The organism is Amycolatopsis sp. QT-25, assembly GCF_029369745.1.
Classification (GTDB): Bacteria; Actinomycetota; Actinomycetes; order Mycobacteriales; family Pseudonocardiaceae; genus Amycolatopsis.
Window position 1 is genome coordinate 1196787 of the sequence record NZ_CP120210.1, and the last position, 56817, is coordinate 1253603.

Consider the following 56817-nt stretch of genomic DNA (forward strand, 5'->3'; position numbering starts at 1 on the left):
TACCGCGTTGCAGCGGTCGCTGATCCGGTCGCACGCGGCGGGGGCGGGCCCGGTCGTGGAGACCGAGGTCGTCCGTGCGCTGATGTTGCTGCGCCTCCGCACCCTCGCCAGTGGGTACACCGGTATCCGGCCGCAGACCGCGCAAGCGCTTGCTGCCCTGCTCAACGCCGGGATCACCCCGCTCGTCCACGAGTACGGTTCCCTCGGCTGCTCCGGTGACCTCGCGCCCCTGGCCGCTGTCGCGCTCGCGCTGATGGGAGAGGGCGAAGTCGAGTACAACGGTGAAGTCGTCCAGGCCGGCGTAGCGCTGAAGCACGCTGGCATCGAACCTGTCGTTCTGGCGGAGAAGGAGGGCCTCGCCCTCACGAACGGGACCGACGGCATGCTCGGCATGCTTCTCCTCGCCGCGGCCGACCTGCGCAAGCTCCTCGACACCGCCGACATCACCGCGGCGATGAGCGTCGAGGCACTCCTGGGTACCGATCGCGCCTTCGCCGCCGATCTCCAGGCGTTGCGCCCGCACCCCGGGCAGGCGCGGAGCGCCCAGCGCATGTGGACGGCGCTCCAGGGCTCGAAGATCGTCGAGAGCCACCGCGGCCCGGACTGCAACCGCGTCCAGGACGCGTACTCCCTCCGCTGCGCCCCGCAGGTGCACGGCGGCGCACGCGACAGTCTCACGCACGCCGAACTCGTCGCCGAGCGTGAGCTTCACTCCGCGGTCGACAACCCGGTCGTGTTGTCCGACGGCCGTGTCGAGTCGAACGGCAACTTCCACGGCGCCCCGGTCGCGTACGTGCTCGATTTTCTCGCCATCCCGCTCGCGGACGTCGCCAGTATCGCCGAGCGCCGCACCGACCGGATGCTCGACAAGGCCCGCTCGCACGGCCTGCCGCCGTTCCTCGCGTTCGACCCCGGCGTCGATTCGGGCCACATGATCGCCCAGTACACGCAGGCGGCCATCGTCAGCGAACTCAAGCGTCTCGCGGTGCCGGCGTCGGTCGATTCGATCCCGAGCAGCGCCATGCAGGAGGATCACGTCTCCATGGGCTGGTCCGCCGCGCGCAAGCTGCGCAAGGCCGTCGAGGGCCTCGACACCGTTCTCGCCATCGAACTGCTCACCGCCGCGCGGGCACTCGACATGCGCGCGCCCCTGGCCCCGTCGCCGGTCACCGGCCGGGTCCGGGATCTCGTCCGCACCAAGGTCGAGGGTCCCGGCCCCGACCGTCATCTGGCGCCGGAGATCGCCGCCGCCGAAGAACTCGTCGCGTCGGGTGCCGTCCTCGCCGCGGCCCAACTGGAGGTCTGAGCCCATGACCCGCACGGTCCGTGCCGCCCGAGGCACCACGCTCACCGCGAAGAACTGGCAGACCGAAGCCGCGCTGCGAATGTTCCACAACAACCTCGACCCCGAGGTCGCCGAGCGCCCGGAAGACCTCGTCGTCTACGGCGGCACCGGCAAGGCCGCCCGCAACTGGGCCAGTTTCGACGCGATCACCCGCGAGCTGACCGGTTTGGAGCAGGACGAGACGCTGCTCGTCCAGTCCGGCAAGCCGGTCGGCGTGTTCCGCACGCACGAATGGGCGCCGCGCGTGCTCATCGCCAACTCCAATCTCGTCGGCGACTGGGCGACCTGGCCGGAGTTCCGGCGCTTGGAGGCGCAGGGACTGACCATGTACGGCCAGATGACCGCGGGATCCTGGATCTACATCGGCACACAGGGAATTCTGCAGGGCACGTACGAAACCTTCGCCGCCGTCGCGAAGAAGCGGTTCGGGGGCACGCTGAAGGGCACGCTCACCGTCACCGCCGGCCTCGGCGGCATGGGTGGCGCGCAGCCGCTGGCCGTCACGATGAACGACGGCGTCGCGCTCGTCGTCGAATGCGACCCGCAGCGCGCCCACCGCCGCGTCGAGACCCGCTACCTGGACGAGGTCGCCGACGACCTCGACGACGCGATCCGCCGCGTGGAGGCCGCGAAGAAGGAGAAGCGCGCGCTGTCCGTCGGCGTGGTCGGCAACGCCGCCGAGGTGCTGCCCGAACTGCTGCGCCGCGGCGTCGAGGTCGACATCGTCACCGACCAGACTTCCGCGCACGACCCGCTTTCGTACCTGCCGAAGGGCATCGGCGTCGACGAGTGGCAGGACTACGCGGACAAGAAACCCGACGAGTTCACCGAGCGCGCCCGCGAGTCGATGGCGGAGCAGGTGGACGCGATGCTCGGCTTCCTCGACAAGGGCGCCGAGGTCTTCGACTACGGCAACTCCCTGCGCGGTGAGGCGAAGCTCGGCGGCTGTGAGCGGGCGTTCGACTTCCCTGGGTTCGTGCCCGCCTACATCCGCCCGCTGTTCTGCGGGGGCAACGGCCCGTTCCGCTGGGCGGCGCTGTCGGGCGACCCCGAGGACATCGCGGCGACCGACCGCGCGATGCTGGAACTGTTCCCGGAGAACGAATCCCTCGCGCGCTGGATCCGCCTCGCCGGTGAACGCGTCGCGTTCCAGGGGCTTCCTTCGCGGATCTGCTGGCTCGGCTACGGCGAGCGGCACCTGGCGGGCCTGCGGTTCAACGAGATGGTCGCCAGCGGGGAGCTGAAGGCGCCGGTCGTCATCGGCCGCGACCACCTCGACTCGGGCAGTGTGGCCTCGCCGTACCGCGAGACCGAAGGCATGGCCGACGGTTCCGACGCGATCGCCGACTGGCCGTTGCTGAACGCCCTGGTCAACACTTCGTCGGGCGCCAGCTGGGTGTCGATCCACCACGGCGGCGGGGTCGGCATGGGCCGCTCCATCCACGCGGGCCAGGTCAGCGTGGCGGACGGAACCCCGCTGGCCGCGCGGAAACTCGAGCGCGTGCTCACCAACGACCCGGGCATGGGCGTCATCCGGCACGTCGACGCCGGATACGACAGCGCCGCCGACGTCGCCGACGAGCGCGGCGTGCGCGTGCCGATGCGGGATGCCGAGTGAGCGCGTCCTCGCTGCTGGAGGAGATCTCGGACGTCGGCCGTGACCCGAAGCGCGGCGGCTACTCCCGCCACGCCTTCGACGCGGCCGAAACCGAACTACGGGCGTGGTTCGCCGAGCGCGCGGGACGGCTGGGACTGGGCGTCGAGACCGATCGCAACGGCAACATCTGGGCCTGGTGGGGGACACCCGGCCCGGACGCGGTCGTCACCGGGAGCCATCTCGACTCGGTGCCGGGCGGTGGCGCCTTCGACGGGCCGCTCGGTGTCGCGAGCGCGCTCGACGCGGTGGAGATCCTGCAGGCCAAGAGGTTCCGTCCCGGCAAGCCGTTCGCCGTCGTGGTCTTCGCGGAGGAAGAGGGCGGCCGATTCGGGGTGCCGTGCCTCGGCTCGCGGCTGCTGACCGGGACCATCGACGCGGACAAGGCGCGTGGCCTGCGTGATCCGGACGGCGTCACGTTCGCCGAGGCGGCGGCGAAATCCGGCCTCGACCCCGAACGCGTCGGCCGCGATTCCGCGCGCCTCGGGCTGATCGGGAAGTTCCTCGAACTGCATGTCGAGCAGGGGCGAGGACTGATCGACCTCGGTTCGCCGATCGCCGTCGGCACCACGGTGATCGCGCACGGCCGGTGGCGGTTCTCCTTCCAGGGACAGGGAAATCACGCCGGTGCGACGCTGATCGGCGATCGTCGTGACCCGATGATCCCGGCGGCCGAGACCGTGCTCGCGGTACGGAAGCTGGCGAAGGCGACCGCCGACGCGAGGGCCACGGTCGGCAGGCTCGTGCCCACTCCCGGCGGAACCAACGTCATCGCGTCCACCGTGGACCTGTGGTTGGACGCACGGGTACCAGGTGCGGACACGCCCGAATTGGTCGCGGAGATCGCGAAGCTGGCCGAGCAGGCGGCGGGGCAGGAAGGCTGCCGCGTCGAGGTCACCAAGGAGTCGTACTCGGACGACGTGGTCTTCGACGACGCGTTGCGCCGTGACCTGAGCACTTGGCTCGGCGAGCCGCCGGGATTGCCGACCGGTGCCGGGCACGACGCCGCGATCCTCGCCGGCTTCGTCCCGTCCGGCATGCTCTACGTGCGCAATCCCACCGGGATCAGCCATTCCCCGGAGGAGTTCTCCGAGGCGGCGGACGTCGACCACGGTGCCCGTGCGCTCGCGGACGTCCTGGAGAAACTGTCGACATGACGACATATTGGTGTGAGCGGGCCTGGCTGCCGGACGGGATCGCCGACGCCGTCCGGATCGAGATCGACGACGGGACGATCGTCTCCGTGACGGTGAACGCGCCCCGCGCGGGAACTGTCCTGAGTGGACTGACCTTGCCGGGCTTCGCCAACGGGCACTCGCACGCGTTCCATCGCGCGCTGCGCGGGCGGACGCACCATGACCGCGGGACCTTCTGGACGTGGCGTGAGCGGATGTACTCGCTCGCGTCGCGGCTCGATCCGGACTCGTACTACCGCCTGGCGCGTGGGGTCTACGCCGAGATGGTGCTGGCCGGGTACACGAGTGTCGGCGAGTTCCACTACCTGCACCACGCTCCGGGCGGAAAGCCCTACGCCGAGCCGAACGCGATGGGCGAGGCGCTACGGCAGGCCGCCAGGGACGCCGGGATCCGGCTGGCCTTGCTCGACACGTGTTACCTCGCGGGCGGGATCGGTGTCGAACCCGACGAGGTGCAACGGCGGTTCTCCGACGGGTCGGCCGAGAAGTGGGCGCAACGGGTCGGCGAAGTGCGGGCGGAAGAGACGTTCCGGGTGGGTGGTGCGATCCATTCCGTGCGTGCCGTTCCCGAGGCACAACTGTCCGAAGTGGACACCGGTTCCGGGCCGCTGCACATCCATCTCTCCGAGCAGCGCGCCGAGAACGAGCAGTGCCTGGCGGCTTATGGCCGGACGCCGACGGAGCTGCTCCACGACCGCGGAGTGCTCGGCGAGCGGCTCACCGCGGTCCACGCGACGCATCTGACCACCGATGACGTCAAGCGGCTCGGCGAAGCGCGGAGTCGTGCCTGCTTCTGCCCGACGACCGAACGGGATCTCGGCGACGGCATCGGTCCCGCCCGGACGTTGCTGGACGCGGGTGTGCGGCTGTCGCTCGGCAGCGACAGCAACGCCGTCGTCGACGCGTTCGAGGAGACCAGGGCGCTGGAACTGAACGAGCGGCTCGCCAGTGAGCAACGCGGCCGGTTCACCGCGGAGGAACTGCTGGCGGCGGCGACGGATCACGGCGCGATCGGCTGGGACGAGGTCGGTGCGCTGGCGCCGGGCGCGGGCGCGGACCTGGTCACGGTCGGCCTCGGTTCGGTGCGGACCGCGGGAATCGAACCGTCCGGGGTGGTCTTCGCCGCCTCGGGGGCGGACGTCCGGGATGTCGTCGTCGCCGGGCGTAAAATCGTCCGAGCCGGCGTGCACCAGCTGATCGACCGGCCGGAAACGGTCTTGGCCAAGGAGATCGAGGCATTGTGGCAGTCCTGATCACGGGTATCGGCGAGCTCACCACGAACGACACCGAGCTGGGCGGACTGCGCGACGCGGCCGTCGTCGTCGAGGGCGAGACGATCGCGTGGGCCGGTTCGGCGGCGGACGCGCCCGACGCGGACGAGCGGATCGACGTCGACGGCCGTGCGGTGCTGCCCGGCTGGGTGGACAGTCACACGCACCTCGTCTTCGCCGGGGACCGGACGGCCGAGTTCGAGGCGCGGATGGCCGGTAAGGCATACAGCGCGGGAGGGATCGCGGTCACCGTCGACGCGACGCGATCGGCCTCCGATGAGCAGCTCGCGGCGAACCTGCGGCGTCACGTCGACGAAGCGGCGAAGCAGGGCACGACGTGTCTGGAGACGAAGACCGGGTACGGGCTCAACGTCGAAGACGAGGTGCGTTCGGCGCGGATCGCCGCCGACGTGGCCGACGAGGTCACCTTCCTCGGCGCGCATCTGGTGCCGCCGGGCGCGGACACCGAGTCCTATGTGGACCTGGTGTGCGGTGACATGCTCGACGCGGTGGCGCCGCTCGTGCGGTGGGCGGACGTGTTCTGCGAGACCGGTGCTTTCGACGAGGCGCAGTCCGCCCGGGTGCTGAAGGCGGCGCGGGAGCGCGGCCTCGGTCTGCGGGTGCACGGAAACCAGCTGGGGGAGGGGCCGGGTGTGCGGCTCGCCGTCGAACTGGGGGCCGCGAGTGTCGACCACTGCACATACCTGAGCGAAGCGGACGTCGAAGCTCTCGCTGCTTCGGACACTGTCGCGACCCTGCTGCCGGCGTGTGACCTCTCGACCCGGCAACCGCTGGCACCGGCGCGGCGGCTCCTGGACGCGGGGGCGACGGTCGCGCTGGCGAGCAACGCGAACCCGGGCAGCTCGTACACGACGTCGATGGCGTTCTGCGTCACGACCGCGGTGCTGCAGATGCGGATGACGATCGAGGAGGCCGTCTGGTCGGCGACGGCGGGAGGAGCGCGAGCGCTGCGGAGGGACGACGTCGGGGTGATCCGGCCCGGCGCGCGGGCGGACCTGCAGGTGCTCGAAGCGCCTTCGGTCACGCATCTCGCCTACCGGCCCGGGGTGCCGCTGACGGCTGCCGTGTGGCGGCGTGGGGAGCTGCTGACCAGCGGTTTCGCGTCGAAGCGATAGCAAAGGTCCCTTGCTCCCCCCGCCACGGTTCCGGCAAAGGTCACCGTGGGTGCCCGCATGGGCGAGTATGGAGGATTCGGGGAAGCGAGTCCGCGACGATGGAGGATCCGGGGACACTCGACGTCCCCATTCCTCCATCGTCAGCCCGCCAGTCACCGGATCGCCACTCACGGCTACTCGCTCCGACACGTCGAGACGGCACCGAACAGCGGCTGTGCGACGTCGCCGAATCTCTTGCGCCCTCGCTGAGGTCAGGAGGCTCGGCCGAGGGTTTCTTCGACGCGCAGGCGTAGCGCGGGCGGGAGTTCGCCGAGCAGGGGGGACCACTGCTCGACCCGCTTCTCGCTCAGGTGGGTGAGCAGGTCGAGCACCGGCGGCCACAACTCCTCGTCGGCGGCCGCGACCCGCAGCAGGCCGCGGAACCGGGCTTCGGAGAGCAGCCCGAGGACGTGATCGATCCGGGCTTTGTCGTCGAGGACGAACGCGATCCGGATCAGTGCCCCGTCGCCGATGACGTCGAGCGCCCTGCGCACCACTGGATCGGGCAGGTGGCCGACGAACCGGCCGACGGTGATCCAGTCCTCGCGGCGCACGAGCTCACCGGCGACCGCGACGACGGTGCCGAGGGGGATCCGCGCGATGATCGCGCTGGCGCGGCGCGGGTCCAGTTCGGCCGCGACGTCGGCCAGGAAGGGCGGCTTCAGCCGCTTCGCGACGTCGACGCCCCGAGAGACGTCCACCAATCCCGCGATCCGCGCGCACAGAAGCGGGCCGAAGACCTTCTCGGCGATCTTCGCGAGAATCGGGCTCGGGACGACCTTGCTCGCCAGCGCCATCCGCTCGAGGGCGGCGCGGTTGGCGTCGAACAACGTGTCCGTGACCTGTTCGCGGAAGGTCTGGAGGTCGGCCGCGTCCACGGTTTCCAGGTACGAGAGCCGCTCCGGGGTGGTGCCGAGGACGCGGGCGAGTTTGAGGATCTCCGCCTGCGAAGCGAAGTTTTCGGTGGTCACAGGCCCACCACCTTGCGAACGGCGCCCCGCAGAAGCGCGGGTACGTACTTCAAACCCTCTTCGCCTGCTTCGGCCAAGGCCTTGGCCTGACGGTGGCGCGCGTCGCGAAGCGCGTCGGAGAGGTCTTGCTTCTCGTTGTCGGCCAGCGCTTCGATGCCTGCCGGGACAGGACCGCCTAGCTGACCGGTGAGTGTGCGCTCGGCCATGGTGGATCATCATGCCGCATCGGACCGGGAAGCAGGGGACCTTTACTTTCGTCCATGGCGGTCCGCTGGACGCGGCTTGTAGCGTCCAGGTCTGTGAAGGACACGGAGGAGCCCGTGCGCCGCGGGCGGCGGCTGGTCATGGACGTCGCGTTGTGGCTCGGGCTCTGTGGCTGGGTGACCATCGACGCCGGATCCAGCACGAAGCACTGGGAGTTGGCCTTCGGGCTCATCGCGACCACGGCCGCGGTCGCGGTGTCGCGCCGGTACCCGTTGGTTTCGCTCGCCATCGCCATGATCGCGAGCTTCGTCGTGCTGGGCAGTTTCGGTGGCCGGGTGCCCATCTGGGAAGGGTTCGTCCTCGTCGCGATGAGTTATCTCGCCGGCTACCGGCAGCCGGTGGCGAAGCCGATGTTGCGCCTTTTCGCGATCGTTTCCTTGGTCGCGGTCCCGGTGGCGCTGCTGTGGAGCAAGAACGGTTTTTCGGCTTGGGGTGCGTTGCTCGGCGTCTTGGTCTTCGCGTCGGTGAGCCCGTGGCTGTTGGGCCGCTACATCCGGCAGCGCGAGGACATGGCGCGTGACGGCTGGCGCCGCGCCGAGGAGATGGAGAGCCGCCAGCGGCTCGTCGCCGACCGCGCGCGGCTGCGCGAACGGACGAGGATCGCCAGCGACATGCACGACTCGCTGGGCCACGAATTGAGTCTCATCGCGGTGCGCGCGGCGGCGCTGGAGGTCGCGGGCGGGCTCGACGAGCAGGAGCGGCAGGCCGCCGGTGACCTGCGACAGAGCGCCGCGACGGCGACCGAACGGCTGCGCGAGATCATCGGGGTCCTCCGCGAGGACGACGCGCCGACCGAGCCGGTGCACGAGAGCATCGACGAACTGCTCGACCGGACCAGGGCGTCCGGTGTGCTGATCGAGTCCTCGGTGGACGCACGGCTCGACGGCGAACCGCAGATGGTCGACCGCGCCGCGTATCGCGTGGTCCAGGAATCGGTCACGAACGTGGTGAAACACGCGCCGGGTGCGGCCGTCACCGTCCGGGTCGGCCGGTCGGCGGGGCGGACGGACGTCGTGGTCACCAACACCCCGCCGCCCGCGGGGCCGCTGCCGGGCCGGACTTCGGGCAGGCGCGGGCTGATCGGCTTGCGCGAGCGGGTCCGGCTGGTCGGCGGGACCCTGCGGGCAGGACCGCACGAAGGCGGATTCGAGGTCAGCGCGGCCTTGCCGCACGACGCGGCACCGTCGGAGGAGTCCCCGGAGAGCCAGGCGGCGATGGACGCCGAGGTCGGGCAGTCGACTTCGGCCAGGGAACTGGAACGCGCGCGCCGTGACGTCCGGCGCAGTCTGATCCAGGCGATCGTCGTGCCGATGGGGCTGTTCGGCCTGATGATCGGGATCAGCGGGGTGGTGTTCCTCGTCCAGTGGTACGGCTCCGTGCTCGCCGGTGGCGACTACGACCGGATCCGGCTCGGCCAGACGCGGGCGGAGATCGCGGCCGTCCTGCCCGGCGGCCAGCGGATCGCCCGACCGCAGGTGGTGGAGCCCCCGGTGCCCGCGGGGGCGACATGCGAGTACTACGGCACCGAGCGCACCGTGTTCAACTTGAACTACGAGGCCTACCGGCTGTGCTTCGCCGAGGGGAAACTCGTGGCGAAGCACAGGATCACCGAAGACGAGCAAAGGGGGAACCCGGATGATCCGGGTGGTGCTGGCCGATGACGAGGCGATGATCCGCGCCGGTGTGTCGGCGATCCTGGCCGCGGACGCCGGGATCGAAGTGGTCGCGGAGGCCGGGGACGGCCGCGCCGCCGTCGAGCAGGCGCGGGCGACCAGGCCGGACGTCGTCCTCCTCGACATCCGGATGCCGGTCATGGACGGGCTCAAGGCGGCCGAAGAGATCCGCCGGCTGCTGCCCGGGATCGGCGTGATCATGCTGACCACGTTCGGCGAGGACACCTACATCGAGCGCGCGCTGAGCCTCGGCGCGAGCGGTTTCCTGGTGAAGTCCGGTGATCCGCGCGAACTGCTGTCCGGCATCCACGCGGTGGCCGGCGGCGCGGCGTTCCTTTCGCCGAAGGTCGCGCAGCGGGTCATCGCGCGCTTCTCCGGCAGCCGGCTGTCCCGTGCCGAAGAGGCGCGGGCTCTGATCGGCAAGCTGACCCCGCGCGAACAGGAAGTGCTGGCACTGCTGGGTTCAGGACTGTCCAATGCGGACATCGCGGCCAAGCTGTTCGTGGTCGAGGGCACGGTGAAGGCCTACGTGAGCACCATTCTCAACCGGCTCGGCGCGCGGAACCGGGTGCAGGCCGCGATCACCGCGTACGAGGCGGGGCTGGTCGGCGGGGAACCGGAGGCGTCCAGCCGCTGACGCCGGCGCCGAGGCGGGCGGTGAGCGCACCGGGCAGCAGGCGGAACACGCCGTTGCGGACGGCCACGGCGAGCGGATTGCGCAGCTGGGGACCCATCTTTCCGGCCCGCACCGAGGATTTGACGACCGCTTGGCTGCGCGGGCGGCGCTGTTCGTCGTAACTCTTCAGCGCGGCGTCGACGTCTTCGGTGGCACTCAGCGCGGCGGCGAGGACGACGGCGTCTTCGATCGCCTGGCAGCCGCCTTGGCCGAGGAACGGCGGCATCGCGTGCGCCGCGTCGCCGAGAAGCGCGACGCGGCCCCGCACGTAGGACGGCAGGGGAGTGCCGAGCAAGTGGAGATCGTGGTGGAGCAGCGTCTCCGGCGTGGTCGCGGCGATGAGTTCGGGAATGGGCTCGTGCCAGCCACCGAAGCGGTTTCGCAGATATGCCTTCGGGTCCTCGTACCGGACGCCCGCCTCGGCGACGTAGCTCGCCCACCAGTAGACGTGACCGTCGTGGAGCGGGATGACGCCGATCTCGGCACCGTCGTCCCAGCTCGTGCTGAGCTCGACCTGGCGCGGGAGGGTGGTCACCGCGCGGAAGGCCGTGCTGCCGCTGTAGACCGGTCCGGGATGCCGTGGCCACAGCTGTTCGCGGGCCGTGCTGTGGATTCCGTCGGCGGCGACGATGACGTCGGCGCCGAGTTCGTCGAGTTCGGTGACCTCGACGCCGGTGCGAACGCGGCCGTCGGGCAGGGTGTCGCGGAGAGCGCCGATGAGGTCCGCGCGGTGGATGGCGGCGAGTGGACGGCCGTGATGGCGGCGGAACACCTCGGCGTCCCAACGGGTGATGCGGCGGCCTTCGCGGTCATGGAGTCCGCCGGAGGACTGCTCGCGCAGCTTGCCGAGGTGGACGCCCAGGGTTTCGAGTGCGCGCAAGGCATTCGGCCAGAGGGAAATGCCGGCGCCGACGGCGGCGAGTTCCGGCGCCTGTTCGAGGACGATGACCTCCCAGCCGATGCCGTGCAGTCCGATGGCGGCGCTCAACCCGCCGATTCCTCCGCCGATCACGATCGCTTTGCGCATGTCGACCTCCTCTACATCTGTAGAGTACTACTACACTTGTAGAGTGCGAAAGGCGACGATCGGGGACGCGGCCATCGAGGTGATCGCGGCCGAAGGGATGCGGGGGCTGACGCATCGCGCCGTCGACCGGGTCGCCGGGCTGCCGCCGGGCTCGACCTCGTATTACGCGCGGACGCGGGCGGCGCTGCTGGAGCTGGCGATCTCGCGGATGGTCGAACTCGACGAAGTCACCCTCGACCCGCCGCCCGGACGGCTGGCCGAGTACGTGGCGGGGTTCGCCCACGCGGCGATCACGAACGGGCGGACGCGGATGCTCGCGCGGTACGAGTTCGCGCTGGAGGCGACGCGGCGGCCGGAGCTGCGCGAGGCCTACGACCGCGGGGGACTGGTCATCCGGCGGCGGTGCGCCGAGGTGCTCGCGGGATGCGGATCCGCGGAGCCGGAGCGGCACGCGCGGGTGCTCGTCGCGTGGCTGGACGGGACGATCTTCGACGCGCTGGCCGGGACCGGCTCACTGCGGCCGCCCGGTTTGGAGGAGCTGACGCGGGGGGCGCGGGAGGTGCTGGCGGGGCTCGGGGTGGCGGGGTAGCGGGGGACCTTTGCTATCGCCAGGGGCCCTGACCTGGGGCTTTGTCCAGGAAGGAAGCAAGGGACCTTTGCTGTCGCCATGCCCGGAGGCACGAGCGGTAGCAAAGGTCCCTTGCTCTCCTTCAGGCGTCGCGCCGCCGCAGCACGGTGGAACCGGTGGCGAGACCGGCCGCCGCCCACGCCATGCAGAGCGCGATGCCGACCCAGGGAGCGTAGGGCGCGACGCCGCCGAAGATCGGGTTCGGCTGTCCGGGTGTCACCATCGCGTTGACGCCCGCGAAGCCGGGGAAGTAGTTCACGAGATGTTCCCCGCCCAGCGAACCGGCGAACATCGGAATCATCACCAGCAGCACGAAGACCGTCACGATCGTCCCCGCCGTGCTCCGGAGCGCCGTCCCGAGGCCGAGACAGAGCAGGCCCAGCAGCGCGAAATAGCCGCCCATGCCCGCCGAGGTCGCGAGGACCTCGCCCACCGGCGAATCCCGCTCGGAGATCAGCGGTGCCGAGACCGCCACGCCGGCGAGAGTGTTCAGGACGCCGTAGCCGAACAACACCGGCAGCAGGACGGCCGATTTCGCCGCGAGGACCCGGTTCCGCGTCGGGACCCATTGCAGCGTCGAGCGGATGCTGCCGCTGGCGTACTCGCTCGTGATGAACAGCGTCGCCAGCGCGACCACGGCGAACTGCGTGAGGTAGAACGCCGCTCCGGTCACCACGGCGTGCGGGGCCATCGGGCGCTCGCTGCCGTCTTGCAGCGCGAAACCGAGAGCGGCCGAGTAGGCGAGCATCAGGAGAACTCCGCTGATCAGGCACCACCAGGTGGACCGGACCGACCAGAACTTGGTCCATTCCGAAGAAATCGTGTTCATCGCGCGCTCCACTGCTTGAAGAAGGCGGTCAGCCGGTCACGGAAGAAGTCCAGCGCCTTCCACGAATCGATCGAGCCGTACTGGTTCTCGATCTCCGTCGGCGGGAGGTGCGGTCGCAGCCCCAGCTGGTCGACCAGGATCGCCGCGTCGGTCACCGACGAATGGCCGCTGTCCTCGACCAGGTCCTGCTCCTTCGGCCCGGTGAGCCGCGGCCAGGTCTCGTTCCACGACGGCCGGTAGTACTTTTCGCCGGTCGGGCTGGTCAGCAGCAGGAAAGGCCGGTCGAGGGACGTGCTGCCGAAGAACGGGCCGTCGACGTTCACGCCCGCCTTGATCCGCCGGTCGGCGGCCATCGCGGTGGCGGTCGCCGAACCGCCCGCCGAGTGACCGGCCATCCCGATCTTCGTGGCGTCGATCGACCAGCGCCGGTCCTTCAGCAGGGTGTCGACGACGAACGTCGTGTCGATCGCGCGGTTCGCGATCGCGGCGGGCCAAGGGTCGTCCGACCGTCCACAGGCGACACACTGGCGCAGCCCGTCGGGGAACTCCGTCGCCCAGGCTTCGTAGGCGTGATCGATCCCGGCCACCACGAAACCCTGTGCGGCGAGGTGTTCGGCCACCGAGGTGAGCGTGATCCGGTTGTTGCCCGCGCCCGGCGAAAGCAGCACCAGCGGACGTCGCCCAGGAAGAGACGGCGCGTTCTCGCGCGAGTGGACCCGCACCTTGCTCAGCGTGTCCGGCGGCAGGTCGAGTTTCCGGCCGGCGATCGCCGCGGCCGACTCCGCCGGGGACATGTACAGCGGCGCGCGGCCGAGCGGAACCGCCGGATACCAGACGTCGACCATCAGTTCGCGCCGCTTTTCGGGCACCCAGGGGTCGGCTCTCCGCTGATCGGTGAGGTGCATCGTGCGCAACCCGATCGGGAACGGGCCACCCGGTGCGGGCAGCGACAGTTCCGGCGCCGCCGACGCGGCCGCCGGCACCCCCAGCAGGCCGGCGATCACCGCCACCAGGACCATGAGTGACTTCATGCCGCGACTCCCGTTCCGTATTCGACCGAAGAAGCGGTCAGTTCCATGTACGCCTGTTCCAGTGACGCGGTCCGTTCGGCCAGCCCGTGCACGCGGATCCCGAGTTCGTGCACCGCGTCGCCGACGAGGTGCACGCCCAAGTCGTGCACGATCAGTTCGTCCCGATCGGATTCCGTGGTCGCCCCGAGGGCACGCAGTCGCTGTTCGAGGGTGCGCAGGTCGGCGGGAGCGGGCACCCGCACCGCGACCGACGTCCGCGAATTACCCGCGATGAATTCGTCGACCGGCGCGTCGGCGAGCAGTTTCCCCTTGCCGATGACGACCAGTCTGTCGGCGGTCAGCTGCATTTCGCTCATCAGATGGCTCGACACGAACACCGTGCGGCCCTCCTCCGCGAGCGACCGCATCAGCTGACGCACCCAGCGGACACCGTCGGGGTCGAGGCCGTTGACCGGTTCGTCGAACATCAGCACACCCGGGTCGCCCAGCAGCGCACCGGCGATCCCGAGCCGCTGCCCCATGCCGAGCGAAAACGCCCCGGCTCGTTTGCCCGCGACGTCGGTGAGCCCGACCGTCGCGAGCACCTCGTCCACCCGGCTCGCCGGGATCCCGTTGCTGCGTGCCATGGCCAGGAGGTGCTTGCCCGCGCTCCGCCCCGGGTGCAGCGCCTTGGCTTCGAGCAGCGCGCCGACCTCGCGCAGCGGATACCGCAGCTCGGCGTAGGTCTTGCCGCCGATCCGGACCGCACCCGCGCTCGGCGCGTCGAGGCCGAGTGTCATCCGCATCGTCGTCGACTTGCCCGCGCCGTTGGGACCGAGGAAACCGGTCACCTTGCCCGGCTCGACGGCGAACGTCAGCCCGTCGACCACCGTCTTCTCGCCATAGCGCTTCGTGAGTCCTCGAAGCGTGATCATCCGCGTCCTCCTTCGTGTCCTTGAATCCTCCGACGTGGGGACCTTCGAGGGCAGTGCTCCGAAGTCATCGGCCACCCCTTACTTTCGACAGGTGCCGGTCGGCACAAGTCACCGCGGAAAGGCACAATCGGCGCCATGACCACCCGCGAACAACGGCGCGTGAATCCGCTCGACCTGGTGATGCTCGTACTCGCCGTGTTCTCCGTCGGGCTGCTCGCCTACGTGACGTTCTTCCCGCATTCGGAGGAGACGGCGCATCGTGTCTTCATCATCGACATCGTGGTGTGCGGGATCTTCGCGCTGGAATTCCTGTGGCGGTGGCGGCGCACCGGCTGGGAGAAGCGGTTCCCGCTGCGCAACTGGTACGAGATCCTCGGCATGATCCCCATCGCGCATCCGGCGCTGCGCGGGTTCCGGCTGTTGCGGATCGTCGTGGTGCTGGTCCGGCTCGCCCGTACGGCGGACCGCGCGTTCGGGGAGCGGTTCACGCAGCGGCTGGTCGAACGGCTTTCGCGGCCGATCGTGCTCGCGATCAAGAAGCCGATCACGATCGCGGTGCTCGACGAGGTCGTGAAGGTGCTGGAAACCGGGAACTATCCGCAGAACCTCGCGCGCTCCCTCGGTGAGAACCAGTCGTTGCTGCGGGCGATCATCGCCGAGAAGCTCAAGAACGATCCGCAGGCGGGACGGCTTTCGAAGCTGCCGTTCCACGACGAGGTGGTGCGTTCGGTGATCGACACCGCGATGCGCGTGCTCCTCGAGGTGCTCATCGATCCGCGGACCGACGAGTTCTTCGCGCACGTGGTGCGGGAGAACCGGGAGCAGATCAGGAGCGCGGTGCAGCTGGGGTTGAGCGAGCGTGCGGACGACGAGGAGCTGGCGGCGCAGCTGCCGACCCGGCCTCAGCACCAGATGATGGACTGAGCGTCAGCTCCCGCCGCGCCGCGTGGTGCGCCGGGTCGGCGCGGCGTTCAGCGGGTCTTCCGGCCAGGGATGCTTCGGGTAGCGCCCGCGGAGATCGGCGCGCACGGCCGCGTAACCGTTGCGCCAGAACGACTCCAGATCGGCGGTGACCGCGGCGGGCCGTCCGGCCGGCGACAGCAGGTGCAGCACGACGGGGACGCCCGCCAGCTCCGGGGTCGCGAGCCAGCCGAAGGTCTCCTGCAGTTTCACGGCCAGCACCGGCTGTTCATCCGAGTAGTCGACCCGGATCCGCGATCCCGACGGCACCTCCAGCCGGTCGGGTGCCAGTTCGTCCAGACGCGACGCTTCGGGCCAGGGCAGCAGCCCGCGCAACGCGGCGCCCGCGTCCAGCGAAGCCAGATCCGACCGGCGGCGCGCCGTCCCGAGGTCGAGCCAGTGATCCAGAGTGGACAGCAATGTCGTCGAATCCACCGCGGGCCAAGGCGAGCCCAGCACTCGATGCAGGAACGCCAGCCGTTCGCGCAGCCGCCGCCCGTCCTCCGACCAGCGCAGCAGGCCGAGCCCTTCGGCACGCAAGCCCTCCAGCAGCGCGGCGCGGATCGCGTCCGGCGCGGGCGAGCGCAACGGTTTCTCCGAGAGCACGATCGCCCCGAGCCGCCGCACCGAACGCGCCACGACGTCACCCGAAGACCAGCGCACTTCGTCCACAGAGGACACCAGATTCGGCGCCGCGCGGACGGCGAGTTTCTCGTCCGCGGGCGCGGCCAGCCGGATGATGCCCTGCGCGCGGCCGGGATCCCTGGTCGCTTCGGCCACCGCCAGCCATTCGACGTCGGCCAGTCCGCTGCCGCGCGGAAGTTCGGCCGCCGTCCCACCGGCCATCAGGTACACCGGTGTCCCCGCGGAACGCCGTCGCGCGAGCCGCTCAGGATGCGCCAGCGCCACGACCAATGCCGGATCGGCGGCGTTGCCGCCATCGGGCACCAGCTTGGAAAGCCTTCGCACGTCCCGCTTCCAGCGCTCGTCACCGCGCACTCGCCGCAGTTCGGCTTCGAGATCGGTCAGCGTGCCACCACTGTCGAGCAGCGCGACGACTTCGGCCGCCGAACGCGCGTTGGTCCGCGCCGCGCCGTCCAGCAGTGCCCTCGCCAGCCGAGGATGCAGGCCCAGTCCGGCCATCTTCCGGCCGCGCTCGGTCACCGTCCCGTCTTCCGCGGTCGCCCCGAGCGTGACCAGCAGCGCGCGCCCGGCGGCCAGCGCCCCTTCACCGGGCGGATCCCACCAGGAGAGGGCGGAACCGTCCGGGGTGGACCAGCACGCGAGCTCCAGCGCGAACCGTGCCAGTTCGGCCGTGCGGATCTCGGGTTCGGGGTAGGCGGGCAGGGAACCCTGTTCGTGCGCCGCCCAGCACCGGTACACACGTCCCGGCGCCTCACGTCCGGCGCGGCCGGCGCGCTGCTCGGCGACCGCGGCCGAAACGCGGACCGTCGCCAGCCCCGGCAGGCCGCGCCGATGATCGACCCGCGGCACGCGTGACAATCCGCAGTCCACCACGGCGCGCACGCCCGGCACGGTCAGACTGGATTCGGCGACCGACGTCGAGAGCACCACCCGGCGGCGGTCGCGCGGGCGCAACGCGTCGTCCTGGCTCGCCGGCGAAAGGCGTCCGTGCAGGGGAAGCACATCGGCGTCCAGGCCGCCGAGCAGACCGCTCACCCTGGCGATCTCGCCCGCGCCGGGCAGGAACGCCAGCACGTCACCGTCCCCTTCGGACAGTGCTTTGCCGATCACCCGGGCGACGGTCGACTCGACTCGTTCGCCGCGCGCGGGCGGGGAGTACGAGACGTCGACCGGATAGGTCCTCGCCTGCGCGGTGACGACCGGCGCGTCCCCGAGCAGCGCGGCCAGCCGCCCGGAGGCCACGGTGGCGGACGTCGCGAGCAGGCGCAGGTCGTCCCGCAGGCCGGCGCGCACGTCCAGCAGCAACGCGAGCAGCAGGTCCGCGTCGAGATGCCGTTCGTGGCATTCGTCGAGCAGGACGGTCGAAACCCCGCTCAGTTCGGGATCGCCCTGCACTCGCCGGACCAGCAACCCGGACGTCACCACTTCGATCCGGGTCGAAGAGGACACCTTCCGGTCACCGCGGACCGAATAACCGACCGTCTCGCCGACCCGTTCGCCCAGCAGGGACGCCATCCGCGCCGCCGCGGCCCGTGCGGCCAGCCGCCTCGGTTCGGCGACGATCACCCGGCCTTCGCCGTCGTCCAGCGCGAGCGGCACCAAAGTGGTCTTGCCGGTGCCAGGAGGCGCGACGAGCACCGCGGTGCCGTGCGTGTCGAGAGCGGCTTCGAGTTCGGGCAGGACGGCGCGAACCGGCAGATCGGGAAGGGTCACTGCTCGATGACCCGCGGCGGAGGCGGGATCCGGTAACCGGACGGGCCGATGTTGCGGTTCAGCGAGGCGAGCCATTCCCCGGACGAGATCATCTTCTGGATCGCCCTGGCCACCGCTGCCCGGCCCTCGATGTCGTCCTTGCGCAGGCCGACGCCGTATTGCTCCTTCGAGAACGGCTTGCCGACCACCCTCAGCAACTCGGGGTTCTGCGCCACGTACCCCGCCAGAATGACGTCGTCGGTGGTCACCGCGTCCACCTGTCCCGCGAGCAGCGCCGTGACGCAGTCCTGATAGCGCGGGTACTCGACGAGTTGCACCGCCTGGGCGAACTTGTCACGCACCTGCTCGGCGGAGGTCGTGCCGCCCACGGCACACAGCTTGCGGCCGTTGAGGTTCTCGGGACCGGTGATGTCGGTCGACCGGAGGCGGACGAGCAGATCCTGGCCGGTGTCGAAATAGGGACCGGCGAACGCGACCAGCTGTTTGCGTTTTTCGGTGATCGAGTAGGTCGCCACCATCAGATCCGTGGTCCCGGACGTAATGTCCGTCTCGCGTGCGGAAGGCTTGCTGTCGTGCCAGGTGATGTGATCCTCGTCGACACCCAATTCGCTCGCGATGTACTTCGCCACATCGACGTCGAAGCCGACGTACCGGCCGTCGATCGTCCGCTTGGAGATTCCCGGCTGGTCGAAGCGGATGCCGATGGTGAGCTCGTTGGACCCGATGGCGCGCGCGACGAGGGAATCCGACGGTCCGGCCTCCTTGTCGCAGGCCGCCGTGGCGACCAGCATCAAGCAGGCCGCCAGCAGGCCGCGTCCCCTCATCGGGTGCCTCCGTCCGCCGCCTCACCTTGTTCTCAGGGTCGACGGTTAGCCTAGGCCCGTGCGTAGACCGCCCCAAGTCGTACTCGACGCCGTGGGCACCCTTGCCCGGCTCGGACTGGCCGCCGTCTGGTTGGTTTCCGGAGCGCTGAAGATCAGCGATCCGGGGCAGACCTACATCGCGGTCCAAGCTTTCGACGTCCTGCCGGACGGGCTCGTCCGCCCGGTCGCGATCGGGATGCCGCTCGTCGAACTGGCGCTCGGCCTGTTTCTGCTCGCCGGGTTCGTGACCCGGTGGGTGTCGGTGCTGTCGGTGCTGCTGCTCGCGGTGCTCATCGCCGCGATCGCCCAATCGTGGGCGCGTGGATTGAGCATCGACTGCGGCTGCTTCGGCGGCGGCGGTCAGATCGCCGCGGATCAGACGCAGTATCCGCAGGAGATCGCCAGGGACCTCGGATTCGCGTTTCTGGGTGTCTGGCTGATCGTGCGGCCGCGGACCTGGCTGTCCGTGGACGGCTGGCTCGGGAACTCTCCGGCCCCCGCGGACGACGACTATGTGGGTATCGCTGAAGGGAACGAATAATCGTGGGTGGAGCTGAGCGCAACGCTCGGAAACGCAAGCAGCAGCAGACGGCGTCGCGTTCGGTGGCACAGGCCAGGGGCGTGGCGGGCGGCGACAAGAAGAAGGTCGTCGCGATCACCGTCGCGGTGGTCGTGCTCGCCGCGCTGGTGATCGGTGGTGTGCTCTGGACGACGTCCAGCAAGGACAGCACCGAGGGCAAGGTGATCGGGGCCGAGTCGTCGACGACTGTGGCATCTGATGTCGCCCAGAAGCGAGACGGGGCCGTCGTGGTCGTCGGCAAGCCCGAGGCGAAGAAGACCATCGACATCTACGCCGACTTCCTCTGCCCGATCTGCAAGCAGTTCGAGGAGAAGTTCAACGGCCAGATCTTCGAGCAGGTGAACAAGGGGACTTTGCAGGTCCGCTACCACATGCTGCCGATGCTCAACCAGCGTTCCGACCCGCCGGGCTACTCGCTGGACTCCGCCAACGCCTCGCTCGCCGCCGCCGACGCGGGCAAGTTCCTCGCCTTCCACGACGCGCTGTTCAAGGACCAGCCGGAGGAAGGCGGACGGGGGTTCGACAAGGCGCAGCTGATCAAGCTCGGCCAGGACGTCGGCATCACCGACCCGGCTTTCGCGATGGCGGTCAACGGTGGCGCCTACGAGCAGCAGATCCAGGACGCGTACAAGAAGACCTCCACGGATCCGGCGCTGCAGCAGGACTTCGGCAACGGTCCCGGCTTCGGCACGCCGACCGTCTCCGCGAACGGGCAGGTCGTGAAGCTCGAGGCGGACTGGGTACAGAAGGTCGTCGGGTAGTTCTTCGGGTGCTTGAAGGCCCTCTTTCCCGCGCCTGCGTGCGGGAAAGAGGGCCTTCTACGGTGGAGGCGGGGGGCGATAGCAAAGGTCCCTTGCTCCCTCCCCGCAGGTGGGCGCCGCATTCAGGGTTCCGGGTCGGGAGGTTGTCGACGCTTTCTTGTCAGGCCTGGCCTGACGACCTACCTTGATGTCAGGACGTTCCTGACGAAAGGTATGGATCATGAATCACTGTTCCTTCTGCAGGCGATCGGCCGAGCGCGTCGACACGCTCGTGGCCGGGCCCGGTGTCTACATCTGCAACGAGTGCGTGTCCTTGTGCGCTGCGACCATCGCGAACAAGCCGGCCGGATTGACCCGGGCCACGCCTGTCTGGAAAGGAATCGACGACGAGGCACTGCTGGCTCATCTGCCGCGTATCGAGGCGATCCGTCATCAAGTCGACGACGACCTGCGCACTTGGGTCGGCGAGGCGCGACGACGCGGCATCTCGTGGGATCGGGTCGGTGAGTCGCTCGGGATGCGCCGTCAATCGGCATGGGAGCGGTTCTCGTGACAGCTTTCCTGCGCAGTGACAGCCGGGAGGAGGCGTCGTGGCACACGCGAACGCACCACTGAGCCCGGAGGGTCGTCGTCGCCTGGTCGAGCGGTGCGAGACGAGGCCGATCGCTCACGTCGCCGCTGAGATGGGAATCTCTCGGGCGACCGCGTCGAAATGGGTGAATCGCTACCGCGATTACGGAGACATCGGCCTCATGGACCGCTCGTCGGCGCCGCTGACCCAGCCGACCGCGACCCCGGCCGAGACCGTCCTCCGGATCGAACGACTGCGCCGTGCCCACAAGTGGTCGGCGGCCCGGATAACCCATGATCTGTCCGCCTGCGGGATCGTGGTCTCCCGGCGAACCGTCAGCCGTCACCTGGCCGATCTCGGATTGAACCGGCGCCGGTTCATCGATCCGGCCGGCGACACCCACCGCGAACCACGAAGGTTCATCGCCCGCAGGCCCGGCCACATGATCCACCTCGACGTCAAGAAGATCAGCCGAATTCCCGGCGGTGGCGGCCGGCGAGCGTATGGGCGCGGCAGCACTCAAGCCAAGACGGTGGAACACCGAAAAGGTGATGCGGAACGCGGCGGATACACCTATCTGCACTCCGCGATCGACGGCTACTCCCGACTCGCGTACACCGAGGCGATGCTTGACGAGAAGGCCGCGACCGCACTCGCTTTCCTGTCTCGTGCACGCGCGTGGTTCGCCGCCCACGGCATTACCCGCATTGAGCGGATCGTCACCCATGACGGAGCCTGCTATCGCGCCGATGCCTTCGCGTGGGAAATACTCGACGCCCGCCACCAGGAGATCACTTCATACGCGTTACGCCACGACGGCAAAAGGGAGGGCTATAACCGAATTCTTGCAGAGTGACTGCTTTGCGCGCACCTGGATCCCGGAAACCAGCGCGGCAACGCCTTCTCAGCGTGGAACATCCTCTGCAATTACCACAACCCCGGCGATAATCGCCACCCTCGCGATTATCGCCGGGTGCGTAACCAACGTCATGGCTTCATGCATCCAGGGGTCGAAATGCGGTGGTTGCGCGTGCAAGGACCGCATTCAGCTGACGAAATGCGGAGGAATTAGGGAAGCGAAGCGGAGGCGACGGCCGCGAAGGCCTGTACGCGGGCTGTCTCGGCGGAGCGAGGCCAGACGAGGCCCCACTCCACGTCGGGTGAACCGGCGAAGGGCACGAAGCGGATTCGCGGATGGCTGAAGTACTCCCGCGCGTGCGCGGCGAGCGGGCAGATGCCGGTGCCGGTGGCGATCGCGGCGAGCAGTTCCTGAAACGTCGCGAAAGGCTTGCCCCGCGTCACGGGGTGTCCGGCCGGTGTCAGCCATTGGCGTGGTTCTTCGATCCAGTACGGCTCCGGCGGATGCGCCGCGCGGAGGACGGTGTCGCGGGCGAGGTCGTCGAGGGTGACTGATTTCCTTCGCGCGAAGGGGTGTTTCGACGACATCGCGAGCACCATCGGTTCGGTGTGGACGGCCGGTCCGGTCGTCAGATCGGGGTCGTCGGCGGGGAGCAGCGTCACCAGCACGTCGATTTCGCCGGCGCGCAGCATCGCGACCGGGTCGGAGAAATCGGCCTCACGGATGAGCAGTTCCGTGTCCGGATGGCGCTGCCGGAAGCGATTCAACAGGTCTTCGATCAGGTCGGCGACGCCGGGCGCCTCGAAACCCAGCCGCAGCACGCCGCCGATCCCGCGCCCGGCCGCGACAGCACGGTCGATGCCTTCGTGCAGCGTGCGGTAGGCGGGGCCGAGGTCGTCCCGCAGCCGCTCGCCGATCGGCGTGAGCCGGACCCGCCTGCTGGTGCGGGCGAACAGCGGCGCGCCGATGCGGCGTTCCACCTGTTTGATCGTCTGGCTCACCCGCGCCTGCGAGACGTGCAGGCGTTCCGCGGTGCGGCCGAAATGCAGCTCCTCGGCCAGCGTCAAGAAGATCTCGATCTCCCGCAGTTCCATAATGTCCAGGTTATCGATTCGGGCCTATGTCGGTGAGCAGGGACCCGTTTTCGCCGTAGGTCTGGACCATCGGTGCTGCGTCAGGTGTTGATTCAAGTAATGAGCTTGTCGCTCGGGACCGATCCGAACCGGTCCTGGTACAGCGGTTGTCACCCGATCCTCTGGACCACATCGAGTACAAGATGCTCTATGGGCACGACACGCCGGTGAGGTGCAGAACCGGTTCGTCATCGACGGTCCGTGGTGGCTCGGCGGAAGGCAAACCGCGCGAGGAGCAGGGCCAGCCGGACCAGGTTCGCGCGATGCCATTTCTTGGCGAGTTCCTCGCGGCGGACCTGGTCCGGCTGTTCCGTCAGCAGCGGCAGGTTGACCGACCGGACGAGGTGGACGGTGATGCCGGTGGCGACGGCCGTGCCCGCGGCGGCGGTGACGATCGCACGCCGATCACCGCCGTCGCGCCAGCTCCCGGTGAGCGCGAGGGCCGTCGCCCCGATCGTCGCCGGCGCCGCCGGGAGAAAGTAGCGCGCGGGGCTGCCCGGCACGAGAAGCCCAGCGGAGCGACCCCCGGTGAGGCGGGGGACGTCGACGACCGCTTCGCAGAGGTTGCCGAAGAACCAGTGTGCCTGGCCGACCGTGGCGATCCGGGCCCAGTGTCCGGTCTTGACCTGCATGACCCCAGGCTGCCACAGCGGTGATCCCGAAAGCGACAGCAAAGGTCCCTTGCTCTCTTTTCGCTGGTCAGGAGCTTGGTGATAGCAAAGGTCCCCTGCTACTCCTCGATGGCGCCCCCGACCGCCCGCAGGTGCTGCCGAAACGTCAGCGAAGGCGACTTCGTGCGCTCCGCTAGGAAGTCGGCGAAGCGCACCTGCTCGCGAAGAGACTCTCCGGCGCGGATCCGGTCCGCCTGGCGACGTTCGGTGTCGCGGATGCCCTCCGCGCGGTCCAGGACGTCGTCCGCCCGGTCGGCCGGGACGAACAGGACGCCGTCCTCGTCACCGAACACGAGGTCCTCCCGGGTGACCGTCCAGTCCCCGACGACGGCCGATTCGAGCGCCCCCTCCGGGCGCGCGGAGACGGAGAGCGGTCCGGTCGGGATCGAGCCGAGGCTGAACACGGGCAGTCCGATCTTCTTGATGTCGGCGGTGTCGCGATGCAGCCCCCAGATGACCACGCCGCTCAGTCCGGCCGCCTCCGCTTCGAGCACCGCGAGATCCCCGACGCAGCTCTCGTCGAGCCTGCCGCCGTTGTCGACGACGAGCACGTCGCCGGGATTCGCGGTTTCGTAGGCCTCCAGGAACACGTCGACACTTCCGACGTGCCTGGCGGGGGTGGCCCGCCCGGCCACGCGAGCACCGGGCACGACCGAATGCGTGCCGGCGGGCGCGCACCGGACCGGGACACCGGCGCGGACGCAGCCGTCGGTCAGATGCGCGGTGGTCAGCAGGGAGAACCGCTGGCGAAGCTCCTCGGGATCCATATCCCGACTCTAGCCACGGCGCCCCACGACGGAAGTGTTGTCGTGGCCGCCCCCTTGCAGTGCTCCCGCGATCTCGCCGTTGTCGCCCACCACGATGCCGTACGCGTCGACAAGCGCGGGCAGCGTTCTCGCCGAGCCGCCCGGTGACCAGGCCGGATCCGTTGAGTGCCATCGTATTCATCCCGCCCGGTACCTCTTCGGAGGTGTCGAACGCCGTCCACCTTCCCGTCCCGGATCGCGATCCCGCGCGATTCGTGCACTCCCCCGGGAAGGGTGAGTTGCCGCAGCACGCCGTCCTTTCAGAGCCAGGTGCGGCCGAACTGCTCGTTCAGCAGAACGGTGCCGTCGTGGTCGACGTCGACGGCGGGACGTCCAGCAGCACCGGCTGCGCGCGATCGCCGGACGGCCGGAAAGCCGCGGTGGAGCCGTACCTCGGATCGTTGAACACGGTGCCGACGACGTCACCGCAGTCGTTCACGCCGAGGCCTCGGGTGTTGGCGTAACCGGAACCTGGGAGTTTGTGTCCGCCCTGTTCGACGGGGGTGTGAGACACCTGTCTGCGTCATCTGGCGCGCAACGTGCCGTGAATAACATCCGTTCAGACCTGTATGTAAGGGTTGATAAATACAGTCTTGTCTGTATCTTCAGTGGCAGCAGCGACCGGCAACGACAAGGAGCGTCGTGGTGGCCAACAAGGTGTACGTCGTCGGCGTGGGCATGACGAAATTCGAGAAGCCCGGACGTCGCGAGGGCTGGGATTACCCGCAGATGGCCAAGGAGTCCGGGACCAAGGCGCTCGAAGACGCCGGGATCTCCTTCGACGAGGTGCGGCAGGCCTACGTCGGTTACGTCTACGGCGAGTCGACCGCGGGGCAGCGGGCGGTCTACGAACTGGGCATGACCGGGATTCCGGTGGTCAACGTCAACAACAACTGCTCGACTGGGTCGACCGCGCTGTACCTCGCCGCGGAAGCGATCCGGGGCGGCCGCGCGGACTGTGCGCTCGCGCTCGGCTTCGAGAAGATGCAGCCGGGATCGCTCGGCTCCACCTACGACGACCGCGAGCAGCCGATGGGCAGGCACATCCAGGCGCTCGCGGAGATCTCCGAGGTGCTCTTCCCGCCGGCGCCGTGGATGTTCGGCGCGGCGGGCCGCGAGCACATGAAGACCTACGGCACCACCGCCGAGCACTTCGCCAAGATCGGCGAGAAGAACCACCGGCACTCGGTGAACAACCCGTACGCGCAGTTCCAGGAGAGCTATTCGCTACAGGACATCCTCGACTCGCGGATGATCTACGACCCGCTCACGAAGCTCCAGTGCTCGCCGACCTCGGACGGCTCCGGCGCGGCGATCCTCGCCGGCGAGTCCTTCGTGGACTCGCACGGGCTGGCGGAACAGGCCGTCGAGATCGTCGGACAGGCGATGACCACCGACTTCGCCAGCACCTTCGACGGTACCGCGAAGAACATCATCGGCCACGACATGAACGTCCAGGCCGCGCGCCAGGTGTACGACCAGGCCGGGCTCGGCGCCGAGGACTTCCAGGTCATCGAACTGCACGACTGCTTCTCCGCCAACGAACTCCTGCTCTACGAAGCGCTGGGACTCTGCGCCGAAGGGGAGGCCGGAAAGCTCGTCGACTCCGGGGACACCACCTATGGCGGCAAGTGGGTCGTCAACCCGTCGGGCGGGCTGATCTCCAAGGGGCATCCGCTGGGTGCCACCGGCCTCGCGCAATGCGCGGAACTGACGTGGCAACTCCGCGGTACCGCGGACAAACGCCAGGTCGACGGCGTCCAAGCCGCACTGCAGCACAACATCGGACTCGGCGGCGCCGCCGTCGTCACCGCCTACCAGCGCGCCGAGCGCTGATTCCACCGAAAGGACCAATCATGGGCAAGATCAGTGCCTCCGTCGAACTCCCCGCCGCTCCCGGCAAGGTGTGGGCGGAGTTCTCCAACCCCCACAACTTCGAGAAGTGGCTTACCATCCACACCAAGTGGAAGGGTGAGGTCCCGGCCGAGTTCTCCAAGGGCGCGCAGGCTTCCGAAGTCGTCACGATGCTCGGGATGCCGAACACGATCACCTGGACGGTCGACGAGTTCGAGGCGCCGTCGAAGCTGGCGATCTCCGGGACCGGGATGGCCGGGGTGAAGGTCAAGTTCGAGCTGTCCGTGGAAGCGTCCGGCGAAGGTTCGCTCGCCAGCATCGACGCGGAGTTCGCCGGTCAGATGATCGTCGGCGCGCTCGGCAAGGCCGTCGAGAAGGACGGCAAGAAGAACCTCGACGCCTCCTTGGCGAACTTCAAGGCGCTGATCGCGTGACCGACGAGCGATTCGATCCCGGCGGGCTCGGCAAGTGGACCGGCGAGTCCCGGTTCGAGGTGACCCGCGAGCGGCTGATCGAGTACGCGAAGGCCACCAACGACCCGATCCCGGCGCATCTCGCCGGGGACGTCGCGAGCCCGGTGTTCGCGATCGTGCCGGTGTTCGAGTCGCTGATGGAACCCGCGCTCGAGGTAGTCCCGGTCGGCTTGTTCGGCCGGATCGTGCACGGGGAACAGGAGTTCCGGTTCCACCGGCCGATCCGCCCCGGCGACAAGCTGGTGTCACGGGCGCGCATGACCGGCTACGAAGGACTGTCGAACGGCACGCGCGGCACCGTCCACCTCGAATGCCGGGCCGAAGACGGCGACCTGGTCAACGAGCAGTACGTGACCTTGTTCGTGCGCGGGTTCGACACCGGCGAGACGCGGGGCGAACTCGGGCCGGAGCACAGGTTCGACGACGGCCTGCGTTCGCGGGCGCCGGTGGCGAAGGTCAGCCAGCACGTCGATGACGACCAGACGTACCGGTACGCGCCCGCCGCGGGTGATCCGATGCCCATCCATCTCGACGAAGAGGTCGCGAAGGATTCGGGACTGCCGGGGATCATCGCGCACGGCTTGTGCACCATGGCGTTCACCTCGTGGGCGCTGCTGACCGAGGTCGCCGGGTCCGATGTGGACAAACTGAAGCGGTTCGCCGTGCGGTTCGCCAAGCCGGTGTTGCCGGGCCAGGACCTGACGACGTCCATCTGGAGCGCGGGTGGCGGGAGCTACGCGTTCGAAACCACCGTCGGCGAAACCGTCGTGCTCAAAGACGGCCTCGCCGAATTCGCGGAGTAGGAGCAAAGTCATGGGAGCACTCGACGGGCGGGTCGCCGTCATCACCGGCGCCGGCCGGGGGATCGGCCGCGAGCACGCGCTGCTGTTCGCGCGGGAGGGCGCGAGCGTCGTGGTCAACGACCTCGGCGGGGCGAACGACGGCAGCGGGGCCGACACGGGTCCGGCGCAGCAGGTCGTCGACGAGATCCGCGCGGCGGGCGGCAAGGCCGTGGCGAACACGGCCGACGTCGCCGACTGGGCGGGCGCCGAGGAACTGGTCGCGCAGGCGGTGGGCGAGTTCGGCAGGCTGGACGTCGTCGTGAACAACGCGGGCATCCTGCGCGACGGGTTCATCGCCGGGCTGGAGGAATCCCACTGGGATTCCGTGATCGCCGTGCACCTGAAGGGGCACGCGGCGGTGCTGCGGCACGCGGCCGCGTACTGGAAGTCGGCGAGCAAGGCCGGTGAGCGGGTGGCGGGCTCGGTGATCAACACCGCGTCGGCGTCCGGGACCACGTTGCCGAACGCGGGGCAGGCGAACTACGGCGCGGCGAAGGCGGGCATCGCCGCGCTGACGCTGGTCGCCGCCGAAGAACTGGAACGCTACGGCGTGCGGGTCAACGCGATCGCACCGATCGCGCGCACGCGGCTCACCCTGGCGACGCCGGGCATGGGCGCGATCTTCGCGCAGGAGGTCGAAGAAGGGGAGTTCGACGCGTTCTCCCCGGCCAACATCTCGCCGCTGGTCGCCTATCTCGCCACGGAGAAATGCCCGCTCACCGGCAAGGTGTTCGCGGTGCAGGGCGGCGCGATCTCCGAACTCGCGGGCTGGCACGACGTCAAGGTGATCGAAACCGAGGCCGCCTGGGAGATCGACGACATCGCCGCGAAGCTGCCGTGATCGAGTGGTCCGAGACCGAACTGCTGATCCGGGACGCGATCCGCGAGTTCGTCGACAAGGAGATCCGGCCGCACCTCGACGCGCTCGAGAGCGGAACGCTGCCGCCGTACGACCTCATCCGGAAGATGTTCGCGTCCTTCGGCATCGACGCGCTCGCGCGGGAATCGGTGACGAAACTGCTGGCGAAGCCGCCTGGGTCCGGTTCGGGTGGTGGCGGGCTCGCGTTCGGCGGGCAGGAGGCGATGGCGCTCATCGCGGTGAGCGAACTGGCCGGGGTCAGCCTCGGCATCGTCGCCTCGCTCGGCGTGAGCATCGGGCTGACCGCGCAGACGATCCTGACCAAGGGCACGCAAGCGCAGAAGGAACGCTGGCTGCCCGGGCTGGCGACGTTCGAGAGGGTCGGCGCGTGGGCGATCACCGAACCCGAATCCGGCTCGGACGCTTTCGGCGGGATGAAGACGTCGGTGCGGCGCGACGGTGACGAGTACGTCCTCAACGGACAGAAAACGTTCATCACCAACGGCCCGTACGCCGACACGATCATCGTGTACGCGAAGCTCGACGACGGCGCCGACGTCCGCGACCGCACGGTGTTGACGTTCGTGCTGGACAAGGGCATGCCCGGGCTCACACAGGGCAAGCCGTTCAAGAAGATGGGCATGATGTCCTCCCCGACCGGTGAGCTGTTCTTCAGCGACGTCCGGCTCGGGCGGGACAGGCTGCTCGGCGAATCCGAGACCGGCCGCGAGGGTGACAGCAAGGCCGAGGTGAAGTCCGGGTTCGCCGTCGAGCGGATCGGGGTCGCGGCACTGGCGCTCGGGATCATCAACGAATGCCACCGGCTTTGCGTGGACTACGCGAAGAACCGGAAGCTGTGGGGCCAGGAGATCGGGCGGTTCCAGCTGATCCAGCTCAAGCTGGCGAAGATGGAAGTCGCGAGGATCAACGTGCAGAACATGGTGTTCCAGCTGATCGAGACCCTGCGCGCGGGCAAGATGCCGACGTTGGCCGAGGCTTCGGCGATGAAGCTGTACTCGTCGGAGGCGGCCACCGAGGTCTCGATGGAGGCCGTGCAGCTGTTCGGCGGCAACGGATACATGGCGGAGTACCGGGTGGAGCAGCTGGCGCGGGACGCGAAGTCGCTGATGATCTACGCGGGAAGCAACGAGATCCAGGTGACGCACATCGCGAAGGGCCTGCTGGGCCGCTGAGCCGAGGTCCGTTCCGGACGGCGGTGAAGAACGACGTGACCGAACGCCGATCTTCACCGCCGTGCGCGACGACGTCAGGCGCCGACGGACACGTCACTTCCCTGCAGGTTGATCGGGAGCGACTTCAAGCGACGGCTGATCAGGAAGACCGGTTGCCAGCTGGGCTTTTCGTAGGCGGGGCTGACGTTCGGGAACCGGGAAAGCAGGATGCGGAAGAACTCGTCCCCCTCCATCCTGGCCAGTGCCGCGCCGAGGCAATGGAACATGCCGGTGGCGAAGGCGAGATGCCGGTTCGGCGACCGCTTGGCGTCGAACCGGTCCGGGTCCGGGAACACCTCCGGGTCGCGGTTGCCGGCGTTCAAGGCCAACAGGAACTGCTGCCCCGCGGGGAACGGGTATCCGGCGACTTCGACGGGCTCGGTGCTGGTACGGGAGATCACGGAAGCCGGTCCGGCGAGGCGGAGCATCTCCTCGACCGCGCCCGGCATGTGCTCCGGCTCGGCCTTCAGCAGCTCGAACTGGTCCGGGTTGTCGAACAACTGCACCAGCCCGTTGGTGATCAGCCCGCCGGTGGTCTCGTGCCCCGAGAAGAGCAGCATCACGCAGTTGGAAAGGATCTCGGGCTGATCCACGATCCCTTCGCGCTCCGCGGCGACGAACATGCTGATCAGGTCCTCGCGCGGGGAGGCCCGGCGCTCTTCCACCAGTTCCAGCATGTAATCCTGCATCGCCAGCAGGCTGCGCTGGCAGTCCATCAACCGGTCGTAGCTCACGATTTCGGCGATCGCCGCGATGTCTGCGGACCAGGTCAGCAGCTGTGCCCGGTCACTGGTGCGCACGCCGAGCATCTCGGCGATGACGGAAGCGGGCAGCTTGTAGGCGATATCGGCCACCAGATCGACCTGGCCGGCTTTCGCGGCCTCGTCGAGGAGTTCGTGGGTCAACTCCCGGACCCGTGGCCGGAACGAGTCGATCATCGCCGGGGTGAAGTACCGCTTGAGCAGACTGATGAAGCGCTGGTGATCGGTGTTGTTGGTATGCCCCATCCACTTCTCGACCGCTGTGCGCAGCGGAACCAGGTCGGCCTGCTGCTCGGGAGGAAGAAGCCGCATCCCTTGCGTGAGGTTGGCGGGCGCCATCCGGTGGTCTTTCAGCACGCTGACGATGTCGACGTGCCGGGTGAGCAGACCTGCGTCGAGCACGGGAACCCAGGCTATCGGCGTTTCCGCGCGAAGTTTGTGCAGCTCCGGGATCGGATCGGTGTTCTTCTCCGGCGAGATCAATTCATAGACGGGAAACCGTGTCTCAGAAACGGTCATAGTGCTTGCGTCTCCTCCTGGCAGTTGCCTGCGTCCCCAGTAGGCGCGTCGCGCCGAAGCGTACGCCATGCGGCCACCGACTTTCGTTCGTCGGCTCGGTGACGATAGGACTTCGGTTGTTAAATGTATGTATCCGGGGATGTCAATTAGTTCGAACAGCCTACGCCGGGCGGATGTTCGGCGGGATGGCAAAGGGAACCATATCCGGCGCGCAGGGGGTATGCCTGCGATGATCGCCGCCAAAATGATCTTGACCCTACGAAATACGTAGTTCGATCAGATGCTGAGCATGGAAAACCCAGGGTGACAACAGTGGCGACCGCCTTCACTCGGATGTCCTATTGTCCAGCCCAACCTGCTCCGGCACGCTGAGGATCCAGGTCGTGAAAAATTGCGAAGTGTGTTAAAAAATTAATTGATTCTGGGGAGGGTCTTCAGTCCTACTGGTGACCGTCCGCGCTCATACGGGATTCTTGGCGAATTCGATGACTGCTCCGCGGCGGCTGAGGTAACAGGATCGAAGAGGCGCGACGACGCGCCCCACGGACCTGCGCTTTCCCGTCCATCGCCGGTCGGTGGGGTTCACCCTGCCCGGCGGTCACCGACGGCTCGCCGAGCGACCATCGTCGCGGTTTCGGCTCGCGTGGCTGGTTCACCAAGCGCGTCATGCCTTCGGTGACCACTCGTGGGTCCGCTTGATCTCACCACAGACCCGCCGCCGTTGTCCTGCGCGGACCGCACGAGGCCGATCGGCGACGCCGTCGATCGACTCCGGACCGAACCGATCACACCGCGCCCCGAAGAGGAGACCCGACGAAGATGACCGCCGCAACCACCGCGAAGATTCCGCAGCTCGCCCCGGGAGCCGTTCCGGTACTGGGACACCTGCCGCTCATACTTCGCTCGCGATTCGACTTCATCGACGCCGCGGGGTCCGTCAAACCCGTGTCCAGGGTGAAATTCGGGCCGAAGAACGCCTACTTCGTGAACGACCACGAGCTCCTGCAGCAGATCCTGGTGAGTGACGCCGACAAGTTCATCCGTGGCATCCACTTCAAGAAGATGCGCAACATGGTCGGGAACGGTGTCGTCACCACGTCCGGGGACATGCACCGGCGTCAGCGGCGGACGATGCTCCCTTCGTTCACTCAGCGACGGCTCGCGCTGAGCCTGCCGATCATCCGGAAGATCATCTCGCAGTTCGTGGACCAGATCCCGCCGGACACCGCCTACGACCTGATGCCGCCGCTTCTGGGAGTCGGTTGTGACATCACCGCGACGACCCTTTTCGGCGAGGGATGCTCGAGGAACGTGCTCGACCTGGTGCGTGAGGCCATCCCGGTCTTCGTCTCGAACGCGGCGATCCACGCGGTCGACGTTACCGGCGTCTACAAGCATCTGCCGACCCGATCCAACCGGAACTTCCGTCGCCTGCTCGACGAATTCAACGGGTACCTCTATTCCATCATCGACGAGCGGATGGCGAAGGGCGGCGACGAGCAGGACCTGCTCGGGATGCTGATCCGGGCGACCGACCCCGAGACGGGTGAGAAGTTCTCGCGGACCGAAGTGCGTGACCAGTCCGCGACGGTCATGTTCGCCTCCACCGAGACCACCGCGAACACGGTCAGCTGGGCGGCCTACGAACTGGCTCGCCACCCCCGGGTCTTCAGCCAGTGCCGGGCGGAGGTGGACGCGCTCGTCAACGGCGGCGCCGTCGGGGAGATCGAAGTCGGCCGCGACGACCTGCCGACGGTGAAACGGGCCGTCATGGAGGCCCTGCGCCTGTATCCGTCGTCCTACCTGCTTTCCCGGCAGACCGCGAAGGACGTCACGCTGGGCGGCTACGCCATCCCGGAGGGCGCGACGATCCTGTATTCCCACTACGGACAGCAGCGCGACGAGGTGAACTTCAGCCACGCCGACGAGTTCGACCCCGATCGCTGGCTGGACAAGAACGGCTCCGAGATCACCCCCGCGGCGTACATGCCGTTCGGGTACGGGGCTTACCGGTGCATGGGTGAAAGCGTCGCCACCCTCGAAGCGATCTATTACATCGCCATGATGGTTCACCAATGGGACTTCCGGGTGTCCGAAACGGCGGCGCCGAGAATGAACGCGACGATCACCCTTTCCCCGCACGATCTGAAGCTGGTGTTCTCGAAGCGGGTGTACGGGAGCGAACAGCGGGGATGACCCGAGCCGATTCCCACCACGGAAACGTGCTCCGCACGTGCGATTGATCTCCACCCCGGCACGCGGACGTCCAGAGGAGCCCGGATCGACCATGCAGACGGCGAACCAGGAAAGGCGCGGTGACGGCCTTGACGCACTCGCGCAACGAGCCAGATTGGGTGAACTCCGGGGCTATTCCGAGCCCGACCTAGTGAGGCTGGTGGACACCTCGCTGCGCGCCTTTTCGGTGTCCGCGCTCCGGCCACTGGCCGGGGTACAGGACGGCAAGGTGGCCGGCCCGCTGGCCACCTTGCTCCGTAGCCGTGGCAAGCGGATCCGCCCCGTCTTCACCTTGTACGGCGCGGCGCTGGGCGGCGCGGGCGAACTGACCGGCGCGTTGCTGAAGGCGGCGACCGCGCTCGAACTGTTCCACCTCTTCGCGCTCATCCATGACGACATCATCGACAACGCCGAGTCGAGGCGGGGAAATCCCAGCCTCCATCGGTTGTACGGTGAAGATCTCGACGATCCGCCCGCGAACACGCAGGCGGATCAACGGGCACGGAACATGGCGATGCTCGCCGGTGATCTCGTGCTCTGCTGGGCGAACGTTTCCTTCCAGGAAGCGATCGACGGGGCCGCATCGGCGAAGACCGCGAGAACGCTGTTCGACCAGATGACCACCGAAATCATGGTCGGCCAGGCGATGGACATGTGCCATGAGGGGCATTTCCTGAACCTCACCGAGGAGACCACCGCCAAGATCGTCGAGTACAAGACCGCGAGATACACCTTTCTGCGGCCGATGCAGATCGGTGCCGCGCTGGCGGGCGCCGACGCGGAGACGATCGACTCCTACCACGACTTCGCCCTTCCGCTCGGCCGCGCCTTTCAGCTCAGGGACGATCTGATCGGCGCCTTCGACGACGGTTCGGAAGGGAAATCGGGGACCACCGATCTGGAATGCGGGAAACCGACGGAACTCATGCGGTACGCCGTCGCCAACGCGAACCCGGCGAGTGTCACCAAGCTGTTGTCGGTGGTCGGGCGGCCGGCGACGGACGCGGCGTCGACCGCGGCGGCCAGGGAGATCCTGCTGGAGTCCGGTGCGGTGAAGCACATCACCGCCGAGATCGAGAAGTCGGCCGAGGCGGCGGAGAGGGCACTGCGCGGGCTTCGGGGCGAACCGTGGCTCGAGAAGCGCTTGAGCGCGCACTTGAAGCGGTTGTTCGTCATCCCGGGCGTTCCCCAGGCTGTCCGGACCGAGCTCGAGAACGTGATCTGACGAACGGGGCACGCGCGATGAGTGATCGACATCAGATGGAAACGCTGCTGAAGGAAATGGCCGCGAACCGCGTGACGCAGTTCAGTCCTTCGCCGTACGAGACGGGACAGTATCTGCGGGTGTCCGGCCGCGCCGGGACCACCGACAGCCAGGTGGCCTACCTGCTGAAGACGCAGCGGTCCGACGGCCTGTGGGGCGCGGACGGCTTCGAGCTGGTTCCGACGCTCGGCGCGATCGCCGGGCTCGCCTCCCTGTCGGACGCGGCCGTCCGGCCGGGCGTGGCGGACGCGCTGTCCCGTGCCTGCCGGAGGCTTTGGGACCTGGCATCGAGCGAAGAAGGTTTGGCGGCGCTTCCGGACACCGTGGCCTCCGAACTGATCACGCCGGCGCTGATCGACGGAAATCGTGAAGTGCTGCGCCGGTATTCGCCGGCGGGACCGGAGCGGGACTTTCCGCAGCCGCCGAGGGCGCGCCCGGAGTTCTGGCGGAAACTCGCCGGGCTGATCGCCGCCGGTCAGCCGATCCCGAAGAAGCTGTGGCATTCGCTCGAGGTGTTCCATCCTCTCCCGTCGGCCTTCGCGGGCACGGTGGCCGCCGCCGAAGACGGGGCGGTCACCTGCTCGCCCGCGGCGACCGCCGCCTGGGTCGCCGCGGTGGGTCCCGAGGTGGGCCGGGGCAGCCTCGCCTACCTGGACGAGGTGGAAGGCCGGTACGACGGCGCGATCCCCATGGGCAGCTCGATGACGTTCTTCGAGTTGTTGTGGGTGCTCGTCCCGGTGCTGAAGTACTTCCCGGAGATACGGGTCCCGAACGAGCTGATCACCGAGCTGACCGACGCGTTCGGTGAAACGGGCATCGGTGGCGGGCCGGGGCTGCCGCCGGACGGCGACGACACGTCCTACCTGATGCTGGCCATGGAGATGCGGGGCAGTGTCACGGATCCCGCCGTGCTGATGAAGTTCTGGGAGGACGACCACTTCATCTCGTACAAGGCCGAGCAGACGGCTTCGGAGACGGTGAACGCGCACGCGATCGAGTACCTGAGCCGGGTGCGGCTGCGCCGGGGTGTCCAGGAGTACGCCCGGACCGAGGACGTCTGCGTCGACTGGCTGATCGCACAGCAGACGACGGAAGGCTGCTGGTACGACAAGTGGCACATCTCGCCCTACTACGCGACGCACGCGTGTGTGGAGGCACTGCTCTTCAGCGGGAAGAAGACGAAGACCGTCGTGGATTCGGTGGAACGCGCCAGAACCTGGTTGCTCCGAAGCCAGCAGGAGGACGGTGGCTGGGGAATCCGCAAGACGACCCAGGAAGAGACGGCCTACGCCGTGCTGGCCTTGGACTGCTTCGTGTCGAACGACCCCGGGCGGGCGGACGAGGCGGCCAAGGCGATCACCCTCGCCAACGGCGTCCTCTCCGGACAGGACGAAGAGACACCGCCGTTGTGGATGGGCAAGGATCTGTACACCCCTTATCGCATCGTCGACACGGTCGAATCGTGCGGTCGGGTCGTCGCGGCCAGGTATTGACCGACCTCGGTCTCCACTCTCTCAGACAGGAACAGGTTTGACTCTCCAGCCGATCGAGTGCCCCTACGGACGACGGCTCAACCCCCGGGCCGCCGAGGCCGAGGCCGACTACAAAGCACTGGTGGAGTCGCTGGGACTCGCGCCACGGGATCTGGCCGTGATCAGCGGGCATTCGCTGATCGTCGGGGCCGCGGCCCTCGTTTACCCCGACGCGGACCGGGAAACGCTGCTGGCGGCGGCGTTGTGGACGGCGTGCTTGATCGTCAACGACGATCGATGGGACTACCTGACCGGTGTCGACGGCCGGTTGACCCCTGGCGAGTGGTTCGACGGGGTGACGGAGGTCGTCGACCACTGGCGCACCTCCACACGCACGCACGAAGACCGGTTCTTCGCCTTGCTGCGGATCACCATGGAATCGCTGGACAAGACCCTCGGCCCGGTGGCGTCCGAAGAAATAGGGACGGAGATCAACCGGTCCATCGCGACCATGAAGTGGGAAGGCGTGTGGAACGAGTTCACCGGGAATGCTTCGTTGCCCGCCTATCTGAGCTTCCGCCGCGGCTACTCGACGATGGACGTCCAAATCGTCCTTGACAAGTGGATCAACGGCGGGCGGGGCTTCGCCTCGCTGCGCGACGATCCGATCCGGCGGGCGATCGACGACGTGGTGGTGCGTTTCGGGTGCCTGTCGAACGATTACTACTCATGGGAACGAGAGAAGAAGGCGGTGGACAAATCGAACGCGGTGAAAGTGCTGATGGATCACGACGGCTACGACGAACGTGCCGCGCTTTCCCGCGTTCACGCCGACTGCGTGCAGGCGATGGTCGATCTGGACAGTATCGAGGCGGCGGTGAAGCTGAGCGCCCATCTCGGTGATCAGGCGCGGGAACTGCTCGACTACATCGCGTCTCACCGGCCGTTGATCTACGCGGCCGCGACCTGGCCGATCGAGACCAGCCGCTATCGCACGACACCGGAAGGCGTGCTGTGAAGCGGTATCCCGGAGCGAATCGACGAGGCGGGAAAAGTGAGTGAGTTCGAAATAGATCTGGACAGGGCGAAATGCATCGGGTCCGGGCTGTGCCTGATCGCGTCCGCCGACCACTTCGAGCAGGACGAGAACGGCTACGTCGTGCTGTTGCCACCCGCGACGGACGGCGATCCTCACGCGGATCCGGACGCGCGGGACGCGGTGGAGAACTGCCCGTCCGGGGCGTTGTCCTGGCGACGGCGGAAGGCCGGCCTCACGGCGGCCGATTAGCCGGGCACAACTGTGGGACAAGGAGATCATGATGGACGTTGAAGAGGCGACGGCAAGGGTGCCGATGCGCTGGGTGGGACCGATCAAGATCGGCGGAAAGGTGGTCGACGGCGAGGTCGAGGTGCCGTTGGCGACCTACGAGTCGCCTTTGTGGCCTTCGGTCGGCAGGGGCGCGAAGATGTCCCGGCTGTCCGAGCGCGGGATCCTGGCCACCCTCGTGGATGAGCGCATGACCCGATCGGTGCTGCTGGAAGCCGACGACGCGGAGACCGCGGTGGCGGCGGTGCGTCAGCTCAACGACGATCTCCCGGAGCTACGCCGTCTGGTGAGCGAGCGCAGCCGGTTCGCGGAACTGGTGACGATGAACCACCAGATCGCGGGGAACCTGTTGTTCCTGCGGCTCGAATTCACCACCGGGGACGCCTCCGGGCACAACATGGCGACCCTCGCCGCGGACGTGCTGCTGACCTACATCGTCGCCTCCGTGCCGGGACTGCGGTACAGCTCAGTGTCGGGGAACTACTGCACCGACAAGAAGGCGACCGCGGTCAACGGCATCCTCGGCCGCGGCAAGAACGTCGTCGCCGAATTGCTGATCCCGCGTGAGGTCGTCGAGGAGCGTCTGCGCACCACCGCGAGGAAGGTGGCCGACCTCAACGTCCGCAAGAACCTGATCGGCACCACCCTCGCCGGGGGGATCCGGTCCGCCAACGCGCATTTCGCGAACATGCTGCTGGCGGTGTACCTGGCGACCGGACAGGACGCGGCGAACATCGTCGAGGGTTCGCAAGGGATCACGCACGCCGAGGATCGCGACGGCGCCCTCTATTTCTCGACCACCTTGCCGAATCTGATCGTGGGCACGGTGGGCAACGGCAAGGGGCTGGACTTCGTCGACGCGAACCTCACGCGCATGGGGTGCCGGGAAAGCCGCGAGCCCGGTGCGAACGCACGTCGCCTGGCCGCGATCATCGCGGCGACGGTACTGTGCGGCGAGCTCTCCCTGATGGCCGCGCAGACCAATCCCGGAGAGTTGATGCGGGCACATCTCCGGCTCGAACGAGCGACACCCGAGAAGGAGGCGGTGTGAGTCGCGTCCGCACCGATGACGACGAACGGAAAGCCGGGCACCGGTTCGGCGTGCGCGAAACTGATCCTGTTCGGTGAGCACGTCGTGCTGTACGGCAGGCCCGCCATCTCCCTGCCGATTCCGGCACTCACGGTTTCGGCTTCGGCCGGCCACCGGGACGGGCCGCTTCGGATCGAGTCGGAACTTTTCGGCGACGGTGACGGTGACCGGAGCGTGGCGACGCCGGCCCGGCTGGCGGTGACCGCGGTGTGCGGACGCCTCGGTGTGGCCGAAGACGGAATACGCGTCAAGGTGGACTCGGGTATCCCGCCCGGCCGCGGGTTCGGTTCGAGCGCGGCGTCGGCCGCCGCCATCGCCGAGTCGGTCGCCGCCTTGTTCGGGACGAGGTTGTCCGCCGACACGATGTTCGAAGTGATCCAGGAGTCCGAGATGTTCGCCCACGGCAGGGCGAGTGGGGTCGACGCGCGGACCGTGGTGGGCTCGGGTGGCCCACTGTGGTTCCAGGACGGCGAGGTGCGGCCGTTGTCCGTGGGCGGGGACGCCGAACCCGCGGTCCTCGTGGTGGCTGACACCGGTGTCGCGGGGAGCACCCGTGACGCGGTCGAGACGGTGCGTAAGCGGCTTGCCGCGCTCGGAAGGGCGGGCGACACCCTGCTCGACCGTGCGCGGGTGCTGACCGAGTCCGCCGCGGCCGACCTGGCCGGCGGCGGATTCACGGAGATGGGTGGAAAAATGACGGAGACCCAGGGCATCCTCGCCGGGCTGGGGGTCAGTTGCCCGGAGATCGACACGCTGGTGGCGGCGGCGCTCGACAGTGGCGCGCTGGGCGCGAAGCTCTCCGGCGGCGGACTCGGCGGATGCGTGGTCGCGCTGGCGGGCGACCCGGTGGCGGCTTCCGTCCTGCGGGAACGGTTGGTCCGGGCCGGCGCGCGAAGCTGTGTCGAAGTCGGCCTGAGTCCGGTGCGCGCATGACGGTGACGGCGACGGCCCATCCGAACATCGCGCTGGTCAAGTACTGGGGCAAACGCGACGAAGCGCAGCACCTGCCGGTGACGAGCAGCTTGTCGCTGACCTTGGACATCTTTCCGACCACGACGACCGTGACGGTGCCTGGCGATCTCGCCTTCGACGTGGTGACCCTCGGCGGGGAGCCCGCGCCGGACGCCGTCGCCGGGAAGGTCACCGCGTTCCTCGACCTCGTGCGGGAACGGGCGGGCGATCGGCGGCGGGCACTGGTGGAGACCGTCAACTCGGGACCGATGGGGGCGGGCCTCGCGTCGTCGGCGGCCGGTTTCGCGGCACTGGCCGTCGCGTCGGCGTCCGCCTACGGACTGAAGCTCGACCGGCGGGGACTGTCGCGGCTGGCGCGACGCGGTTCCGGCAGCGCCGCGCGCTCGATCTTCGGCGGGTTCGCCGTTTGGCGGCGTGGTGAAGGGCTGGGGACGGCAGGTGACCTCAGCAGCCATGCCGAACCGGTCTCCGCTCCCGCTCTGGATCCGGCACTCGTCGTCGCGGTGGTCGACACCCGTGAGAAGGCCGTGTCGAGCAGGGAGGCCATGCGCCGGACGGTCGAGACCTCGCCGTTCTACCGCCCCTGGGCCGAGTCGTCCGAACGCGACTTCCACGACATGCTCGCCGCCATCGACGGCGGAGATCTCGCCGCGGTCGGGGAAATCGCCGAGCGGAACGCGCTCGGAATGCACGCGACGATGCTCGGCGCGCGCCCGCCGGTGCGGTACTTCGCGCCCGGTTCGATGCGGGTGCTCGACCGCGTCACCCGGTTACGCGCCGACGGGGTCGCCGCTTACGCGACGATGGACGCGGGGCCGAACGTCAAGGTGCTCTGCGCACGGGGCGATGGCGCCACCGTCGCCGAAGCCCTCCACGGTCTCGCCGACGTGATGGCGGTCCACGTGGCCGCTCCCGGCCCCGGCGCGATGAGGACCGGCGTGCCCGCGCACACCAGACCGGTCTCGTGATCCGCGTCGACGTGCCGGGGAAACTGTTCGTCGCCGGTGAGTACGCGGTCCTCGAACCGGGCGGTGCGGCGGTGCTGGTCGCGGTCGACCGCTTCCTGACCGTGCGCGCGACACCGCACGATTCACGGCGAACGGTCACGAGCGAGCACACCGGAGGACGAATCGTCGACTTCACCGGGGCACCTCGTCCGGTGGTCGCCGCGGTAGCCGTGGTCGAGCGGCTCGCCATGGACGCGGGACGACGGCGAATCGGTTTCGAACTCGACATCCGCTCCGCCCTCGACGAGGCCGACGGCCGCAAGTACGGTCTCGGCTCCTCGGGCGCGGTCACGGTGGGGGTGGTGCGGGCTCTCGGCGCGTTGTACGGCTTCGACCTGAAGGCCGGGGAAGTGGTCAAACTGGCTCTGTTGTCGGTGTTCTCGGACGATCCCCACTGCTCCGGCGGTGACGTGGCGGCCTCGGCACTGACCGGCTGGGTGGCCTACCGGTCGCCGGATCGCGCGCGCGTCGCCGAATGGTGGTCCGATCCGAGGACGTCGCTCGGAGACCTGCTGTCCAGGCCGTGGCCGCTGCTGGCCGTCGAGAACCTCGCCGCGCCGCGCGCGCTGGAGCTGGTGATCGGGTGGACGGGACGGCCCGCGAAATCCCGTTCTCTCGTCGCCGCGGTACGTGCGGGGATCTCCGAGGCGGGCTTCCGCCGGTTCCGTGAGGAGAGCGACGCCTGCGTCGCGCGGCTCGTCGCGGCCCTGGACGAGGGCGACGATCAGGGAACGGCGCATGCCGTCGCCGAGGTGGGGCTGTTGGTGCGGGCATTGGGCGAGCTCGCGGGAGTCGTGATCGAAACCCCCGAACTGGCGGACCTCCGCGTCCGCGCGGAAGCACTCGGTGGGGTGGCGAAGAGTTCCGGCGCGGGCGGCGGCGACTGCGGGATAGCCCTCCTGCCCGCCCCCGAGGACGTGGAGACCCTTCGGCGGAGCTGGCGGGCCGCCGGTGTCGTCCCGCTCGACCTGCGGGTGCACACGTCCGACGACAGACGGAAGGGTGATCTCCGGTGACCTACGCCGACCGCAAGGACGACCACGTGCGGCTCGCCGTGGCACAGCACACGGGGCACGTTCGCGAAAGTCCTTACGACGACGTGCGTTTCCTGCACCACGCGCTGGCGGGAATCGGCGAGGCCGCGGTGTCGCTCGAAACCGAAGTGGCCGGGATGACCTGGCCGGTCCCGCTCTTCGTCAACGCGATGACCGGTGGCAGCGACCGCACGCGGATCATCAACCAGGGGCTCGCCCGCGCCGCCAGGGAGACCGGCCTGCCGATCGCGTGCGGTTCGATGAGCGCGTACCTCGCCGATCCGGCCGTCGCGGACACGTACCGGGTGATACGAGCCGAGAACCCCGACGGTGTCGTCATCGCGAACGTCAACGCCAACACCTCGCCCGAGGCGGCCCGTCGCGCCGTGGATCTGATCGACGCCGACGCGCTGCAGATCCATCTCAACTCCGTCCAGGAGATCGTGATGCGGGAGGGCGACCGGGATTTCTCCGCCTGGCCGCGCAACGTCGAGCGCATGATCGCCGCACTCGACGTCCCCGTCGTCGTCAAGGAGGTCGGATTCGGGCTCAGCGCCAGAACCATCGGCCTGCTCGCCGATCTCGGGGTGCGCACGGCCGACGTGTCCGGGCGCGGGGGAACGAACTTCGCGGCCATCGAGAACTCGCGACGGGGCCAGGCCGCGTTGCCCTATTTGGACGACTGGGGACAGTCGGCGCCGGCCTGCCTGATCGAAGCGGCCGACGTCGCCCGGCGCCGCGATGTGGTCCTGCTGGCGTCCGGCGGGGTGCGGCACCCGCTGGACGTGGTGCGCGCCCTGGCGTTGGGCGCGGGCGCTGTCGGCGTGTCCGGGACTTTTCTTTCCCTTTTGGACAGCTCCGGGAGTGAAGTGCTGACGACGGCGATCCGGGACTGGATCACGCAGATCCGGCGGCTGATGGTCGTCCTCGGCGCGCCGACCGTGGCGGCACTGACGCACACCGACGTCCTGTGCACCGGGGAGCTGGCGGAGTTCTGCCGTCTGCGGGAAATCGACCTCGCCGGTTACGGCAGGCGTTCGTCCGGATGACACGAACGCCTGCCGCGACCGGGATCACCCGCGTTCGATCAGGTGGCCGACGACCTCGGGGCCCGGATGCGCGTGGCCGGAGCCGTCGCGCCGGGCGTCGATCTCGGGCAGTTCGATCGGGTCGCCGCCGCGGCTCGCGCCCGCGGGACGTGGCCCGATCCACGCGACGGTCAGCCTGTTTTCGCCCTTGAGGAACCGATGCGCCCGGACCCCGCCCGTCGCCCGGCCCTTCGCCGGGTATTCGCTGAACGGGGTCACCTTCACATTCGCGCCCGTCGCGGTGACGACCAGTGGCTCGCCGTGTTCGGCGTCATCGGTGCGGATCGCCCCGAAGAACACCGCCTCGGCTTCACCACTGAGGTTGATCCCGGCCATCCCGCCGCCCTTGAGGCCCTGTGGCCGCACCAGCGAAGCCGCATAGCGCAACAGGGACGCTTCGGACGAGACGAACGCCAAGGTCTCGTCGCCGTCGGTGAGCCAGGTCGCGCCGACGACCTTGTCGCCTTCTTTGAGGCTGATCACGTCGAACTCGTCCGAGCGGACCGGCCACTCCGGCGTGCACACCTTCACCACACCGAGTTTCGTCCCGAGCGCCAGTCCCGGCGAACCGGCGGCCTGTTCCCCGAGCGGGGCCAGCCCGACGACACGCTCGTCCTTCGCCAGCGGCACCAGTTCCCTGGCGGCCATCCCCCCGCGGATCGACACCGTCCCGGCCTGCTCCGGCAGCACCGGCAGCGGCAGGACGTCGATCTTGAACGCCCGGCCGCGGTCGGTCACCAGCAGCACCTGGCCCCGCGCGGTGGAATGCACGACGCCCGACACCGAGTCGTGTTTGACGCGGCCGTTGCGGCGCCTGACCTCGGACGCCTCCTCCGATTCCGCCGCGGTGCGGGCGACGAGACCGGTCGCGGACAGGATGACCTGACACGGGTCGTCGGCCACTTCGAGCGGGCCGGACGGTTTCGACGCGGCGAGGACCTCTTTCAGGTCGCCGTCGATCAGCGAGGTGCGGCGTTCGGCCGGGGAGTCCTTGACGATCTGGGCCAGCTCGCTCGACACGAGCTTCTTCAGCACCGACTCGTCGTCGAGGATTTTCGACAGCTCGGCGATCTCCTCGCGCAGCTTGTCCTGCTCGGCCTCGAGTTCGATCCGGTCGTACTTCGTGAGCCGCCGCAGCGGGGTGTCCAGGATGTAGGTCGCCTGGATCTCCGACAGCTTGAACCGCTTCATCAGGCCGTCCTTCGCGGCCGCGGCGTTCTCGCTCTCACGGATCAGCTTGATCACCTTGTCGATGTTGAGCAGGGCGATCAGCAGCGCGTCGACCAGGTGCAGCCGTTCCTCGCGCTTGCGGCGGCGGTACCTGGTCCGCCGGGTCACCACTTCGTACCGGTGCCGCAGGAACACCTCGAGCAGCGGCTTGAGCCCCAGCGTCCGCGGCTGACCGTCCACGAGCACCAGGTTGTTGATGCCGAAGGACTGTTCGAGCGGCGTCAGCCGGTACAGGTCCGCCAGCAGCGCCTGCGGGTTCACGCCAACCTTGCACTCGATGACCAGCCGCGTCCCGCTCTCCCGGTCCGTGAGGTCCTTGACGTCGGCGATCCCGGTGAGCCGCTTGGACTTGTTGACCTCGTCGGTGATCTTCTCGATCACCTTCTCCGGGCCCACGCCGTACGGCAGTTCGGTGACGGTGATCGCCTGACGGCCGCGGCTGCCTTCCAGCGGACCGGTCGTGGCGGTCGCCCGCATCCGGACCACGCCGCGGCCGGTTTCGTAGGCGCGGCGGACCTCGTCCAAGCCCAGCAGCGAACCACCCGTCGGCAGGTCGGGGCCGGGGACGAACTCCATCAGCTTGTCGAGGGTGGCGTTGGGATGGTGGATCAGCCACCGCGCGGCGCCGATCACCTCGGTCAGGTTGTGCGGGATCATGTTGGTCGCCATCCCGACCGCGATCCCGGAGGTCCCGTTCACCAGCAGATTGGGGAACGCGGCGGGCAGCACCGTCGGCTCCTCGAGTGAGCCGTCGTAGTTGGGCCGGAAGTCGACGGTGTCCTCGCCGAGTTCGCCCACGAGCAGCATCGCTTCACGCGAAAGCCGGGCCTCGGTGTACCGTGAAGCGGCAGGCCCGTCGTCCGGGCTGCCGAAGTTCCCGTGCCCGTCGACCATGGGGACGTTGAGCGAGAAGTCCTGCGCGAGCCGGACCATCGCGTCGTAGATGGCGGCGTCGTTGTGCGGGTGGTACTTGCCCATCACATCGCCGACCACGCGGGCCGACTTCACGTATGCGTGCGTCGGCCGGTAGCCGTTCTCGTTCATCGAGTACATGATCCGGCGGTGCACCGGCTTCAGCCCGTCCCGCGCGTCCGGGAGCGCCCGCGAGTGGATGACCGAGTAGGCGTACTCCAGGTACGAGTCCTCGATCTCGGTCTTCAGTGAGTTGTCGAAGACGTTCGCGCCGGGCTTGTCGAACGCGGAGGGGTCGACCTTGGTGGTGGTGCCCTTACGGCGTGCCATTGCTCAAAGCTCCTTGAATAGCAGCGAAATCAGGCGTCGATGGCTTCGCGGTCGACCCGGTCGGAGGATTCGACCAGCCAGTTGCGGCGTGGTTCGACCTTCTCGCCCATCAACAGTTCGAGCGCGTTCTCCGCGGCTTCGACGTCGTCGAGGGTGATGCGGCGGACCGAGCGGGTGGCGGGATTCATCGTGGTGTCCCACAGTTCGTCGGCGTCCATCTCGCCGAGACCCTTGAACCGCGGCACCGGCGTGACGATCTGCTTGCCCGCCCGCTCCAGTTCCGCGAACTTGGTCTCCATCTCCTTCTGGGTGAAGGTGAAATGGGTCTCCGGGTTACGGCCCTTGGTGACCAGCTTGTGCAGCGGCGGCATCGCGGCGTAGAGCCTGCCGTCCTCGATGACCGGCCGCATGTACTTGGCGAACAGCGTGATCAGCAGCGTGCGGATGTGCGAACCGTCGACGTCCGCGTCGGCCATCAGGATCACCCGGCCGTAACGCATGGTCGACAGCTCGAACGTGCGGCCGCTGCCCGCGCCGAGCACCTGCACGATCGAGGCGATCTCGGCGTTCTTCAAGGTGTCACCGAGCGACGCCTTCTGGACGTTCAGGATCTTGCCGCGCAAGGGAAGCAGTGCCTGGTACTCCGCCACCCGCGCCATCCGCGCCGAACCGAGCGCGCTGTCCCCCTCGACGAGGAACAGTTCACTGCGGGCGACACCGGTGGTGCGGCAGTCGACCAGTTTCGGCGGCATGGCCGCGCCTTCGAGCGCCGTCTTGCGCCGGGCGGCGTCCTTCTGCTGCTTCTGGGTGAGGCGGACGCGTGCCGCGTCGACCACCTTCTGCAGCACGACCTTCGCCTCGGACTTGGTCTTGCGCTCCTCGGTCCAGGCCCGGATGTGCTTGTCGACGACGCCCTGGATGACGCGGGTGATCCCGGCGGTGGACAGCTCGTCCTTGGTCTGCGAGGTGAACTGCGGCTCCGGCAGCCGGACGTGGACGACCGCCGTCATCCCTTCGAGGACGTCCTCGACGGTCGGCATGTCCTCCTTGGGCTTGAGCAGCCCGCGGGTTTTGGAAATGGCGTCCTGCAAGGCTTTCAGCACCGCGCGGTCGAAACCGCGGCGGTGCGTGCCGCCGTGCACGTTGCGGATGGTGTTGGTGAAGCATTCCACCGTGCGCTCGTAGCCGGTGCCCCAGCGCAGCGCGACCTCGATCTCCGCGTGACGTACCACATTGGACTGCATGACACCGCTGGCGTCGGCCGCGTTCTCCTTGTACGTGCCCTCGCCGTTGATGATCAGCGTGTCGCAGACGGGTTTCTCGCTGTCCGGGGCGAGGAAGTCGACCATGTCGGCGAGGCCGTGGGGGAAGTGGAAGGTCTCTTCACTGATCGAATCGTCGACGGCGGTGCGCAGCACATACGTGACGCCGGGGACCAGGAACGCGGTGTTGCGCATCTTCGCGCGGACGCCCTCGACGTCGAGCGCGGCGCCGCTCTCGAAGTAACGCGAGTCGTACCAGTACCGGATCGACGTGCCCGAGCGCTCGCCGCGCTTCATCTTCCCGGTGGCGTTCAGCCCGGACTTGCGGGTGAACTTGGCCTTCGGACCGGGCCCGTCGAAGACGCCGGGGACGCCGTGCGCGAACGACATCTGGTGGACCTTGCCGTTCTGTTTCACCGTGACGTCGAAGCGGTGCGACAGCGCGTTCACCGCCGAAGCGCCGACGCCGTGCAGACCGCCGGAGGTCTTGTAACCCGAACCGCCGAACTTGCCGCCGGCGTGCAGCCTCGTCAGCACCAGCTCGACCCCGGACAATCCGGATTTGGCGTGGATGCCGGTGGGGATGCCGCGGCCGTCGTCGTCGACCTGGACGCTGCCGTCGGCGTGCAGGGTGACCACGATCTTCGTGGCGTGACCCGCCACCCCCTCGTCGGTCGAGTTGTCCACGACCTCGGAGAACAGGTGGTTGATGCCCCGGCTGTCGGTGGAGCCGATGTACATCCCGGGGCGCTTGCGGACCGCTTCCAGACCCTCGAGATGCGTCAGGTCGTCGGCCCCGTACAGGGTCTCAGCAGTCACTGGGTACTTCTCCTGGAGTCATGGCTCGCGAACTAGCTCGTGGAGGTGGTGTTCAACGCGACACCGTACTGGAGGATATCCGCCCCCTCCGACAGCTTCGGCCTCCCGAGCCTCCGGTGTGGCGGATCACGCCGTCCCGGTGGCCGGGTCACGGGTGGGGAAAGCAACTTCCTCACGGTACGGATGAGGCGTTATCGTTCCCGGTGTCACAGGGTGACGGGGGGAAGAAGGTGACCGTCGGAGTCGGTCCCACACGCGTCTCGACCGCACAACGCGTCGTGAGTCTCTGGTATTTCGTGGTGGTCGTCGGGTCGTTCGGCATGCTCGCGGTGATCCCGGTCGCGCACGCCGCGATCCGGTTGCGGCGCGGGGTGCTCTGGTTGTTCGTGCTGGGCTACGGCGGTGTCGCCGTCGGGATGACGTTCCTGCTCGAACGGGCGGCGGCGGAGGGCGAGTCGGCGGCGATGCTGTCGTTCGCCTGGCTCTTCGGCACGATCCTCTTCGTCACCGTGGCCTGTGTCCACCTCGCCCTGCTGCGGACGAAGATCCTCTACCCGCCGCAGACGGCGTGGGTCGAGTCCGGCATGCACTGCGGGTTGTTCTCCATCGACATCGCCGGCTTCGGCCAGGTCGGGCGCAGCAGCGAGATCTTCGTGCGAGTCCGGAAGATGCTCTTCGGCCTGCTGGCCGAAGCCTTCGAAGCCAGCGGCATCGCCTGGGACGCCTGCCTGAAGCGCGACACCGGCGACGGCATGATCGTCGTGGTCCCGCCGCATTTCCCGAAGTTCCGCCTGGTGTACCCGCTGGTTTCCCGGCTGACCGCGGAACTGGCCAAATACAACGTGGTCACCGAGGCCGGCCTGCGGATCCGGGTGCGGGTGGCCATCCACGCCGGCGAGATCGCGCTCGACGAGTACGGCGTGACGGGACGGCCGAAGGTGCTGCTCGCCCGGCTCCTCGATTCGCGGGTGCTGCGCGACGCGCTCGCCGCGGCGCCGGACGAGTCACCCGTGGTGGTGCTCGTCTCGGACCGGTTCCACGAGGACGTCCAGGACCAGGGCGGCCCCGGTCTCGACACGATGAGTTACCGGCAGGTGCTCGTGCACGAGAAGGAGACCGAGGTCCGCGCCTGGCTGCACGTCCCGGAACCGGTGCTCAGAGGGCTGCCGTGAGGACCTCCAGCGCACTGTGCTGACGGGCGGCGTCGATCCTGTCGACCGGCCCCGACCAGTGCAGCCCGTGCTGATCGAGCGACGTGCGGTTGTTCGCGGTCGTCGCGTTCGCTTGACGGGTCAGGTAAGCGCGGTACGGCCTGTCCGTCAGCGCCCGGTCCAGCTCACCGAGCCCCCTGACGTACGCGCCCTTGAACGACGGCCCGTCGGCACCGCAGTCGCCGGACTCGCACGGGTCGCGCAGGATCCCGTTCGTGTGCAGCAGTGCCGTCGTGGTGGAGGCGTCCGCGAGCCGCCGGGCCGTGGTGAGCAGGGCGGCGTCGCCGGTCGCGCGGTTCAGTTCGACCAGCGCGCCGAGGACGATTCCCTGGTTGTAACTCCAGACGGCCTGGCCGTTGTTGGCGCAGGAGGAGTTCAGCCCGTCGTTGACCAGGGCGCCGCCGTTGATCATGCCGCTCGCGCGGAACCAGTCCCAGACCTCGCGTGCCCGCCCGAGCTGGACGGTGTCTCCGGGAAGCCGGTTGTGCAGTGACGCGGCCACTTTCACGTACAGCTCGTTGGTGACGGCGTTCTTGTACGTCTTCGCCGTCGACCACCAGAGGCCACCGCCGCAGGTCCCGTCGCGGTAGGAGTACATGTAGTTCGCCGCGACGACCGCGGTGTCGAGGTAGCGGCGGTCCTTGGTGAGGTCGTAGGCGCGGATCCAGGCGAGCGCCCACCAGCCGGTGTCGTCGATGTACTCGTTCGTGAAGTTGCCGCCGCGGTTGCGGTCGAAGGTGTTGCCGATGGCGTAGCGGTAGTTCGGCGAACCGGTTCGGCCGCTGTAGTCGAGGATCGCGGTGAGCGCGTTCGCCGAATTCCACCAGCCCGTGGTCTGCCAGAGCCCCGTGCCGTTGTCGTAGAACTGCATGAGCGCCGTCGCCGCGGCCTCGGCGCGGTCGTTCGCGGCGACCGTGGTGCGAAACCACGACGTGCAGGCGATTTCCGGCCGGTTGCCTGCTTTTCCGCAGGCACGCAAGGCGCCGAAACGATGGGTGGCTGGGTCGTCGACGTTGAACATCAGCGTTCGCCAGCCGCGTTGGCCGGCAGGGATCTTCGTGTCACCGATCCGGCTGTCGCCCGCCCAGGTGCGGCCGCCGTCGAAGGAACGGTCGAGCCAGACCTCGTCGCCGGGGTCACCGCCGGTGATACCGCCCCAGCCCATGTCGTCGCCGTCGGAGAGATGCAGCGTGATGGCCCGGCCCCACACCGTCGCCGTGCCGGGTCTTCTTTCACCGACGGCCAACGCTGGGTCGCGACTGTCGCAGTACTTGGCGCAGATCGTCGCCGCGACGGTGGGTTCGGGAGGGGGCGTGGCCGGCGTGAGAACCGATGTCAACGTTGTCACAAGCAGAGAGGTGATCCACATGGGTTCGAGTGTGAGTGCGGCCACTATCGCGGACGATCAAGTCACTCGTTCGGCTCGCGTCGATGGTCTGGAATACTTCTTGCGCGCGTAAGGTTGAACGCTCAAGCAACGTAAACCCCGGCCCAGGGAGCAGGTCATGCAGTTCGGAATCTTCACGGTGGGCGATGTGACGACCGACCCGACCACCGGGGAGGCGCCCAGCGAGTACGAGCGGATCAAGGCGATGGTGCGCATCGCGCTCAAGGCCGAAGAAGTCGGCCTCGACGTCTTCGCGACCGGCGAACACCACAACCTGCCCTTCGTGCCGTCTTCGCCGACGACGATGCTCGGCTACATCGCCGCGCGGACGTCGAAGATCATCCTTTCCACTTCGACCACGCTGATCACCACGAACGACCCGGTGAAGATCGCCGAGGACTTCGCGATGCTCCAGCACCTCGCCGACGGCCGCGTGGACCTGATGATGGGCCGCGGCAACACCGGCCCGGTGTATCCGTGGTTCGGGCAGGACATCCGCCAGGGCATTCCGCTGGCCATCGAGAACTACCACCTGCTGCACCGGTTGTGGCGCGAGGACGTGGTCAGCTGGTCCGGCAAGTTCCGGACGCCGCTGCAGGAGTTCACCTCCACCCCGCGGCCGCTCGACGGTGTGCCGCCGTTCGTGTGGCACGGCTCGATCCGCAGCCCGGAGATCGCGGAACAGGCCGCCTATTACGGTGACGGGTTCTTCGCGAACCACATCTTCTGGCCCAAGGAGCACTTCCAGTCGTTGATCGGCCTGTACCGCGAGCGGTACGAGCACTACGGGCACGGCAAGGCGGACCAGGCCATCGTCGGTCTCGGCGGCCAGGTGTTCCTGCGGCCGAGGTCGCAGGACGCGGTGCGGGAGTTCCGGCCGTACTTCGACAACGCGCCGGTGTACGGGCACGGGCCGTCGCTGGAGGAGTTCACCGAGCAGACACCGCTGACCGTCGGCAGCCCGCAAGAGGTGATCGACAAGACGCTGACCTTCCGCGAGCACTTCGGCGACTACCAGCGTCAACTGTTCCTGATGGACCACGCCGGACTGCCGCTGAAGACCGTGCTGGAGCAGCTCGATCTACTCGGCGAGCACGTGATCCCGGTGTTGCGCAAGGAACTCGACTCGCTTCGCCCGGCGCACGTGCCCGAGGCTCCCACGCACGCTTCTCGTTCGGGGGTCTTGGCATGACGACGATCGCTGTCGTGACCGCGGGCTTGAGCCGGCCGTCCTCGACGCGGCTGCTCGCCGACAAGCTCGCCGCGGCGGTCTCCTCCGCGCTGCCGGACGTGGAGATCGAAGTGATCGAACTGCGCGACCTGGCCATCGACGTCACGAAGAACATGCTGACCGGATTCCCCTCCCCGGCCCTGCGCGCGGCCATCGACACGGTGACCGCCGCGGACGGCCTGATCGCCGTGACGCCGGTGTTCACCGCGTCGTACAGCGGGCTGTTCAAATCGTTCTTCGACGTGCTGGACCAGAAAGCACTCGACGGCAAACCGGTGCTGATCGGCGCCACCGGGGGAACCGAACGGCACTCGCTCGTGCTCGACTTCGCACTGCGTCCGCTCTTCGCCTACCTCCGCGCCGAGCCTGTCGCGACGGCGGTGTACGCGGCTTCGTCGGACTGGGCGTCTCCAGGGAATCTCGACACGCGGGCTTCGCGGGCGGGGCGGGAGTTCGCCTCGCGGTTGTCCTCGGCGGGGACGGCCGCGGCGGGGACGGCCGCGGTGCCGGACGACGGGTTCGTGCCGTTCGAGCAGCTGCTGCGCGCGGGGGAGTGAGCAAGGGACCTTTGCTGTCGCCGGTGAGCGCTGGGGCTGATCGCAGGTCTGTGGCGGCCTCCTTTTCTACGCTGAAGGCATGGAAGGAGGCCTTCGCGTACTTCGGCAAAGTGAGGATGGGGTTCGCCGGTGCGCCTGGGGCGACCGTGGAGTACATGAAGGCCCCCTTCCTTGCGTCTAGCGCAAGGAAGGGGGCCTTCATGTACTCCAGCGAGAGAGAACCACGGCGGCGGCATAGCGGACACTGGGATCACTTGTGGACTGTGAGGTCGCGCCAGGCCCTGCGGCGATTCGCGCCTGCCTCCGACTTCCGTACGCCAAGATTGCGCCTCTCGATAACCCGAACCGCTCGCGACCCCCGCGCGAAACGCTCAAATCGGGCGCCAATACTCGTTTCGAAGTCCCCTGTGGACAGTCAACGGTGGCCTGAGTTTTCGGCGAGTTTGTTTACGCATCCAGTGCGCCCGACCCCGCGCAAACTGTACATGTGCTCGGCGATCGGCCCGCCAGAGAACGTCCTCAAGGGACAGTCGGCCCGATGGCGGCCAAGTTCGCGCCGCGAGAGCCCCTTGCCTCGGTGCCCGCGTCCACCCTCGCCCCGCACGGGGACGGAACTCAGGGGGTAGGCCAGATCGGCCGGATTTCGATGGTCGCGAACCTCGTGACCGGATGCGTCGACACGATCTCGATCGCCTCGTCGAGATCGGCGCACTCGATCAGGTCGTAGCCGAGGATCTGTTCCTTCGTCTTTGCGAAGGGCCCATCCGAGACGAGCAGGTCGCCGTCGCGGTGGCGCACGGTGGTCGCGGTGGCCGCCGACCGGAGCCTGCTGCCGGACAACCGCACCCCGCGAGCGGTCATCTCGTCGACCCACGCCTGCGTCTTTTCGTCCATCGGCTCGGCGCAGTCGTCGCGCCCGGGAACGGGGTCCCGCAGATCAGCGACAGGTAGCGCATCAGTCCTCCATCTCCAGGTGGTTCATCACCCCGACGAACGGTTTCGCGCGAAACAGACGGCTCCCGCGAAGGTACTCGTGCTCGGCCGGACCAGCGCGTTCCCCGTCGGACCGGCACAATCGACGGAAAGGCGACGGCGAGGAGACGACGGTGGGCATCGGAAAACCCGTGAAGCAGGTTCTGATCCTGATCGCGGGCGGCATTCTTCTGCTGGTCGGTATCGCGCTCCTCGTGCTGCCAGGGCCGGGACTGCTCCTGGTGCTCGCGGGCCTGCTCGTGCTGGCCTCGGAGTTCCCCGCGGTGGAGAAGTACGTCGATCCGATCCGCGACCGGGCGATGAAGGCGGCCGAAGACAGTGTTTCGTCTCCGCTGCGGATCGCGGGTTCGGTGCTGGCCGGGCTGGGTCTGCTGGCCGCGGGGATCGTCTGGGGCGTCGTTCCCGGACTGCCGCTGGGCGGCTGGAGCACCGGTTCGAGCCTGATCCTGTCCGGGCTCATCCTGTTCGCGTTGCTGATCTGGAGCTACAAGCGGGTGCAGGCCCGGAGGTCCGCGAACGCCGAGTAACAGCCGGGTGGTCTGGTACCGTGCGGCGCGTGGCCCCCGACTTCCAGCGTGCGCGGCGGCCGGAACAGGTGGAGGCCCGGCGCGCGGCGATCCTCGGGGTGGCGCGCGAACTGCTGGCCGAGCGGCCCGTGTCCCGGATCAGTCTGCGGGAACTGAGCGACCGGGTCGGCTTGGCGAAATCGAACGTGCTGCGGTACTTCGACAGCCGCGAGGCGATCTTCCTGGAAGTCCTCGACTCGATCTGGGTCGTCTGGCTCGACGAGCTCGAAAGCGAACTGGACACCCCTGACGTCGCGAAGCCTGGGTACGAGCGCGAAGTGCGCGTCGCGACCGTCATCGCGAAGTCGCTCTCGCAACAGCGCCTGCTGTGCGAGCTGATCAGCACGATGGCCGCCGTGCTCGAACGCAACATCTCCGTGGAGACCGCCAGGGCGTTCAAGACCCGGGCGGGTGAACGGACCGAACGGCTCGCCGACGTCGTCCGCGACCGGGTCCCGTTAAACGCCGAAGCGGCCGGACACTTCGCGAAGACGGTCTTCATCCTGGTGGCGGGCCTGTGGCCGTACGCGAACCCTGGCGAGGCCGTGGCGACGGTCCTGGCCGAACGCGGAGCGCCCGCCGGCCACGACATGTTCGTCGCCGGGCTGATCGAAGGGCTGGCCAACCAGCTGGTCGGCCTCGCCGTTCGCGCGGGTCAGCGCTCCGAGCGACAGCAAAGGTCCCTTGCTCCCTTCCCGCACGCGCCGGACCGGCCGGACCTGCTTAAGGTGAGCGGAACCCACTCGCACAAGGAGCGACCATGAGCCCAGGCGGCACCCTCACCCTCGGCGATCTCACCGTGAGCCGGATGGGCTACGGCGCCATGCGGCTGTCCGGCCCCGGCATCTGGGGGCCGCCGAGCGACCGCGAGACCGCGATCGCCGTTCTCCGCGAAGCGGTCGAGCTGGGGGTGACCCATATCGACACCAGCGACTTCTACGGTCCGCACACGGTCAACGAGCTGATCCGCGAGGCGCTGCACCCGTATCCGGACGACCTGCACATCGTCACGAAGGTCGGCGCGAAGCGGACTCCGGACAAGGGCTGGCCTTCGGCGCTCTCGCGGGAGGAGCTGACCTCCGCGGTCCACGACAACCTGCGCAACCTCGGTGTCGACGTGCTCGACGTCGTCAACCTGCGGCTCGCGGGGGAGCACGGCGTCTTCCCGATCCCGGTCTCGATCACGGAGCCGTTCGAGGTGCTGGCCGAGTTGCGACAGCAGGGCCTGATCCGGCACCTCGGTCTGAGCCACGTGTCGGCGGAGCAGGTCAAGGAGGCTCGCGCCATCGCGCCGGTCGTCTGCGTGCAGAACGAGTACAACGTCGCGAACCGCGCCAACGACGGCCTGCTCGACGCCCTCGCGGCCATCAGCGTCCCGTTCGTGCCGTACTTCCCGCTCGGCGGGTTCACGCCGTTGCAGTCCGGGGTGCTCGACGACTGCGCCCGCCGGGTCGACGCGACGCCGATGCAGGTCGCGCTCGCGTGGCTGCTGCAACGGTCGCCGAACATCCTGGTGATTCCGGGTACGTCCTCGGTGCCGCACCTGCGGGAGAACGTCGCCGCCGCGAAGCTGGAACTGCCCGCGGACGTCGTCGCCGACCTCGACGCCCTCGCCTAGCGGCCAGTGAAGGCCTCCCGCACCTGCCTCAAGGTAGGGAAGGAGGCCTTCACCGACCTTCAGAGGACATCCCGGCGCCGCAGCAGCCAGCCACCGAGACCGGCGAAGACCACCAGGTAGCCGGCCACCACCGACGTCGCCTGGGAGACGCCGACGAGTTCCCCGATTCCCGGCGTCGCACCCGAAGCGCCGAGCGACGCGGCCAGCGAACCGGCGTTGGCGCCCGGCAACGCCAGCTGGAGCGTGCCGACCCAGTCCACCAGCGGGGCCGCGACGCCGAACAGCAGGTTCTGGACGATCAGCAGCCACACCAGGCCGAGTCCGATCGGCAGCGCCACCCCGCGCATCGCGATGGCGAGCGCCGCGCCGAGGGCCGCCCACGTCATCGCGATCAGCCAGCCCGCGCCGATCCCGATGACGATCTCCCCGAACGTGGGCCAGTTCATCGGCTCGCCCTCCGAAGAGGCGATGAGCGCGCTCGTGACCGCGCCGGTGGCGAAGCTCGTGAGCACGACGGTCAGCGACGCGACGGCCAGCGCGAACAACTTTCCACAGTAGACGGTCAACCGCGAAGGTCCCTGTGTCAGCACGGTCTTCCACGTGCTCCACCCGTATTCGGTGCCGACGGCCAGTACCCCGAGCACCAGCAGGATCGCCCCGAGGAACACCGGCAGCCCGCCGATCGCATTGCCGACCAGGTTCGACGGCGCCGTCGCGGCCAGCCCGCGATCCGTACCGGGCGCCCCGCTCGGCGACCCCGCCGCGCCCGCGAGCGGCAGCAGATAGGTGAAGGTCAGGCCGAGCACGACCGCGATCCCCAGCATGAACCAGTTCGCCGGACGCCGGACGAGCTTCACCAGCTCGGCGGTGCAGCTACCCCACATGATCCGCCACCTCTCCGGTGAGCTCGAAGAAGACCTGTTCCAGATCGCGTTCGCGGACGTGCAGTTCGCGTACCGCGATCCCTTCCGTGACGAGTTCGCGGTTCAGCCAGGAGGCGCGGTCCGGGGCCACGGTCAGATCGAGCCCGGTCCCGCTCACGCGTACGTTTTCCGCGCCGATCCAGCGCCGCACCAGATCGGCGGCACGCACGGTCTCGTCGGTCTCGATGTGCAGCACCGTGCCGCCGCGGAGTTCGGCCACCGTGTTCTCCGCGACCAGCCGTCCGTGCGACACGACCCCGACGCGGTCGCAGCTCTGCTGGACCTCGCCCAGCAGATGACTCGACAACAGCACGGTGCGGCCTTCGGCACCGAGCCGCCGGATCAGCACCCGCATGTCGGCCATCCCGCCCGGGTCCAGCCCGTTGGTCGGCTCGTCGAGGATCAGCAGCCGCGGATCCTTCAGCAGGGCCGCCGCGACACCCAGCCGCTGCTTCATCCCTAGGGAGTAGGCCGAGTACCGGTCCTTGGCGCGATCGGCGAGGCCGACCAGCTCGAGCACCTCGCCGACGCGAAGCGGATCCGTTCGGCTGTAACGGGCCAGCACTTTGAGATTGTCCGAACCGGACAGATACGGGTAGAAGCCGGGCGATTCGATCAAGGCCCCGACTCCACCGACCTCACTGACCTCGCCGCGCTCGCCGGGCGGCCTGCCGAACAGCCGCACACTGCCGGCGGTCGGCCGGACGAGGCCCAGCAGCATCCGCAACGTCGTCGTCTTGCCCGCGCCGTTCGGGCCGAGAAAGCCGTAGATCTCGCCGGGCAGGACGGTCAGTTTCATCCGGTCGACGGCGAGGTGCTCGCCGTACCGTTTCGTGAGTTCGTCGGTGTCCACGGGAAGGTTCATGGTGACGAATGGTGTCCCGTGGGTGGCCCCCGGCACATCCGTCCCCGGGCGGCATCCGGCGTACGTCACCGGACGTAGTGCGTGGCCGGAATCCTGTGACATCTGTCGAAAATCCCGGTACCGGACACCGGGGTGACGATCATAGGCTCGGCTTCGTGTCCAAAGTCTTCTTGATCCTGCACGTGCTCGCCGTCGTCGTCGCGGTCGGCCCGGTCACCGTCGCGGCGAGCATGTTCCCCGCCGCCGCACGGAAGGCTTTCGCCGAACCGGGTTCCGGACTGGCGGTGCCGCGCGTGCTGAACCGGATCTGCCGGGTCTACGCCGTCTTCGGGTTGGCGGTGCCGTTTTTCGGGCTGGCGACCGCGGGCAGCATGCGGGTCTTCGGCGACCTGTGGGTGATCGTGTCGATCGTGCTCACCGCCGCGGCCGCCGGCGTGCTGGCGTTGCTGGTTTTGCCGGGGCAGAACGCGATCCTCGCCACGCTGGCCGCCGAGCCGCCGTCGGAACCGCTCACGGCGGGGCGAGTGGCGATGTACACGGGGATGTTCAATCTGCTCTGGGCCGTGGTGACGGTGCTCATGATCGTGCGGCCCGGATCGACCACCGGCGCCTGATGGCTCCGGACCGTTTCCGGTCCGGAGCCATCGAGCTTTTCGCCTACGAGCTCA

General features: G+C 68.5%; 54 protein-coding genes and 1 pseudogene (2 of these 55 running past the window's edge). 35 read left to right on the forward strand and 20 right to left on the reverse strand.

Going from position 1 to position 56817, the window contains the following annotated elements; translation table 11 throughout:
- The 5 genes in view from hutH to hutI are tightly spaced (at most 4 nt apart) and all read left to right on the forward strand, a layout consistent with a single transcriptional unit that may run on beyond the window.
- Window positions 1-1306: the 3' portion of a histidine ammonia-lyase gene (gene hutH, locus P3102_RS05900; RefSeq protein ID WP_276367188.1), read on the forward strand. It extends 221 nt beyond the left edge of the window; only the last 1306 of its 1527 coding nucleotides appear in the window; its start codon lies beyond the left edge, outside the window; it ends in the stop codon at window positions 1304-1306.
- Between the two features lie 4 nt (window positions 1307-1310).
- Window positions 1311-2963 (forward strand): urocanate hydratase, encoded by a 1653-nt coding sequence (hutU, locus tag P3102_RS05905; RefSeq protein ID WP_276367189.1) that lies wholly within the window; start codon window positions 1311-1313, stop codon window positions 2961-2963.
- Window positions 2960-4156 (forward strand): allantoate amidohydrolase, encoded by a 1197-nt coding sequence (locus P3102_RS05910; RefSeq protein ID WP_276367191.1) that lies wholly within the window; start codon window positions 2960-2962, stop codon window positions 4154-4156. The genes hutU and P3102_RS05910 overlap by 4 nt, the downstream gene beginning before the upstream one ends.
- Window positions 4153-5448, forward strand: coding sequence for a formimidoylglutamate deiminase (locus P3102_RS05915; RefSeq protein WP_276367193.1), 1296 nt, complete (start codon window positions 4153-4155; stop codon window positions 5446-5448). Before P3102_RS05910 ends, P3102_RS05915 begins: the two co-directional genes overlap by 4 nt.
- Window positions 5436-6602, forward strand: a complete 1167-nt coding sequence (hutI, locus tag P3102_RS05920) for an imidazolonepropionase (RefSeq protein WP_276367194.1) — start codon at window positions 5436-5438, stop codon at window positions 6600-6602. The genes P3102_RS05915 and hutI overlap by 13 nt, the downstream gene beginning before the upstream one ends.
- 251 nt (window positions 6603-6853) lie before the next feature.
- Here the strand turns inward: hutI and P3102_RS05925 are convergent, their stop codons facing one another.
- The gene (locus tag P3102_RS05925; protein ID WP_276367196.1) at window positions 6854-7612 is read right to left on the reverse strand and encodes a hypothetical protein; all 759 of its coding nucleotides are present in this window, start codon (window positions 7610-7612) and stop codon (window positions 6854-6856) included.
- Window positions 7609-7818, reverse strand: coding sequence for a hypothetical protein (locus P3102_RS05930; RefSeq protein WP_192746427.1), 210 nt, complete (start codon window positions 7816-7818; stop codon window positions 7609-7611). The genes P3102_RS05925 and P3102_RS05930 overlap by 4 nt, the downstream gene beginning before the upstream one ends.
- Before the next feature lie 114 nt (window positions 7819-7932).
- Between P3102_RS05930 and P3102_RS05935 the strand changes: the two genes are divergently transcribed.
- The gene (locus P3102_RS05935) at window positions 7933-9537 is read left to right on the forward strand and encodes a histidine kinase (RefSeq protein ID WP_276371003.1); all 1605 of its coding nucleotides are present in this window, start codon (window positions 7933-7935) and stop codon (window positions 9535-9537) included.
- The gene (locus P3102_RS05940; RefSeq protein WP_276367199.1) at window positions 9512-10186 is read left to right on the forward strand and encodes a response regulator transcription factor; all 675 of its coding nucleotides are present in this window, start codon (window positions 9512-9514) and stop codon (window positions 10184-10186) included. Before P3102_RS05935 ends, P3102_RS05940 begins: the two co-directional genes overlap by 26 nt.
- Here P3102_RS05940 and P3102_RS05945 read toward each other — a convergent pair.
- A complete protein-coding gene (locus tag P3102_RS05945) occupies window positions 10131-11252 on the reverse strand; it encodes an FAD-dependent monooxygenase (protein WP_276367201.1) in 1122 nt (373 codons plus the stop codon). The genes P3102_RS05940 and P3102_RS05945 overlap by 56 nt on opposite strands.
- Before the next feature lie 43 nt (window positions 11253-11295).
- Here P3102_RS05945 and P3102_RS05950 point away from each other — a divergent pair, with 43 nt between their 5' ends.
- Complete coding sequence (locus P3102_RS05950) at window positions 11296-11841, forward strand: TetR/AcrR family transcriptional regulator (protein ID WP_276367202.1); 546 nt, start codon at window positions 11296-11298, stop codon at window positions 11839-11841.
- A 121-nt stretch (window positions 11842-11962) separates the two neighbouring features.
- Here P3102_RS05950 and P3102_RS05955 read toward each other — a convergent pair whose 3' ends face one another.
- From P3102_RS05955 to P3102_RS05965, 3 genes are read right to left on the reverse strand one after another with little or no spacing between them, the layout of a single operon-like run.
- Entirely contained in the window at window positions 11963-12709 is a 747-nt protein-coding gene (locus P3102_RS05955) for an ABC transporter permease (protein ID WP_276367204.1), read from the reverse strand.
- On the reverse strand, window positions 12706-13740 hold the full coding sequence (locus tag P3102_RS05960) for an acetylhydrolase (RefSeq protein ID WP_276367205.1): 1035 nt from the start codon (window positions 13738-13740) through the stop codon (window positions 12706-12708). The genes P3102_RS05955 and P3102_RS05960 overlap by 4 nt, the downstream gene beginning before the upstream one ends.
- Window positions 13737-14654: an ATP-binding cassette domain-containing protein gene (locus P3102_RS05965; RefSeq protein ID WP_276367207.1), complete on the reverse strand. Its 918-nt coding sequence runs from the start codon at window positions 14652-14654 to the stop codon at window positions 13737-13739. Before P3102_RS05965 ends, P3102_RS05960 begins: the two co-directional genes overlap by 4 nt.
- A 135-nt stretch (window positions 14655-14789) precedes the next feature.
- Here P3102_RS05965 and P3102_RS05970 point away from each other — a divergent pair, with 135 nt between their 5' ends.
- Window positions 14790-15578 (forward strand): ion transporter, encoded by a 789-nt coding sequence (locus tag P3102_RS05970; RefSeq protein WP_276367208.1) that lies wholly within the window; start codon window positions 14790-14792, stop codon window positions 15576-15578.
- A 3-nt stretch (window positions 15579-15581) separates the two neighbouring features.
- On the opposite strand, the gene hrpB is transcribed toward P3102_RS05970, so the two are convergent.
- Both hrpB and P3102_RS05980 read right to left on the reverse strand, forming a co-directional pair.
- Window positions 15582-17972, reverse strand: coding sequence for an ATP-dependent helicase HrpB (gene hrpB, locus P3102_RS05975; protein ID WP_276367210.1), 2391 nt, complete (start codon window positions 17970-17972; stop codon window positions 15582-15584).
- A complete protein-coding gene (locus P3102_RS05980; RefSeq protein WP_276367212.1) occupies window positions 17969-18796 on the reverse strand; it encodes a glutamate ABC transporter substrate-binding protein in 828 nt (275 codons plus the stop codon). The genes hrpB and P3102_RS05980 overlap by 4 nt, the downstream gene beginning before the upstream one ends.
- A gap of 91 nt (window positions 18797-18887) precedes the next feature.
- Here P3102_RS05980 and P3102_RS05985 point away from each other — a divergent pair, with 91 nt between their 5' ends.
- The 4 genes and pseudogenes from P3102_RS05985 (at window position 18888) to P3102_RS06000 (ending at window position 21819) form a co-directional block, all read left to right on the forward strand.
- Window positions 18888-19376, forward strand: coding sequence for a MauE/DoxX family redox-associated membrane protein (locus P3102_RS05985; RefSeq protein WP_276371005.1), 489 nt, complete (start codon window positions 18888-18890; stop codon window positions 19374-19376).
- Between the two features lie 2 nt (window positions 19377-19378).
- Window positions 19379-20176, forward strand: a complete 798-nt coding sequence (locus P3102_RS05990; RefSeq protein ID WP_276367213.1) for a thioredoxin domain-containing protein — start codon at window positions 19379-19381, stop codon at window positions 20174-20176.
- A 220-nt stretch (window positions 20177-20396) separates the two neighbouring features.
- Window positions 20397-20729 carry a ClpX C4-type zinc finger protein gene (locus P3102_RS05995; protein WP_276367214.1) on the forward strand — a complete coding sequence of 111 codons (333 nt, stop codon included), beginning with the start codon at window positions 20397-20399 and terminating at the stop codon, window positions 20727-20729.
- A 37-nt stretch (window positions 20730-20766) separates the two neighbouring features.
- Window positions 20767-21819 (forward strand): annotated as a pseudogene (locus tag P3102_RS06000) (leucine zipper domain-containing protein).
- On the opposite strand, the gene P3102_RS06005 reads toward P3102_RS06000, so the two are convergent.
- The 4 genes from P3102_RS06005 to P3102_RS06020 form a co-directional block, all read right to left on the reverse strand.
- Complete coding sequence (locus P3102_RS06005) at window positions 21816-22700, reverse strand: LysR family transcriptional regulator (protein ID WP_276367215.1); 885 nt, start codon at window positions 22698-22700, stop codon at window positions 21816-21818. The pseudogene P3102_RS06000 and the gene P3102_RS06005 overlap by 4 nt on opposite strands.
- Before the next feature lie 227 nt (window positions 22701-22927).
- Entirely contained in the window at window positions 22928-23371 is a 444-nt protein-coding gene (locus P3102_RS06010) for an anthrone oxygenase family protein (protein ID WP_276367216.1), read from the reverse strand.
- A 98-nt stretch (window positions 23372-23469) separates the two neighbouring features.
- Window positions 23470-24177 (reverse strand): RraA family protein, encoded by a 708-nt coding sequence (locus P3102_RS06015; protein ID WP_276367218.1) that lies wholly within the window; start codon window positions 24175-24177, stop codon window positions 23470-23472.
- 328 nt (window positions 24178-24505) lie between these two features.
- Window positions 24506-24730, reverse strand: a complete 225-nt coding sequence (locus tag P3102_RS06020; protein ID WP_276367219.1) for a hypothetical protein — start codon at window positions 24728-24730, stop codon at window positions 24506-24508.
- 128 nt (window positions 24731-24858) lie between these two features.
- Between P3102_RS06020 and P3102_RS06025 the strand changes: the two genes are divergently transcribed.
- From P3102_RS06025 to P3102_RS06045, 5 genes are read left to right on the forward strand one after another with little or no spacing between them, the layout of a single operon-like run.
- Complete coding sequence (locus tag P3102_RS06025) at window positions 24859-26052, forward strand: lipid-transfer protein (protein WP_346660159.1); 1194 nt, start codon at window positions 24859-24861, stop codon at window positions 26050-26052.
- 20 nt (window positions 26053-26072) lie between these two features.
- Complete coding sequence (locus tag P3102_RS06030; RefSeq protein ID WP_276367222.1) at window positions 26073-26504, forward strand: SRPBCC family protein; 432 nt, start codon at window positions 26073-26075, stop codon at window positions 26502-26504.
- A complete protein-coding gene (locus tag P3102_RS06035; protein WP_276367223.1) occupies window positions 26501-27346 on the forward strand; it encodes a MaoC/PaaZ C-terminal domain-containing protein in 846 nt (281 codons plus the stop codon). Before P3102_RS06030 ends, P3102_RS06035 begins: the two co-directional genes overlap by 4 nt.
- Window positions 27347-27356: 10 nt before the next feature.
- Window positions 27357-28226: an SDR family oxidoreductase gene (locus P3102_RS06040; protein WP_276367225.1), complete on the forward strand. Its 870-nt coding sequence runs from the start codon at window positions 27357-27359 to the stop codon at window positions 28224-28226.
- Window positions 28223-29437, forward strand: a complete 1215-nt coding sequence (locus tag P3102_RS06045; protein WP_276367227.1) for an acyl-CoA dehydrogenase family protein — start codon at window positions 28223-28225, stop codon at window positions 29435-29437. Before P3102_RS06040 ends, P3102_RS06045 begins: the two co-directional genes overlap by 4 nt.
- 74 nt (window positions 29438-29511) lie before the next feature.
- Here the strand turns inward: P3102_RS06045 and P3102_RS06050 are convergent, their stop codons facing one another.
- Window positions 29512-30756, reverse strand: a complete 1245-nt coding sequence (locus P3102_RS06050; protein WP_276367228.1) for a cytochrome P450 — start codon at window positions 30754-30756, stop codon at window positions 29512-29514.
- Window positions 30757-31575: 819 nt separating this feature from the next.
- Between P3102_RS06050 and P3102_RS06055 the strand changes: the two genes are divergently transcribed.
- The 10 genes from P3102_RS06055 (at window position 31576) to fni (ending at window position 42206) form a co-directional block, all read left to right on the forward strand.
- Window positions 31576-32952: a cytochrome P450 gene (locus P3102_RS06055; RefSeq protein WP_276367231.1), complete on the forward strand. Its 1377-nt coding sequence runs from the start codon at window positions 31576-31578 to the stop codon at window positions 32950-32952.
- 154 nt (window positions 32953-33106) lie between these two features.
- The gene (locus tag P3102_RS06060) at window positions 33107-34216 is read left to right on the forward strand and encodes a polyprenyl synthetase family protein (RefSeq protein WP_276367233.1); all 1110 of its coding nucleotides are present in this window, start codon (window positions 33107-33109) and stop codon (window positions 34214-34216) included.
- Between the two features lie 17 nt (window positions 34217-34233).
- The gene (locus P3102_RS06065) at window positions 34234-35748 is read left to right on the forward strand and encodes a prenyltransferase/squalene oxidase repeat-containing protein (RefSeq protein WP_276367234.1); all 1515 of its coding nucleotides are present in this window, start codon (window positions 34234-34236) and stop codon (window positions 35746-35748) included.
- Window positions 35749-35785: 37 nt separating this feature from the next.
- Window positions 35786-36745, forward strand: coding sequence for a hypothetical protein (locus P3102_RS06070; protein WP_276367236.1), 960 nt, complete (start codon window positions 35786-35788; stop codon window positions 36743-36745).
- A gap of 36 nt (window positions 36746-36781) precedes the next feature.
- Window positions 36782-37015, forward strand: a complete 234-nt coding sequence (locus P3102_RS06075; RefSeq protein WP_276367237.1) for a ferredoxin — start codon at window positions 36782-36784, stop codon at window positions 37013-37015.
- A 31-nt stretch (window positions 37016-37046) separates the two neighbouring features.
- Entirely contained in the window at window positions 37047-38105 is a 1059-nt protein-coding gene (locus P3102_RS06080; RefSeq protein WP_276367239.1) for a hypothetical protein, read from the forward strand.
- A gap of 15 nt (window positions 38106-38120) precedes the next feature.
- A complete protein-coding gene (mvk, locus tag P3102_RS06085) occupies window positions 38121-39077 on the forward strand; it encodes a mevalonate kinase (protein ID WP_276367241.1) in 957 nt (318 codons plus the stop codon).
- Window positions 39074-40084, forward strand: coding sequence for a diphosphomevalonate decarboxylase (gene mvaD / locus P3102_RS06090; RefSeq protein WP_276367243.1), 1011 nt, complete (start codon window positions 39074-39076; stop codon window positions 40082-40084). The genes mvk and mvaD overlap by 4 nt, the downstream gene beginning before the upstream one ends.
- Entirely contained in the window at window positions 40081-41139 is a 1059-nt protein-coding gene (locus P3102_RS06095; RefSeq protein ID WP_276367245.1) for a phosphomevalonate kinase, read from the forward strand. Before mvaD ends, P3102_RS06095 begins: the two co-directional genes overlap by 4 nt.
- Complete coding sequence (gene fni, locus P3102_RS06100) at window positions 41136-42206, forward strand: type 2 isopentenyl-diphosphate Delta-isomerase (protein ID WP_276367247.1); 1071 nt, start codon at window positions 41136-41138, stop codon at window positions 42204-42206. Before P3102_RS06095 ends, fni begins: the two co-directional genes overlap by 4 nt.
- A gap of 24 nt (window positions 42207-42230) precedes the next feature.
- Here fni and P3102_RS06105 read toward each other — a convergent pair whose 3' ends face one another.
- Window positions 42231-44717, reverse strand: coding sequence for a DNA topoisomerase (ATP-hydrolyzing) (locus P3102_RS06105; RefSeq protein ID WP_276367248.1), 2487 nt, complete (start codon window positions 44715-44717; stop codon window positions 42231-42233).
- Between the two features lie 29 nt (window positions 44718-44746).
- Window positions 44747-46798 (reverse strand): DNA topoisomerase IV subunit B, encoded by a 2052-nt coding sequence (locus tag P3102_RS06110; protein ID WP_276367249.1) that lies wholly within the window; start codon window positions 46796-46798, stop codon window positions 44747-44749.
- Between the two features lie 230 nt (window positions 46799-47028).
- Between P3102_RS06110 and P3102_RS06115 the strand changes: the two genes are divergently transcribed.
- Window positions 47029-47970 (forward strand): hypothetical protein, encoded by a 942-nt coding sequence (locus P3102_RS06115; protein WP_276367251.1) that lies wholly within the window; start codon window positions 47029-47031, stop codon window positions 47968-47970.
- Here P3102_RS06115 and P3102_RS06120 read toward each other — a convergent pair.
- Entirely contained in the window at window positions 47954-49378 is a 1425-nt protein-coding gene (locus P3102_RS06120; RefSeq protein ID WP_276367253.1) for a glycoside hydrolase family 76 protein, read from the reverse strand. The genes P3102_RS06115 and P3102_RS06120 overlap by 17 nt on opposite strands.
- A 136-nt stretch (window positions 49379-49514) precedes the next feature.
- Here P3102_RS06120 and P3102_RS06125 point away from each other — a divergent pair, with 136 nt between their 5' ends.
- A complete protein-coding gene (locus P3102_RS06125) occupies window positions 49515-50588 on the forward strand; it encodes an LLM class flavin-dependent oxidoreductase (RefSeq protein WP_276367254.1) in 1074 nt (357 codons plus the stop codon).
- Window positions 50585-51184: an FMN reductase gene (locus tag P3102_RS06130; protein WP_276367256.1), complete on the forward strand. Its 600-nt coding sequence runs from the start codon at window positions 50585-50587 to the stop codon at window positions 51182-51184. The genes P3102_RS06125 and P3102_RS06130 overlap by 4 nt, the downstream gene beginning before the upstream one ends.
- A gap of 615 nt (window positions 51185-51799) precedes the next feature.
- Here P3102_RS06130 and P3102_RS06135 read toward each other — a convergent pair.
- On the reverse strand, window positions 51800-52078 hold the full coding sequence (locus P3102_RS06135; protein WP_276367257.1) for a YciI family protein: 279 nt from the start codon (window positions 52076-52078) through the stop codon (window positions 51800-51802).
- A 212-nt stretch (window positions 52079-52290) separates the two neighbouring features.
- Here P3102_RS06135 and P3102_RS06140 point away from each other — a divergent pair, with 212 nt between their 5' ends.
- The 3 genes from P3102_RS06140 to P3102_RS06150 are packed head-to-tail and all read left to right on the forward strand — an operon-like array spanning window position 52291 to window position 54361.
- Window positions 52291-52704 carry a PGPGW domain-containing protein gene (locus P3102_RS06140; RefSeq protein ID WP_276367258.1) on the forward strand — a complete coding sequence of 138 codons (414 nt, stop codon included), beginning with the start codon at window positions 52291-52293 and terminating at the stop codon, window positions 52702-52704.
- Window positions 52705-52733: 29 nt separating this feature from the next.
- The gene (locus P3102_RS06145) at window positions 52734-53507 is read left to right on the forward strand and encodes a TetR family transcriptional regulator (protein ID WP_276367260.1); all 774 of its coding nucleotides are present in this window, start codon (window positions 52734-52736) and stop codon (window positions 53505-53507) included.
- On the forward strand, window positions 53504-54361 hold the full coding sequence (locus tag P3102_RS06150; protein ID WP_276367261.1) for an oxidoreductase: 858 nt from the start codon (window positions 53504-53506) through the stop codon (window positions 54359-54361). The genes P3102_RS06145 and P3102_RS06150 overlap by 4 nt, the downstream gene beginning before the upstream one ends.
- Window positions 54362-54420: 59 nt before the next feature.
- On the opposite strand, the gene P3102_RS06155 is transcribed toward P3102_RS06150, so the two are convergent.
- Window positions 54421-55245 (reverse strand): ABC transporter permease, encoded by an 825-nt coding sequence (locus P3102_RS06155; RefSeq protein WP_276367263.1) that lies wholly within the window; start codon window positions 55243-55245, stop codon window positions 54421-54423.
- Complete coding sequence (locus P3102_RS06160) at window positions 55235-56149, reverse strand: ATP-binding cassette domain-containing protein (protein ID WP_276367264.1); 915 nt, start codon at window positions 56147-56149, stop codon at window positions 55235-55237. Before P3102_RS06160 ends, P3102_RS06155 begins: the two co-directional genes overlap by 11 nt.
- Before the next feature lie 155 nt (window positions 56150-56304).
- Here P3102_RS06160 and P3102_RS06165 point away from each other — a divergent pair, with 155 nt between their 5' ends.
- Entirely contained in the window at window positions 56305-56763 is a 459-nt protein-coding gene (locus P3102_RS06165) for a hypothetical protein (RefSeq protein WP_276367266.1), read from the forward strand.
- 43 nt (window positions 56764-56806) lie between these two features.
- Here the strand turns inward: P3102_RS06165 and P3102_RS06170 are convergent, their stop codons facing one another.
- Window positions 56807-56817 carry the 3' portion of a hypothetical protein gene (locus P3102_RS06170; protein ID WP_276367267.1) on the reverse strand. The gene runs 418 nt beyond the window's last position, so only the last 11 of its 429 coding nucleotides appear in the window; its start codon lies beyond the right edge, outside the window; it ends in the stop codon at window positions 56807-56809.

Bases quoted from the DNA above. Each gene is read 5' to 3' on its own strand.
- hutU (WP_276367189.1), top strand. From the start codon at position 1,311: ATGACCCGCACGGTCCGTGCCGCCCGAGGCACCACGCTCACCGCGAAG.
- P3102_RS05915 (WP_276367193.1), top strand. From the start codon at position 4,153: ATGACGACATATTGGTGTGAGCGGGCCTGGCTGCCGGACGGGATCGCC.
- P3102_RS05930 (WP_192746427.1), bottom strand. From the start codon at position 7,818: ATGGCCGAGCGCACACTCACCGGTCAGCTAGGCGGTCCTGTCCCGGCA.
- P3102_RS05940 (WP_276367199.1), top strand. From the start codon at position 9,512: ATGATCCGGGTGGTGCTGGCCGATGACGAGGCGATGATCCGCGCCGGT.
- P3102_RS05945 (WP_276367201.1), bottom strand. From the start codon at position 11,252: ATGCGCAAAGCGATCGTGATCGGCGGAGGAATCGGCGGGTTGAGCGCC.
- P3102_RS05955 (WP_276367204.1), bottom strand. From the start codon at position 12,709: ATGAACACGATTTCTTCGGAATGGACCAAGTTCTGGTCGGTCCGGTCC.
- P3102_RS05960 (WP_276367205.1), bottom strand. From the start codon at position 13,740: ATGAAGTCACTCATGGTCCTGGTGGCGGTGATCGCCGGCCTGCTGGGG.
- P3102_RS05965 (WP_276367207.1), bottom strand. From the start codon at position 14,654: ATGATCACGCTTCGAGGACTCACGAAGCGCTATGGCGAGAAGACGGTG.
- P3102_RS05970 (WP_276367208.1), top strand. From the start codon at position 14,790: ATGACCACCCGCGAACAACGGCGCGTGAATCCGCTCGACCTGGTGATG.
- P3102_RS05980 (WP_276367212.1), bottom strand. From the start codon at position 18,796: ATGAGGGGACGCGGCCTGCTGGCGGCCTGCTTGATGCTGGTCGCCACG.
- P3102_RS05995 (WP_276367214.1), top strand. From the start codon at position 20,397: ATGAATCACTGTTCCTTCTGCAGGCGATCGGCCGAGCGCGTCGACACG.
- P3102_RS06005 (WP_276367215.1), bottom strand. From the start codon at position 22,700: ATGGAACTGCGGGAGATCGAGATCTTCTTGACGCTGGCCGAGGAGCTG.
- P3102_RS06010 (WP_276367216.1), bottom strand. From the start codon at position 23,371: ATGCAGGTCAAGACCGGACACTGGGCCCGGATCGCCACGGTCGGCCAG.
- P3102_RS06015 (WP_276367218.1), bottom strand. From the start codon at position 24,177: ATGGATCCCGAGGAGCTTCGCCAGCGGTTCTCCCTGCTGACCACCGCG.
- P3102_RS06030 (WP_276367222.1), top strand. From the start codon at position 26,073: ATGGGCAAGATCAGTGCCTCCGTCGAACTCCCCGCCGCTCCCGGCAAG.
- P3102_RS06040 (WP_276367225.1), top strand. From the start codon at position 27,357: ATGGGAGCACTCGACGGGCGGGTCGCCGTCATCACCGGCGCCGGCCGG.
- P3102_RS06050 (WP_276367228.1), bottom strand. From the start codon at position 30,756: ATGACCGTTTCTGAGACACGGTTTCCCGTCTATGAATTGATCTCGCCG.
- P3102_RS06055 (WP_276367231.1), top strand. From the start codon at position 31,576: ATGACCGCCGCAACCACCGCGAAGATTCCGCAGCTCGCCCCGGGAGCC.
- P3102_RS06065 (WP_276367234.1), top strand. From the start codon at position 34,234: ATGAGTGATCGACATCAGATGGAAACGCTGCTGAAGGAAATGGCCGCG.
- P3102_RS06080 (WP_276367239.1), top strand. From the start codon at position 37,047: ATGGACGTTGAAGAGGCGACGGCAAGGGTGCCGATGCGCTGGGTGGGA.
- mvk (WP_276367241.1), top strand. From the start codon at position 38,121: ATGACGACGAACGGAAAGCCGGGCACCGGTTCGGCGTGCGCGAAACTG.
- mvaD (WP_276367243.1), top strand. From the start codon at position 39,074: ATGACGGTGACGGCGACGGCCCATCCGAACATCGCGCTGGTCAAGTAC.
- P3102_RS06105 (WP_276367248.1), bottom strand. From the start codon at position 44,717: ATGGCACGCCGTAAGGGCACCACCACCAAGGTCGACCCCTCCGCGTTC.
- P3102_RS06120 (WP_276367253.1), bottom strand. From the start codon at position 49,378: ATGTGGATCACCTCTCTGCTTGTGACAACGTTGACATCGGTTCTCACG.
- P3102_RS06125 (WP_276367254.1), top strand. From the start codon at position 49,515: ATGCAGTTCGGAATCTTCACGGTGGGCGATGTGACGACCGACCCGACC.
- P3102_RS06130 (WP_276367256.1), top strand. From the start codon at position 50,585: ATGACGACGATCGCTGTCGTGACCGCGGGCTTGAGCCGGCCGTCCTCG.
- P3102_RS06135 (WP_276367257.1), bottom strand. From the start codon at position 52,078: ATGGACGAAAAGACGCAGGCGTGGGTCGACGAGATGACCGCTCGCGGG.
- P3102_RS06150 (WP_276367261.1), top strand. From the start codon at position 53,504: ATGAGCCCAGGCGGCACCCTCACCCTCGGCGATCTCACCGTGAGCCGG.
- P3102_RS06155 (WP_276367263.1), bottom strand. From the start codon at position 55,245: ATGTGGGGTAGCTGCACCGCCGAGCTGGTGAAGCTCGTCCGGCGTCCG.
- P3102_RS06160 (WP_276367264.1), bottom strand. From the start codon at position 56,149: ATGAACCTTCCCGTGGACACCGACGAACTCACGAAACGGTACGGCGAG.